Below are 41,486 nucleotides of genomic sequence, written 5' to 3'. Positions count from 1 at the left end.
GATGGCGGCATCACCTGGATCGCGACCTTCACGCCGACGGTCGGCGTCCAGGACACCACCAACCTGATCACCTTGAACAACAGCGGCATCAGCGACATTGCGGGTAACGCCGGCACCGGCACGACCAACTCAGGCAACTACACCATCGATACGGTGTTGCCGACCGCCAGCATCGTGGTTGCCGATAACGCCCTTAACGCCGGCGAGACATCCCTGGTGACCATCACCTTCAGCGAAGCGGTCACCGGCTTCAACAACGCCGACCTGACCATCGCCAACGGCACCTTGAGTGCGGTCAGCAGCAGCGACGGTGGCATTACCTGGACGGCGACTTTCACGCCGACCAGCAATATCACTGACACCACCAACCTGATCACGCTGGATAACAGCGGCGTACAAAACGCCTCGGGTAATGCGGGCGCCGGCACCACCAACTCCAACAATTACGCCATCGATACGGCGCGCCCGACCGCCACCCTCGTGGTCGCGGATGCGGCCCTCGGCGTCGGCCAGACCTCGCTGGTGACCATTACTTTCTCTGAGGCGGTCACCGGTTTCACCAACGCCGACCTGACGGTCGCCAATGGCACCTTGAGCGCAGTCAGCAGCAGCGATGGCGGTATCACCTGGACCGCAATGTTCGCACCGGCTGCCGGTATCACGGCCACCCGCAACCTGATCACGTTGAACAACACGGGCGTCAACGACCTGGCGGGCAACGCGGGCACGGGTACCACAGACTCCAACACTTACAGCATCGACACCCAGGCGCCGACTGCCACCGTCGTGATTGCCAACCCGCTCCTCACTGCCGGCAGCACCAGCCTCGTTACGGTAACGTTCTCGGAGCCTGTGACGGATTTCGACAACAGCGACCTGATCGTTGGCGCCGGCAGCCTCAGCAGAATGACGTCCAGCGATGGTGGGCGCACCTGGACTGGGCTATTCACACCCGTCGATGGCATTCAGGCCAGCAGCAATATCATTACGCTGAACAACGCCGGTGTGAGGGATCTTGCAGGCAACGACGGTTCGGGTTGGATCAGTTCCAATGCGTTCAACATCCAGACCTCACACCCTACTGCGACCCTTGAGATCTACGACACGATTATCAATAAGGACGAAATACAGATCGTAACGGTGCGTTTCTCCGAGGCGGTGCAGGGCTTCAACCTCAGCAGCCTGCAGGCCCCGAATGGCACGTTCAGCCAATTCACCCGCTACAGCGACACGCTTTACACGGCGGTGTTCACGCCAAATGCAAACGTGACGGCCCCCAACAATGTGATCACCTTGGACACCAGCAGCGTTCAAAACGCCTTCGGTAATAGAGGCGTTGTGAATGCGCTGTCGCCGGTTTTTGCAATCGATACGGTTATACCCACGGCGACCTGGACGCTGTCCGATAAGCTGCTGGAACCGGGCGAGACCGCCACCGTCACCGTCACCTTCTCCGAGCGGGTCACCGGGTTCGACAACCGCGCAATCGTCAACCTGCAAGCGGCCACATTGAGTCCGTTCTACAGCCTCGACGGTGGCGTGACCTGGCAGGCGACACTGACGCCGACGCCGGGCGCGGGTTCCTCGGGCAGCTACCTGATTGGTTTGTCCCTGGCTTACGTCAAAGACTTGGCCGGCAATACCAACTACGCGTTCGATGCCGGCTCAATGATCACCTACACAGTCGACCACACACCGCTGAGTTCCAATGTTTACCTGAGCTCCGAGCGTTTGGCAGTCGGCGCAACGAGCACGGTGTCTATCTACTTCAACAAGGCGGTCAGCAACTTTGACCTGAGCGACCTCAGTGCCGACAACGGCGTGCTGTCCAACCTGCGCACCAGTGATGGTGGTATCAGCTGGCAGGCAACACTCACGCCATTTGCCAATACCACCAGTGCCCAGAATGTGGTGCGGCTCAACAACGCCGGCGTGACCTACTACGGCGGCAGCACCGGCGCCGGTATCACCACTTCGCGCAACTACACGGTCGATACCCAACGCCCGACCTCCACCATTGTGGTCGACAAGACCAGCCTGGGCGGCAGCGAGCAGGCGACAGTGACCATTACCTTCAGTGAAGCCGTTGAGTTCTACAACAGCCCACAGGCGCAGAACGCCTGGTTGAGCGGCCTGAAAAGTGTGGACGGCGGCATCACCTGGACCGCCACGCTCACGCCGCAGCGCTACATCGAAGACACCAGCAATGTGGTGAGCCTGGACAATACCCAAGTGCATGACCTCAGCGGCAACGCAGGGCTGGGCACCAGTACGTCGAACAACTACGCGGTCGATACCCGCCCGGCCACTGCCACGATTGTGGTTGATAAGGCCGTGCTCGCCACGGGCGAAACGGCCAACGTCACGATTACGTTCAATGAGGCCGTTTCAGGTCTGAAACTGGAAAACCTGAGTGTCGGCAGCGGCGTGCTGAGCAACTTGAAAAGCCTGGATGGCGGCATGACCTGGACGGCCACGCTGACGCCTAAAGACCACCTCGATAATGCGTATGGCACGCTGGTGCTCAATGGCCAAGGCGTGACGGACGCGGCAGGCAACTCATCAGCCGATACGTATGCCTATTCAAACTATTTTGCCGTCGATACCCAAGGCCCACAGGTGTACATCGAAGTGTCGGACACCCAGCTCAAGGCCGGGCAGGGCACCCAGGTGTTTATCTGGTTCAGCGAACCGGTGCGCGGCTTTGACCTGTCCAGCCTGAAAGTGCCGAACGGCACGCTGTCCAACCTGCAAAGTGGCGAGGGCGGCTATTACTGGACCGCGACCCTGACGCCGAACAACAACGTCAATGTCAGCGCCAACATCATCACGGTCGACAACAGCACGATTCGTGATCTGGCCGGTAACGTCGGCGAAGGCATCAGCCAGTCCAACGCCTACGCGATTAATAGCGTCACGGTCACGGCCGACCCTCTGACCCTCACCGGCGCTGTCGCAAGACCGGTGACCGACATACCGAACCTGCCGCTGCAACCGGGGGTCTTCGCTCCGCCCAGCGGCAACCTGGGTTCACCACTGACGTTCGCGCCGCTGTTTGAGCAGCGCGTACTGGGCGACGGTATTCGCCCGCTGGGGGACATTTTTATCAACAACGGCGCCACCAGCCCAAGCTTTATCGCCCAGGTGTTCACCAGCAGCGATAACGTTGGAGACGGTTCCGGCAAGGGCTTCCTCGGGTTTGGCGGCGGCGATGGCGGGATGTTTGGTACAAGCACCTTCTCCAGCCTGTTTAACCGTGAAACCGGCGGCGACGGTAGCTCACTCAAGTCTTTCGACAGCCACTCGATCAAAGGCCAGGGCGACCCGGCCCAAGGGCTGCGCGGGGTATTTGGAGCGCCGACGCTCGGCCAGCAATTACAGCAACTCAAAGACATCGAACACCGCCAGGTGATGGACCTGGCACAGACACTGCAACAAGTCGGCATCAGCGAAATGCAGGCTTGAACATACTTATTTCAAGGCGCGGTAACAGGGGCAGTCCAAGGATGAAAACACGTCATAAGTTGTTCGGCGCCAGCTTGCTGGCGCTGGCGATCAGCGGTTGTGCGGTCACCAGTGAGCCGATTGAACGCAGTGTCAGTGAGCAGCGAGCCCGCAGCGATCTGCAAGGCATGTACAAGGACCAGGAGCCGTTGAGCGGCCCGCTGACGCTGCACCAGGCCATGGCCCGTGCCGTCAAATACAACCTCGAAGGCCGTTTGAAAGTGATGGAAGAGGCCCTGGCCAAACGCCAGTCGGACCTCTCGAGTTTTGACATGCTGCCGCGCATGGCACTCTCGGCGGGTTACGCCGGGCGCAACAACACCAATGCCTCCAGCAGCCAGAGCGTGCGCACCGGCACCCAATCCCTGGAACCGTCGACTTCCCAGGATCGCGACCGCCGCGTGGCCGACCTGACCATGGTGTGGAACGTGCTCGACTTCGGCGTCAGCTACATCAGCGCCAAGCAGCAAGGCGACCAGCGTCTGATCATCCAGGAACGTCGGCGCAAGGTGATCAACACCATTGTTCAGGACGTGCGCTCGGCCTATTGGCGAGCGGTGGCGGCCGAACGTTTACTGACCCAGATCGATAGCCTGATGGCGCGTGTCGACCAGGCCCAGACCAACAGCCAGAGCATGAGCGAGCAGCGCATCGGCGACCCGGTGCAAGCCCTCGGTTACCAGCGCGCGCTGATCGAAGCCACACGCCAATTGCAGGAACAGCGCCGCGCGTTGTCCCTGGCCAAGACTGAGCTCGCAACCCTGATCAACCTGCCCATGGGCACCGACCTCAAGCTGGCCACGCCGGACAACTACAGCGTGCCCGAGCTCAAGGTCAACCTGGCCAGCCTGGAACAGGAAGCCCTGGCCAACCGCCCGGAATTACGCGAGCAGGACTACCAGACCCGCATCAGCGCCGCCGAGACCCGCAAAGCCATGCTGCGCCTGTTGCCGGGCCTGGAGTTCTCGGCCGGCGGGCACTACGACAGCAACTCGTTCCTGACCGACAACCGTTGGGCCGACTACGGCGCCAAGATCACCTGGAACCTGTTCAACGTGATTTCCGCACCCGCTGCCATCGACGTTGCCAAGGCCGGTGAGGAAGTCGCCACCGCACGCCGCCAGGCGATGTCCATCGCCGTGCTGGCACAAATCTACGTGGCCAACGCCAACTACCAGGACGCCGTGCGGCAGTTCAGGACCAACGACCAATTGGCCAACATCGACGGGCAGATCCTCACCCAGTTGCGCAACCGTCACGAAGCCGCTGGCCTCGGCGAACTTGACCTGATCCAGGGCGAACTCAATACGCTGCAAGCCGACCTGCGCCGCGACCTGGCCTACGCCGACCTGCGCAACGCCTACGGCCAGATCTTCGCCAGCGCGGGTCTCGACCCGCTGCCCGAGCAGTTGGATTCCGACCGCGTGCAAGCCATCGCCACGGCGTTGGCGAGCCGCGAATCGGCATGGGCGGCCGGCAACATCAGCACGCCTGCACCGCGCGCGGTCGCCAAATAACCTGGCAGCACTGACGACGGGCCTCACTCGTCGTCAGTCTGGCGGGCGCGTGGACTAGACTGTTGGGAAACGTCTTCCCAGGAGTTCGCCATGCAATCGCCTGTGCACAACCTGCCGTCACTGTTCAAACAGCTTGGGCTGCCGGACGACCCGGTCAGCATTGAGCAGTTTGTGGCCGTGCATTCGCCGCTCAAGCCGGAGTTGCATCTGGCGGATGCGTTCTTTTGGACGGACAGCCAGAAGGCGTTTTTACGCGAGGAAATTCTGGACGACGCGGATTGGGCAGAGGTGGTGGATGAGTTGAATGTGTTGCTGCGTAAGGGGCGCGGGCTATAAAAACCGTGCCCGCGATAGCGCAGTGACAGTCGACATCTGCATCGACTGAACCGCCGTCATCACGGGCCAGCCCGCTCCCACGGGGACTCGTCGGTGTGGCAGACCTCGCAATCCTGGTGCTGAAAAACCCACGCTCGCGCTCAAACCCGCTTTACTTATCTTCACTTCCGGCCACCCATCCGCAAATTTGTTTCAAAACTTGACTGCTCTGGTTCCATCCACCATATTGATAGTTAGCAAACTAACTGTATGCGAACAATCCAGTGCCTCAAACCCTCGAACAACTCCAGATGAACCTCAGCAGCAGCATGGTGGTGGGCGCCCGTAACTGGCGCAAAATCTGCCAGACCACGCTGGTGAGCTACGGTATTTCCGAAGCCTGCGCGGTGCCGCTCTTGATGATCGGCCGCTTGGGCGACGGTGTGCACCAGGTCAAAGTCGCCCAGGCGTCCGGGATGGAAAGCCCGTCGCTGGTGCGCCTGCTCGACCAACTCTGCAGTGGCGGTTACGTGTGCCGTACCGAAGACGTGCACGACCGCCGCGCCAAGGCCTTGAGCCTTACCGAGCGCGGCCGTGAGCTGGTGCAGGCGGTGGAAGTGCAACTGGTGCGTTTGCGTAAGGACGTGTTGGCAGATATCGCCCACAGCGACCTTGAAGCTGCGCTGCGCGTACTGCGCGCGTTTGAAGCGGCTGAGGTTGCAACGCCTTGAACGGATTTTTTACCGGCTTCCCGCCGGCCCGCGACTGGTTCTATGGTGTGCGTACGTTTGCGGCGTCGATGATCGCCCTGTACATCGCCATGCTCATGCAGATGCCGCGTCCGTATTGGGCGATGGCCACCGTGTATATCGTCTCCAGCCCGTTTGTCGGCCCTACCAGCTCCAAGGCGTTGTATCGCGCGATCGGCACCTTTATGGGCGCCGCAGCGGCGGTGATTTTTGTGCCGATGTTTGTGCAGTCGCCGTATGTGCTGGTGGTGGTGATTGCGTTGTGGACGGGCATTTTGCTGTTCCTGTCCATGCACCTGCGCACCGCGAACAACTACGCGTTGATGTTGGCCGGCTACACCTTGCCGCTGATCGCCTTGCCGGTGGTGGATAACCCGCTGGCGGTGTGGGATGTGGCCGAGGCGCGTACCGAAGAGATTTTCCTCGGCATCGCGGTGGCCGCCGTAGTCGGCGCAATGTTCTGGCCGCGGCGCCTGATGCCGGTGTTCGACGGCTCGGTGGCCAAGTGGTTTGCCGATGCCCAGGTCTACAGCCAGCGTTTTCTGACCCGTAACGTTGCGCCCGAAGAAATCAGCACCTTGCGCGGCGGCATGGTCGCCACCTTCAACACCCTGGAATTGATGATCGGCCAGTTGCCCCACGAGGGCGCACGGCCGCAGACGGTGCGCAACACCAAGGAACTGCGCGGGCGCATGATTCACCTGCTGCCGGTGATCGATGCCCTGGACGATGCGATCTACGCCATTGAACACCGCGCCCCGGAGTTTCTCGACCGGTTCACGCCGTTGCTGCAAGAAGCCAACGCCTGGCTGGAGAGCACCACCGAGCAAGCGCCCCTGGAGCGCTGGCGCGTGCTGCGCGACAAGATCGACGCCGCCCAACCCCGCGGCGAAGCACTGGACGACCGCCACACGCTGCTGTACTCCAACGCCCTTTATCGCCTCGGCGAATGGGTCGATCTGTGGCAAGACTGTCGCAGCCTGCAAGCCGCCATCCAGTGCGAAAGCCAGGACACCTGGCGCGCCGTCTACCGCCATTGGCGCCTGGGCCGGCTGACGCCGTTCCTCGACCGTGGGCTGATGTTCTATTCCGCGTTTTCCACGGTCACCGCGATCATCGTCGCCTCGGTGCTGTGGATCTTGCTGGGCTGGACCGATGGCGGCAGCGCAGTGATTCTGGCCGCCGTGGCGTGCAGCTTTTTCGCCTCGATGGACGACCCGGCACCGCAGATCTACCGGTTCTTTTTCTGGACCGCGATGTCGGTGCTGTTCGCCAGCTTGTACCTGTTTCTGGTGCTGCCCAACCTGCACGATTTCCCGATGCTGGTGCTGGCGTTTGCGGTGCCGTTCATCTGCATCGGCACGCTCACGGTGCAGCCGCGTTTCTACCTCGGCATGCTGCTGACGCTGGTCAACACCTCGTCGTTCATCAGCATCCAGGGCGCCTACGACGCGGACTTCCTGAACTTCGCCAACGTCAACCTGGCCGGGCCGGTGGGCCTGTTGTTTGCCTTTGTGTGGACGCTGGTCGCACGGCCGTTCGGCGCCGAACTGGCAGCCAAGCGCCTGACCCGTTTCAGCTGGCGCGACATTGTCAGCCTGACCGAGCCCGCAACCCTGGCCGAACACCGCCACATGGCTGTGCAAATGCTTGACCGCCTGATGCAGCACCTGCCGCGCCTGGCCCTCATCGGCCAGGACACCGGCAGTGCCCTGCGCGATTTGCGTGTGGCGCTGAACCTGCTCGACCTGCTGGCCTATTCGCCACGCATCTATGGCGTGCCACGGGTATTGCTCAACCAGGTGGTCGAAGGCGTGGGCGGTTACTTCAAGGCCTGCCTCAAGGCGGGTGAACGCTTGCCCGCGCCCGGTGGTCTGCTGATGACCCTCGACCGCACACGCCGCGCCCTCAATGGCCAGGGCCTGCAAAACGAAGAAGACACCCGCCTGCATCTGTTGCACGCATTGGCGGGTCTGCGCCTGTCGTTGCTGCCTGGCGTGGAATTTATTGACGGCACCGAGCGGGAAGCGCCGTTACCTGATGGAGCGCCTTTATGATCGGTGATCTGGATATCAGCGGGGTATTCCTGCCCACGCTGCTGGTGCTGATGGGCATTACCTATGTGTTGTTTCTGGTGGTGCACGGGCTGTTGACGCGCATTCACTTCTATCGCCTGGTCTGGCACCGGGCATTGTTCAATGTGGGGCTCTACGCGTTGTTGCTGGGCGCGGTGGACTCACTCAGTCGATACCTGATGACATGAAAAAACCTTTTTTGACCATCGGCCGTGTCGTTCTCACGCTGTTGATCGTGACGTTTGCGGTCGTCGTTGTGTGGCGCATGGTCATGTACTACATGTTTGCGCCCTGGACCCGTGACGGGCATATCCGTGCCGACATCGTGCAGATCGCCCCGGACGTGTCCGGGTTGATCCAGCAAGTGGACGTGCGCGACAACCAATTGGTAGCCAAGGGTCAGGTGCTGTTTGCCGTTGACCAGGACCGCTTCAAGCTGGCCCTGCGCCAAGCCCAGGCCGCCGTGGCTGACCGCCAGGAAACCTTGGCCCAGGCCCAGCGCGAATACAAACGTAACCGTGGCCTCGGCAATTTGGTGCCGAGTGAGCAACTGGAGGAAAGCCAGTCCCGCGTGGCTCGCGCCCAATCGGCCCTGGCCGAGGCGCAAGTGACTGTGGACGCGGCCCAACTCAACCTCGACCGCTCGGTGATCCGCAGCCCCGTCGATGGCTACGTCAACGACCGTGCGCCGCGTGCGCAGGAGTTCGTCACGGCCGGGCGCCCGGTGCTCTCGGTGGTGGACAGCAACTCCTTCCACATCGACGGCTATTTCGAAGAGACCAAGCTGGACGGCATTCACGTCGGCATGCCGGTGGATATCCGCGTGATCGGCGACAACACCCGCCTGCACGGCCATGTGCAGAGCATCGTCGCCGGTATTGAAGACCGTGACCGCACCAGCGGCTCCAACCTGCTGCCCAACGTCAACCCGGCGTTCAGTTGGGTGCGCCTGGCCCAGCGGATTCCGGTGCGAATCGCCTTTGATGATGTGCCGGCTGACTTTCGCATGATCGCCGGGCGCACGGCCACGGTGTCGATCATCGATGACCGGGGCGCTACCAAAGACCGCGCGCAGCAGGGAGAACAGCCATGAAACCGGCGGCGTTGCTGGCCACGGCCGGCTTGGGTGTGCTGCTGTCGGCGTGCCAGGTGGTAGGCCCGGACTACAAATTGCCGCACACGGCGGCGATCAACCGGGGCGACCTGCAAGGGCAGATCGCGGGTGAAGGCAGCAACGTCGTGTCGGCGCCGGTGCCGGCGCACTGGTGGAAACTCTACAAAGACCCGCGTCTGGATGAGCTGGTGCGCCAGGCCATGGCCTCCAACACCGACCTGCGTGTGGCTGCGGCCAACCTGCAACGCGCCCGCTACCAGACGCAACAGGCTGAATCCGCCGGGGGTTGGAACGCCGGGGTCAAGGCCGAAGCCCAGCGCCTGCAGGAATCCGGTGAGGCCTTTTTGCTGACGGAAAAAGTCCCGGTAGGGAATATCGGCAGCGTCGGGATCAGCACCTCGTATCAGTTCGATCTGTTCGGCACCTTGCAACGCGGCATTGAAAGCGCCCAGGCCAGCGCCGACGCGGCGCAGGCGGCTGCCGATGTCGCGCGAATCACCCTGGTGGCGGACGTGGTGCGTTCCTATACCCAAGTGTGCGCCGCCAACGAAGAGCTGGCGATTGCCAACCAATCCCTCGACCTGCAAGGCCAGAGTACTAAGCTGACCCAGCGCCTGCGCGACGCCGGGCGCGGTGATGAAACCCAGGTGACCCGCTCGCAGACCCAATACAAATCCTTGCGCGCCGACATGCCGCGCTATGAAGCGTCGCGCCAGGCGGGCCTGTTCCGTTTGTCGATGCTGCTCGCCAAGCCGGTGGACCAGTTGCCAGCGGGCACCAACACCTGCGCCGAGCTGCCGCACATCGCCCAACTGCTGCCGGTGGGCGACGGCGCCGCGTTGCTCAAACGCCGCCCGGACGTGCGCCAGGCCGAACGCCAACTGGCCGCTGCCACTGCGCGTATCGGCGTGGCCACCGGCGCGTTGTACCCGGACATCAGCATTGGGGCCACGGTAGGCACCGTCGGTCTTCTCGATGACCTCGGCACGCCGGCCACTAACCGATGGGGCTTTGGCCCGCTGATCAGTTGGTCTGTGCCGACCAACGGTGCGCGTGCGCGAATCCACGAAGCTGAAGCCGCGACCCAGGGCGCCCTGGCACACTTCGACGGCGTGGTGCTTAACGCCATTCGCGAAACCCAGACCGGCCTTGCGCAATACACCGCACAGTTGCAACGCCGTGATGCGCTGGCCGATGCCGGCGAGTCCGCCAGAGAAGCATCGGAGCAGACGCACCGCTTCTTCCAGGCCGGCCGTGCGTCGTTCCTGGCCGACCTGCAAGCCACCCGCACCTACACGGATGTGCGCGCGCAACTGGCCGCGGCGAACACCCAGGTTGCCATGAGCCAGATCGATCTGTTCCTGGCGTTGGGCGGTGGTTGGGAAAGCGGACGAACGCAAGCGTCACAATCCGGCAAACCCTGAGCTAAAAGCTATGCTTTGACTGGTGAGTCGCCATGCTCTTCGCCTGAGGGCCGACTTACCTGTCACTGCTCGCGTTTGCTCATGGGGATTCCAATAATGAAAAACCCTTATGCTCCCGCTTTCTGGTGCGTGTTCTTCGCACTGGTGTTGCTATCGGCCGCTTATTTTTACGGCGTCATGCTCGCCCACCAAATCGACAAGGCCATGGTCTTTCTCGACAGCGCCTGCCTGGTGATCGGCACGTTGTCCATTGGTGTGGTGGCGTGGGCGTCATATCAAAACCAACGGGTGAAGAAGAAGTTGCTTGAGCAAGGCAAGACACGCGTAGCGATCTGGGACACCAAGGTCGCGTTACGCCGCGTTGAAACCGTGTTCGATCGCTATTTCTGGGGCAGCTACTGGCAGCCCGGCCGCACCTTCCAGGAGGTGATGGGCGAACTCACCGGCACCCCTCTGGAAAAAAGCCTCGAAGCCCTGAAAAAACAATGCGTGCTGCTCGACCAGCAGGTCGCTGATGGCAGGTATTGGCTGAATAACGCACGGGAATTGTCCGATGTGGCCAACGCCATGGCCCGCGAACGTTACCAATTGGATTTCTGTGACCCCAAGGCCGACACCCCCGGCAATGCCGTCATACACCGCGAGTTTGAGGTGTTGGTGTACACCTGGACGGCCCGTTTGAAGCGTTTCGATCACCAACTTGATGAGGTCGAATTGGAGTACTCGTGAACCATCTGCTGACCTGACCCCTCTGAAAAGCTGAGCCGTTCGCGGCTGCCAGTGCTAATCTTCCCCCCGTTTCGGCGGGCTTGAGCCAACCCCCTCGGGGTTCAAGGAAGACAGCCCACTTCTCACAGGATTTGATCAGGTCACTTCATGAATAAGCCAGCAGTTGTTCTTTTGGGTTTTGTTGTCGCCGTCGGCGTCGTCAGTGCAGGCGGCGCCTGGTACACCGGTAAGCAGCTGGAGCCGGTGCTGCAAACCGCGATCCAGAACGCCAACAAGGAACTGCAGACCTCCATGGCCGGCGTCGACGGCACCGTGAACCTGGAGCTGGTCTCCCTGGACCGTGGCCTGTTCAGCAGCACCGCCCATTACCGCCTCAAGGGCCAAGGCAGCGTCTTCGGCGAAGAAAACCCCAACCCTGAGCTGCTGTTTGTCGACCATATCGAACACGGCCCGCTGCCGTTTTCCCGCCTGGTGTCGCTGAAATGGCTGCCGGTCATGGCCACCAGTCACTACGCGCTGGAAAAAAACGCCACCACCGAAAAGTGGTTCGCCGCCAGCAAGGACGTGTCGCCGCTTAAAGGCGTGGCCAATATCGGCTACAACCGTTCGGTCAACGGTAACGTCGAGTTGCTGCCTCTGGAGTTCAATGACGACAAGTCCTCGGTGAGTTTCTCCGGCGCCAACCTGGACTTCGACAGCACCGCCGAAGGCCAGAAGGTCAAGGCCGACGGCTACATGAACAGCCTCAAAGTCGCAGCGATCGATGCCAACGGTGCGCCGTTTGAAGCCGAGCTGTCTGGCCTGACCGTGGCCAGCAACCTGGCAAAATCCACCTTCGGTTTCTACACCGGGCAAAACACCGTTGAGCTGACCGACACCAAGGTCACCTTCGGCCCGCAGAAAGCGGTGCTGACCCTCAAGGGCTTCGAGCAGAAAGACACCAGCGAGACCAAGGACAACAACCTGGCCGGCCGTGTCGACTACAAAATCGACGAGATCGGTTACCAGGGTAAGCCTGTCGGCTCGGCGGCCATGGCCTTGAGCATGAAGAACGTCGACATCCCGGCGATGCTGGTGCTGACCAAGCTTTACCAGGACAAGATGCAACCGGTGCAAGCCGCTGCGGCGGCCGGCCAGCCCGTGCCTGAGCTGCAGCTGAGCGAAGCCGAGCAGACCCTGGCAGAGGCGAACGTCAACCAGGTGCTGGCCGCCAAGCCGCAACTGGCGGTGGAAAACCTGTCGCTGAAAACCACCCACGGCGAAAGCAAATTCAACCTGGTGCTGGACCTGACCAAGCCTGCGTCGATGGAACTGCCGCCGGTTGAGCTGGGCAAACAAGTCATCGCCCTGCTGGATGCCAACCTGACCCTGTCCAAGCCAATGATTGGCGATGTAGCCGCCCTGCAAGCCGAAGTGGGCGGTGTGACCGACCCTAAAGCCATCGAGCAGCAATCGCAGATGGCTGCCGAGATGGTCAGCGGCATGGCGGTCGGTACGCAACTGGCGACCCTGGTGGGCACCGACGTGGTCTCCAAACTGCACTACGCCAACAATGAAGTGATGTTCAACGGCCAGAAGATGACTGTTGAGCAGTTCATTGGTTTTGTCATGGCCAAAATGGGTGCGGTCAGCGGCGCGCAGTAAGATTTCTTACATCAGTAAGAAATAAATAATGTGGGAGCGGAAGGGCTCGCGACAGGGGTCAAACGACCGGCGTTAAGGCCGGTTGATACCTCATCATCGCGGGCAAGTCCGCTCCCACATTCATATTTCCGGCAGGCCCTGCAATTCTGAACAATTGTTATCAATTGGCCTTCTGCCTACTTTACTGAGGGATAGTTCCTACAGGAAAGCTAGGCCGGGTCACTAGACGCCGGCACCCTGATGCGTTTCGCTCAGGACCACCTATCGTTACAGCTTTCCTTGTGTAAGGAAGCTCTCGATATGCTGCGAAACCTACCCATCAGTGCTTCAGGCCGGTTGCGACTGCTCATCGGGGCCGCCTTGTGCAGCCAACTGCTGATGCCCAGCCTCGCGTTGGCCGACCCTGCCTACGATGCCCTGATCATCCAGGCGCGTAACGGCAATTTCACGCCCGCCCTTGCCCAATTGCGCCAACTGCCCGCCGAGCGCCAGACCCCCGGCCAGATCAGCGACCACCTGGTGATTGCCGGCTGGGCCGGTCAAGACGCCGAAGTGCTCAAGGTGTACGAGGCTCAGGGCAAAAACCGTAACCTCACCACCCAAGCCCTGGCCACGGTCGCGCGCACGTATCGCAATCAAAAGCAGTGGCCGCAAGCTTTGGCGGTCTATCAGCAGGCACTGTTGCGCGAACCGAAAAATATCGACCTGCAACTGGGCCAGGCCCTGACCCAGGCCGACGGCGGTCAAACGGCCGAGGCGGTGCAACGCTTGCGCGCGTTGGTGGCGGCGCAACCCGATGACCCCAACCGCCGCATGGCCCTGGGCTATGCACTGACCCGCGCGGGCTTGAACTACGACGCGCTGTTCGAGTTCGACCACGCCTTCACCCGCGCCGGTGACAAGCCCGAAGTGGTCCGCGAATACATCATCGCCCTGCAAAAGGCTCGCTTGCCGGAGCCCGCGCTGCGCCTGTCGGCCAAACATCCGGGCGTGCTCGACGCGGTCACCCAGCGCCGTCTGGAAGGCGACCTCGCCGCCGAGCGTGTGCGCATGGCCGAGTTCGCCACGCGTACCGAAAAAGAACGCTACGTGGTCGCCGACCGCGCCCTCAACGATTACGACAAACTGCTCGCGCGCTGGACCCCGGACGCCAGCGCCCATGACGACGTGGTGCGCTGGCGCATCGACCGCTTGGGCGCGCTCAAGGCGCGGGCACGCACCGCTGATGTGATTCGCGAGTACCAAACCCTCAACGGCGAAGGCGTGCAATTGCCGACGTATGCCGTGCGCTGGGTCGCCGCGTCTTACCTCGACCAGCGCCAGCCGGAAAAAGCCGAGCCGTTGTATCGCCAGGCGCTGACTGCGCCGGATGCCGACCCTGGCGATCACGTCGAAGACAGCACCGCGTTGTTCTACGCCCTGCTCGAAAGCGACAAAGTGATGGAAGCGCGCGACGTCGCCAATAGCCTGGCCGCCACCCAGAAACCGCGCGTCGAACTCAAGGGCTTGCCCATTGGCAACCCCAACGACAGTTGGATGGACGCGCAACAACTGGCGGCCCAGGCCGGCACCTACGGCGGTGACCTGCCGGGCAGTGAAACCGGCCTTGAGGCACTGGTGCAAAAAGCCCCGGGCAATGTCGGCTTGCGCCTGGCCCAGGCGGATATGTACCGCGCCCGTGATTGGCCGCGCCGCGCCGAAGGCGCCCTCAAGGAAACCGAAACCCAAGTCCCGCGTGATATCGGCCTGGAAGTGTCCCAGGCCTACACCGCCATGGACCTTCAGGAATGGCGCCAGATGGACGCGCTGACCGATGACGTGCTGGCCCGCAACCCGGACAGCCGCCAGGTGCAGCGCCTCAGCCGTCTGCGCGATGTGCACGACATGGCTGAACTGCGCGTTGAGGCCTACACCGGTAAAAGCTACGGCGGGGGCAATAACGGCGACGTCGGCGCGGTCGCCGGTAGCCGTGATTGGGGCATCGAAAGCGTGCTCTACAGCCCGCCCATCGACGAAGACTGGCGGGTCTTCGCCGGAGCCGGCTATGCCACCGCCGACTTTACCGAAGGCACCGGCCAGCATCGTTGGCAGCGCGTCGGCGTGGAGCGGCGCACCCGCGACATGACCCTTGAAGCCGAAGTCTCCAACCACTCCTACGGCTATGGCGCCAAACAAGGCGCCAGCGTGTCGATTGCCCGCGATATCAACGACAACTGGCAGTACGGCGGCAGCCTCGGCTACCTGCTGACCAGCACGCCTCTGCGGGCCTTGAATGCCGATGTCACGGCCAACGGCGGCAGCGGGTTTATCCGCTGGCGTGCGAATGAAAGCCGCGAATGGAAGCTGTCCCTCAGCCCGTCCCGTTTCAGCGACGGCAACAACCGGCTCGAAGCGTTGCTCACCGGGCGCGAGGGCATCTACAGCTCGCCGCACGTGCAAGTCGACTTGGGCCTGGAGGTCGGCGCCAGCCGCAACTCGAAGGAAGACGTGGTGTATTTCAACCCCAAATCGGACTTCAGCGTGTTGCCCACCGTCACGGTCAACCATGTGCTCTATCACCGCTACGAGACCCAGTGGAGTCAGCAGTTCCAGGTCGGTGCAGGTACGTATAGCCAGCGGGATTACTCCACCGGTGGCGTTGGTTTGATCGGCTACGGCCAACGCGTTCGCTGGAACGACGTACTCGAAGCCGGCGCCAACCTGAGCCTGATCAGCCGACCTTACGACGGTGTTCGCGAACGCGATCTGCGCCTGCTCGTCGACCTCATTTACCGTTTCTAAAAGAGCCTGACCATGACTGTCCTCAGCCGTTGCTTGTTGGTCCTGGGTGTATTGCTGGCCGGTGCCTGCGCCCAGCAACCCGCGCCCTATACTCCCCCCGCCGAGCGGCCGACACCGGCACGCGAAGCGCCGTGGCCGAAAAACCATTTCCTGGGCATCGCCTACCACGACGTCGAAGACCGCGACCCCGATCAGGCCGTGGTGGCGGTGCGCACCGAGCGTTTGATCGACCAGTTGGCCTGGCTGCGCGAAAACGGTTACCAGGCGGTCAGCGTCGACCAGATCCTGGCGGCGCGCAGTGGTGGGCGTGAGCTGCCGCCCAAAGCCATCATGCTCAGCTTCGACGATGGTTACTCAAGCTTCTATACCCGTGTGATGCCGATTCTGCGTGCCTATAACTGGCCGGTCATCCTGGCGCCGGTCGGGTATTGGATCGACACGCCCTTGAACAAACCGGTGGATTTTGCCGGCACGCCGCGCGCCCGTTCCGACTTCCTGACCTGGGAGCAAGTGCGCGAAGTTTCCAAATCGAACCTGGTGGAAATCGCCGCGCACACCGACGCCAGCCACATGGGCATTCTGGCCAACCCGCAGGGCAACCTGGAGCCGGCCGCCGCGACTCGTCGATACGATGCTGCCACCGGCAAATACGAAACCGAAGCCCAGTTCCAGGCGCGGATGCGCGCCGACGTGACCGCCATTTCCAACAAACTGCGGGCCGTCACCGGCAAGGCTCCGCGCGTGTGGGTGTGGCCTTACGGCGCGGCCGATGGCACGTCGTTGGCCGTGGTGGGTGAGCAGGGCTACCAGATGGCCCTGACCCTGGACGATGGCCTCGACGACCTCGCCAACCTCAAGAGCAGCCCGCGTTTCCTGGTGGCGTCCGACCCGGATGGCGAGCACTACGCCAATGCGATTGTCGGCACCCAGGCCAAGACCTCGATGCGTGTGCTGCACGTCGACCTGGATAATGTCTACGACCCCGACCCGGCCCAGGAAGCGCGCAACCTCGACCAGTTGATCCAGCGCGTGGTCGACATGGGCGCCAGCACCGTGTTCCTGCAAGCCTTCGCCGACCCCAAGGGCGATGGCCTGGTGCACTCGTTGTACTTCCCCAACCGCCACCTGCCGGTGCGCCGCGACCTGTTCAACCGCGTGACCTGGCAGTTGCGCACCCGTGGCCACGTGAACATCTTCGCCTGGATGCCGGTGCTCAGCTTTGCCCTCGACCCGGCGTTGCCACGCGTTACCCGCTGGGACCCGCAGACCGGCCAGGTGGGCATCGACCCCGACCAGTACAAGCGCCTGTCACCGTTTGATCCCAAGGTGCGCCAGCAGATCGGCGAGATCTACGAAGACCTGGCGCGCAACACCGCCATCGATGGCGTGCTGTTCCACGACGACGCGCTCTTCTCGGACTTCGAAGACGCCAGCCCGGCCGCGCTCAAAGCTTATGCCGCCAACGGCCTGCCGAGCAGCATTGGCGCATTGCGCGCCGACCCGGCCGTGATGCAGCGCTGGACGCGTTTCAAGAGCCGCTACCTGATCGACTTCACCCAGGAACTGGCCGGTAAAGTCCGCGCCATTCGCGGGCCGCAGGTGCAGACCGCGCGCAATATCTTCGCCGAGCCGATGCTCAACCCGGGCAGCGAAAGCTGGTTCGCGCAGAACCTCGATGACTTCCTCCAGACCTACGACTGGACCGCGCCGATGGCCATGCCGCTGATGGAAGGCGAGACGCTGAAGAACTCCAATGCCTGGCTGGAAAAGCTGGTGGCCACGGTCAAGGCGCGTCCCGACGCGTTGCAGCGCACCGTGTTCGAACTGCAAGCCAAAGACTGGCGGACCAAAGAAGCGCCCGATATCAGCGGCACGCAGATGGCTGAATGGATGGGGGTGCTCAAACGCCAGGGGGTCAGGAGCTTCGGCTACTACCCGGATAACTTCCTGGAAAACTCACCGGACCTGAAGACAGTACGTCCGGCCCTTTCCAACCAATGGAACCCTTGACCATGTTCGACAGAATCCTGGCTTTATTCGTGTTGGCGTTGGTGTTGGGCGTGCCCCTAGGCCTGATTTTCCTGGTCACCGGGCAGTTCCTGATGGACTTCGTGTTTTTCTACCCGCTGTTCATGTCGGCACTGTGGATCGCCGGCGGCCTGTATTTCTGGCTGCACTGGGAGCGTCACTGGCCGTGGAAAGAAGACACGCCAGCCCCCACGCTGGCCGGCAACCCGCTGATCTCGATCATCATCCCTTGCTACAACGAGGGCGATAACGCCGCCGACACCATTCATGCGGCCCTGAACCAGCTGTACCCGAATATCGAAGTCATCGCCGTCAACGACGGTTCCAAGGACAACACCGCAGCGGTGCTCGACGCCCTGGCCTTGCAACACCCACGCCTGCGGGTGCTGCACCTGGCGCAGAACCAGGGCAAGGCGGTGGCCCTGCGCATGGGCGCCGTGGCCGCGCGCAGTGAGTACCTGGTGTGCATCGACGGCGATGCCTTGCTCGATAAAAACGCGGCGGCGTATATGGTCGCGCCGATGCTCGACAACCCGCGCCTGGGCGCCGTGACCGGCAACCCACGCATCCGCACGCGCTCGACCTTGATCGGCCGCGTGCAGGTGGGCGAGTTCTCCTCGATCATCGGCTTGATCAAGCGCACCCAGCGCGTGTTCGGCCGGATCTTCACGGTGTCGGGTGTGGTGGTGGCGTTTCGCAAGAAAGCCCTGGACCGCATCGACTACTGGAGCACCGACATGATCACCGAGGACATCGATGTCAGTTGGAAGCTGCAACTCGACCACTGGGCGATCTTTTACGAGCCCCGCGCCCTGTGCTGGATCCTGATGCCCGAAACCGTCGGCGGCCTGTGGAAACAACGCCTGCGCTGGGCCCAGGGCGGCGCCGAGGTGCTGTTCAAGAACATCCGTGGCATCTGGCAATGGCGCCATCGCTACCTGTGGCCGCTGTTGTTCGAATACTGCCTGTCCACCGGTTGGGCCTTTACCTTCCTGCTCTCGGTGATTTTCTGGGGCGTGGGCAAGTTCGTGGTACTGCCACAGGCGATCGCCGTCGACTCCCTGGTGCCACCGGCCTTTACCGGCCTGGTGCTGGCAATGGTCTGCCTGCTGCAGTTTGCGGTGAGCATCCTGATCGACCGGCGTTACGAAAAAGACCTGTGGAAAACGCTGTTCTGGACCGTGTGGTACCCGATGGTGTTCTGGCTGGTCAGCTTGCTCACCACCCTGGTCAGCTTTCCCAAGGTGCTGTTTAACCAGCATCAGAAGCGTGCACGTTGGGTCAGCCCGGACCGCGGTATCAAACCCAGTGAAGAGGAGGCGTGATCATGAAACTGGTCAGAACTCGCCAGAACACCCTGATGTGGATCATCGATGTGCTGCTCACGCTGTTGGCGTGGGGCGGGCTGGTTTGGCTGTTGGCGCGCGGGATGACCGCGATGTTGGAAACCCATGGCGGCCCACGCATTGAGGCGCCGATTTTTGCCGCGCTCAACACCTTGCAAATCTACCTGTGGATCGCCTTGTTCAATGCGCTGATCCTGATCAGCTGGGCGCGCTATCAACAAAGTCGCGGGCGCAAGTTCGCCCAGCGCCGCGCCGAGGCCAATGCCCTCAGCGACCAGCACCTGAGCGAGAGTTTCAAGCTCGGCGACGGCCACCTGGAGCAGTTTCGCAAGCCGGGTGTGCTGGTGATCCACAACGACGATGACGGCGGTGTGGAAGACGTGAAGGCACATGTTTCGCGCGACGTGGAGCGCCCGGGCCTGACCCTGGTGCCCGGCGCAGAAAAAGACAAAGACGCCGGCTAGATATTCCACAGCACCCAAGACCCCTGTGGGAGTTGGCTTGCCTGCGATAGCGGTGGGCCAACACCCAGTCAATACCTGACACACCGCCATCGCAGGCAAGCCAGTTCCCGCATTCCACCTGCGTCGCTTGGAATTCCGATAAATGGGATCCAATTCACAAAACTGCCGCGAACTTTTTTGTATTCCCCCGCACTAACCTAACTCAGTTAGTAGTTGATGGCTAAATAATGGCCTCTATTCGGTTATTTACTGGATGACTATCAAATAGAGTTGCCGCTTGTCGGAATAAACTTGTCTACGACCAGCGTCAGCGCGGTTTGATTATTCTTTTTTGTTATTAATCAATAAGTTGCGGCTTTAATAAGTGCGGATGTGCAATGGCCCCGGTTTCTTGGGCTAGCGCGAGTTCGATGTTAGTTTGCCGCCCCTTGATTTTCGATGGATCGAACATGTCTCTGTTATTGCCACGGACTCGGTATTTGCTGTGCACTTTCCTGCTCACCTGCTTGAGCCTGAACACTGCCACGGCCGCTCCCACGCCAGGGGATCAAGACTTGATCCGCGACCGGCAAAACCGTCTGCTCGAAGAGCAAAGCCGGCGCCTGCAAGAACTGCAGGACTTGCCCGGCAAAGCGGCCAAGCCCCAAGCGCCGGCCACGCCTGCCGACACCCGTTGCTTCCCGATCAAAGACATCGAACTCAAAGGCGCCGACAGCCTGCCCGCCGGCGACCGCACGCTGTTGCTCAAGCCTTATGTCGGCCAGTGCCTGGGCGTCTCGCAGCTTAATGAACTGCTCAAGGTCATCACCGACTATTACATCGCCAAAGGTCGCGTCACCAGCCGCGCCTACTTGCCGCAACAAGACCTCGGCAGCGGCCACCTGCAAGTGCTGGTGGTCGAGGGCAAACTCGAAGCGTTGCGAAGCGCCGAAGGCAGCACCGTGACCGACCGCGAGCTGGCCATGGCGTTTCCCGGCAAGGTCGGCGAGGCGCTGAACCTGCGTGAAGTCGAGCAACTGGTGGACCAGCTCAACCGCCTGCCATCCAAACAGGCACAAATGGAGCTGACCCCCGGCAAACAGGTCGGCGGCAGCGACGTGGTGGTCAAGAACACCCCACAGAAGCCCTGGCGCGCCAGCCTGTCGCGCAATAACGACGGGCAACGCAGCACCGGCGAACAGCAATGGGGCGCGGGCCTGGAGTGGGACAGCCCGCTGGGCCTGGCCGATCAACTGGTGCTGCGCGGTGGCCACGACGCCATCAGCGACCACCAGAAAACCTCGAAAAACACCATGCTCTACTACAACGTGCCGTGGGGCTGGTGGAACTTCACTTACACCTACAGCGAGAGTGATTACCGCGCGCTGGGTTACACCGACACCTTCAAGTTCAAGCAGTCGGGCGACAACCAGAACCACCAGTTGCGCGCAGAGCGCGTGATTCACCGCGATGACGTGAGCAAAACCTCGGTCAACGTGGGGGTGGCTCACCTGCGCACCAACAACTACGTCAACGACGCCCACCTCGACATCAGCAGTAATCGCATCAGCGAACTACAGTTTGGCATCAACCACGGCCGGCGCATCGGCAGTGCGTTCGTCAACGTCGACCTGGGTGTGCAGAACGGCATCGGCGCCTTTGACGCCCAGCGTGACGACCAGCATCGCGATCAGTTCGGCAACCTTACGCCCACCCCGGATTACCGCAAATACACCGCCACCGTCAGCTATTTGCAGCCGTTTCGTCTGTGGGGCGAGTCGTTCAGCTTCACCAGCCTGGCCACCGGGCAACGCAGTGAAGACGTGCTGTTCTCGCCGCAACGCATCAGCCTGGGCGGCTCGTCGTCGGTACGCGGTTTCAAGGATCAGCAGCTGTCCGGCGACAGCGGTGGCTACTGGCGCAACGAAGTGCGCTGGGCCCGCCCGGTCACCCTGGAATGGCTGCGCCCGGCCTTTGCGGAATACGGCACCAGCCTCGGTTACGACCAGGGCGTGATCCGCAACGACCGTTACAACGGCGACAACCACGGCCGCGTTTCGAGCAACTCCGTGGAACTGTTCGCCCGTGGCAAATACGTCAGCACCAGCGTGACGTTTGCCCATTCGTTAGAAAGACCGGGAGTGGTGACGGAGCGCGAAGCGCCGATCTACTTCCGCATGGATTTCTTCCTGTAATTCAACGCCCCGCTGCAACGAGAATTTGACCATGGATGTTCGCCACTTTGCCTTTCTGGCCCGTCAACCTTCTGCTGCCCTGAAGCGCCGCGACGCGTTCTTCGGCCTGCCCAAGCGTGGCCTGGTGCTGATCCTGGTCAACGCGCTGTTCTGGCAGCCGTTGCTGGCCCAGGCCGACGGCATTGTGGTGAGCAACCCGGCCACCAGCGTCGGCCAGGCCGGCAACGGCGTGCCGGTGGTGAACATCGCCGCGCCCAATGGCAGTGGCTTGTCCCACAACCAGTTCAAGGACTACAACGTCGGCCCCAACGGCGTGATCCTCAACAACGCCACCGGCGCGGTGCAGAACACCCAGCTCGGCGGCTACATCGTCGGCAACCCGAACCTCAAGGGCGGCGCCGCCAGCGTCATCCTCAACGAGGTCAACGGCGGCAGCCCGAGCCAGTTGCGCGGTTACACCGAAGTGGCGGGGCAGTCGGCCAAAGTCATCGTCGCCAACCCGTACGGCATTACGTGCAGCGGCTGCGGCTTTATCAACACACCCAACGTGACCCTGACCACCGGCAAACCGGTGCTCGACGCGAGCGGCCAGTTGCAGCGCTACCAGGTTGACGGCGGCGCCGTGACCATCGATGGCGAAGGCTTGAATGCCAGCAACGTCGATCGCTTCGAAATCATCACCCGTACCGCCAAGATCAACGCACAGATCAACGCCCGCGAACTGGCGGTGATCGCCGGGCGCAACGACGTTGATGCAAAGACTCTCAACGCCACCCCGCGCGCCGACGACGGCAGCACCAAGCCGGAACTGGCCATCGACTCCACCGCGCTGGGCGGCATGTACGCCGGCGCGATCAAACTGGTGGGCACCGAAGCCGGTGTGGGCGTGAAGCTCGACGGCACGCTGGCGGCCAGTGGCGGCGATATCCAGCTCGATGCCAATGGGCATTTGAGCATGGCGCAAGCTGCCGCCAGCGGTGCGGTCAACGTCAACGCCGCAAGCCTGGACGCCAAAGGGCCGGTATATGCCGGTACAGCCCTGAACGTGAACACCCAGGGCGATCTCACCAACCGCCAAAGCCTGGCCGCCCGTGACCGCATTGCGCTGTCCGCCGGTGGCACCTTGACCAACGGCGACATCATCGAAGCCGGCGTCAACACCGATAACACCCGCAACGCAGCAGGCGATGTGAGCCTGCGCGGCAAGGCCGTCAACAACACCGGCGCGAGTGTCATCGCCAGCCGCACGTTGAGCGTGGATGCCCAAGCCCTGAATAACCAGGGCGGCACACTGGGCGCCAAACAGCGCACCCAGATAACCGCCGCCTCGGTCGACAACCAGAACAAAGGTCGCATCCTCAGCAATAATGGCTTGGCTATTACCGCAGATCGCCTGCAGAACACCCAAGGTGGGCTGGTCACCAGCGACGGGCCGCTGACGGCGGTGGTCGGTGAATTGCACAACCAGGGCGGTGAAGTCTCAAGCCTCGACACCGCAGCGCTGACGGTCGCCACCCTCGACAACGTTGCGGGCCTGATCACGGCGGGCAAGGCCTTGAGCCTCAACGTCGGCAGCCTCAATAACCAGGGCGGCCTGGTCACCAGCCAGGGCGTCGTCAGCGTGGCCGGTAACAGCCTCGACAACCGCCAGAAAGGCTTGGTCGCCGGTATCGGCGGTGTGCAGGCCAATGTCGTCAATATCGACAACCGCAACGGCGAGCTGTCCAGCCGTTCGGGCGTGCTGGTCACGGCTACACAACTGGATAACAGCGATGGCGGGCTGGTGGTTGCCGGCGGCGGCGCAGCCCTGAATATCGATCAGTTGCTCAACCGCAACCAGGGCCTGATCAGCAGCGAAGGGCTGCTGAGCATCTCGGCGCGCACCCTGGCCAACAACGCCGGTACGCTGTCCAGCGCCGGCCCGCTGACCCTCAGCACCCTTGGCGCGCTGGACAACCGAGGCGGGCGCCTGGTCACCGACGGCAGCCTGATCCTCAACGCCGCCAGCGTCGACAACAGCCAGAACGGCACCCTGAGCGCGCGCCAGGCCCTGTCCCTCGGCACCGCCGACCTGAACAACCAGCAAGGCGGCCAGATCACCAGCGCCGAGGCCCTGACCCTGGACCTCAACCGGGGCGAGTTCAACAACCAGAACGGCCTGATCAATGCACCGCTGTTGATGCTCAACAACCTCAAGAACGTGCATAACCAGGGCGGCGAGATTTCCAGCAACCAGGCGTTCACACTCACCGCCGACAACCTCGACAACAGCCGCGGCAAATTGCTGAGCAACGCCGCGCTGACCCTGCGCATCGGCCAGGCCCTGGCCAACGTCAAAGGCCTGATTGCCGCCGCCTCGGTCGATGCGCAGGCCACCGACCTCGACAACAGCGGTGGCACGCTCACCAGCCGTGGCGACACCGTACTCAACGTGGCTGGCCGCCTCGCCAACCGCGACCAGGGCCTGCTCAACGCGAGCAACGCCTTGACGCTCAACAGCGCCGAGCTGGACAACCAGAACGGCTCACTGCTGGGCAGCGCGATTGCCCTGGACTTCGGCACTGCCACTGGCGACCTGAACAACACCGGTGGCCTGATCACCACCGCCGGCAACCTGACCATCAACCACCTGCGCGACCTCAGTAACCAGGGCGGCGAACTCTCCAGCGCGCAAACCCTGAACCTCAGCGGTCGCACGTTGAACAACAGCAACGGCAAGCTGATCAGCAATAACCTGCTGGTGCTCAATGCCGAAAACCTGATCAACCAGAACGGCCTGATGTCCGGCTGGCAGGGCCTCACCGTCAGCGGCGCGAACCTCGACAACCGCAACAGCGGCACCTTGTCGAGCCGTTACGGCGACCTCAATGCCACGCTGACCGCCAGCCTGCTCAACAGCGCGGGCGGTGCACTGGTCAGTCAAAAGGCGCTGTACGTCAGCGCCGGCGAATTGGACAACAGCAACAAAGGCGTTCTCTCCAGCGCATCGGGCCAGCGCCTCACCGTGGGCGGTTTGCTGAACAACGCCCAAGGCGGCGTGATCGACAGCGGCGCAGCCCTGACCCTGAATGCACAAAACCTGGACAACAGCGCCGGCAGCATCAGTGGCGGCACCGCCACCACCCTCGACCTGCTCGCGACCCTGACCAACACCAATGGCAAACTGGCCAGCGGCGGCCCGCTGCTGATCAGCCGCGCAGCGCAGATCAACAACCAGGGCGGCCAGATTGCCAGCCAAGGCGTGTTGACCCTGCTGACCGGCGGCCTGGATAACCGCAACCGTGGCACCCTGGCTGCCAACGACCGCTTGAGCCTCACCGCCAGCGGCCTGGTACAGAACGGCAACGACGGCTTGATCTACAGCCAGAACGCCGACCTGAGCCTCACGGCCAACCGCTTGGACAATGGCAAAGGCACCGTGCAAAGCCAGGGCGGCATGACCGCCAACGTGGCCGACACGCTGGATAACCAGAGCGGCAAACTGATCGCCCAGGCCGGTGACCTGAATATCAACGCAGCCAGCCTCGACAACCGTGGCGGCACCCTCGCCAGCCTCAAGGCCGCACTGCAAACCCAAGTGGTCGGCGTGCTGCGCAACGGTTACGACCTCAACAACAACCGCCAGGGCGGCGTGATGCAGGCGCAAAGCCTCAACCTGCAAGCCGGCAGCGTGGACAACTACGGCGGGCGCATCGCCGCACAGGGCGGCAACGCACTGGTCACCACCGGCAATTTCGACAACCGCAACGGCGGGCTGTATGCCAAAGGCCTGATGCGCGTGGTCGGGCATGACTTTGATAACAGCGGCGACAACGACGGCCAGATTGCCGGCCAACAGATCGACCTCGACCTCAGCGGCGCGCTCAACAACCGCCTGGGCATTATCGAAAGCGAAAGCACCCTCAAGGTGCGCGCGGCCAGCCTCGATAACCAGACCGGGCGCCTACGTGCGCTGGGCACGGCGGGCACCACCGAATTCGCCATCGGCGGCCGGTTCGACAACCGCAACGGCGTGCTGGAAACCGCCAACAACGACCTGACCCTCAACGCCGGCAGCTTCCAGAACCTGGGCGGCAATGTCCTGCACGTGGGCACCGGTAATTTCGGCATTGCACCCGCCAACCTCAACGACGTGGGCGGCAGCCTGGTCACCCGTGGCGACCTGACCATCACCCAAGGCAACTGGACCAACAGCAGCGTGATCCAGGCCGGGCAACTCACAGTCAATGTCGACAACCTCGACCAGACCGCCACCGGCCAACTGCTCGGCGCCCGGCGCTTTATCGGCAATGGCGCCAATTGGACCACCCACGGCCTGATCGCCAGTGACGGCGCGCTCGACCTGACCTTGAGCGGCGCGCTCAACGGCAGTGGACGCATCAGCAGCCTGGGCACCCTCAACCTCAGCGCGGCCCAAGCCACCCTCAGCGACACGGCCAGCATTGCCGGCGGTGGCGTTACTACCGCCAACATCGCCGGCACACTCAACAACCGTGGGCGCCTCACCGCCGCCACCGACCTAGTGGTCAACGCCGGCACACTCAACAACTACGCGACCCTGGGCAGTGGCCAACGGCTGGTCGCCACCACCGGCGCCTTGCTCAACGACCACGGCCTGATCTTCAGCGGCGGCGACATGAGCCTGCGTGTCGATGCGCTGCACAACAGCTACGCCGACCTCTACAGCCTAGGCAACCTGAGCGTTGACCGCGACGGCAAGGGCGGCCTGGCCAGCAGCATCCTCAACAGTTCGTCGACGATCCAGAGTGACGGCAACCTCAGCCTGTCCGCCAATTCGATCAAGAATGAACGGGCGGTACTCACCGTCAACGACGCAGGTGTCTACACCGCCTCCGCCACCCTAGGCACGTGCATTGAGTACGTCAACGCCGGTGACTGCCACGCCGGTGGCACACCGCGCAACTACGTGTGGGAACTGGTGACCCGCGACAAACTGGAAGTGACCGCCGCCAGTGCCGGTTCGAGCATCACCTCGGGCGGTAACATGACCCTGGCGGGCGGCGACCTGCTCAACAGCAGCAGTTCGATTGCGGCCGGTGGCAACTTCACCGCGCGCCTGAACAACCTGGTCAACACCGGCATCGAAACCGGCGAAACCGAGACCTATCGTCTTTTCACGTCAAAGCGCACCAAGCACCCTGAAGGCTGGTTCAGTGCCGCCGCCGCACTCACCAACAAATACTGGTACAAAAGCGCCGGTTACAACCCCAATGACCTCGGCGGCCTTGAGGCCACCGTGGCCAACTTCATCGGCATGATGGAGATCGAGCGCACCCAGTTCGGCAAAGTCACCAAAATCGCCAGCGACGACCAACGCTACGCCGCCGTGATTCAGGCAGGCGGCGCGGTAGACGTCAAAGCGCAAGCCGGCATCGACAACAGCGTGGTACGCCTGGGCTATAGCTACATCGGCGCAGGTGCCAAAACCACCACCGACGCCACCGGTGCCAGTGGCGCAGCCGGTTACTCCACCCGCGTGACCCTCAACCAGCAACTGCCGCCGGACCTGGCCCAACAGCAGATCAACCCGCTGAGCCTGCCCGGCTTCACCTTGCCCACCGGCCAAGGCGGGCTGTTCCGCCTCAGTGGCCAAAGCGCCAGCGCGCCAGCCAGCACCGGCCCGCAAGGCTGGACCTTGGGCGGCGGCAGCGTAGACCGCACGCCGGTGACCGGCCCGGTCGTGCCCGGCAGCGGCACCTCGGCCGACGGCGTGGTGATCAACCGCGTGCAAGGCCTGCCAGACAGCCAGTTCGTCTCCAACCCACAGAAATACCTGATCGAAACCAACCCGCTGCTGACCAACCTCAGCCAGTTCTTAAGCTCCGATTACATGCTGTCCAAACTGGGTTACGACCCGGACCAGGCACAAAAGCGCCTGGGTGACGGCCTGTATGAACAGCGCCTGATCCAGCAAGCCGTGATCGCCCGTACTGGCCAGCGCTTCATTGATGGCCAGACCAGCGACGCCTCGATGTTCAAGTACCTGATGGACAACGCCATCGGCACCAAGCAGGCACTTAACCTGGCCATAGGCGTGAGCCTCACCGCCGAGCAAGTCGCGGCCCTGACCCACGACATCGTGTGGATGGAAAACGCCACCGTCGCCGGCCAGCAAGTGCTGGTGCCCGTGCTCTACCTGGCCCAGGCCAACAACCGCCTGGCGCCCAACGGCGCACTCATCACCGGCAGCGACTTGAACCTGGTCAGCGGCACCGACCTCAACAACGTCGGCACCCTGCGCGCCACCAACAACCTGGCGGCCAGCGCCGGGCGCAACATGGTCAACAGCGGCCTCGTGCAAGCGGGCAACCGCCTCGACCTGCTCGCCGGCAACAACCTCACCAACCGCGCCGGCGGCATCATCGCCGGGCGCGACGTCAGCGTGCGCGCGGTAAATGGCGATGTGCTCAACGAACGCACCGTTACCAGCCACCAGAGCAGCAGCGGCTACCGCACCGAGCGCACCGACTTCGTCGACAACGCCGCCCGCATCGAAGCCGCCAACACCCTCACCCTGCAAGCCGGGCGCGACGTCAACAGCACCGGCGGCGCCTTCAAAAGCGGCGCCGACCTGGGCGTTCAAGCCGGGCGCGATGTAAGCCTGGCCACCGCCGAACAACGCAACGCCAATGCCGTCAGCACCTACATGCGCAGCAGCAGCGCAACCCAGTACGGCACCGTGATCGAAGCCGGGCGCGACTTCCAGGTGGTGGCTGCGCGGGATATCAGCGCCATCGGCAGCCAGCTCAATGCCACGCGTGATCTGGCGTTGGTGGCCAAGGGGAATGTGAACCTGGCGTCGGCGGCGAATGAACAGCATTCGGCGTTTAATTCCAAGAAGGTCACCAGCCAGGAAGACCACGTTCAGCAAGTGGGCACATCGTTGGTGGCCGGTGAGAACCTCTCCCTGAGTGCCGGCAACGACCTCGTCGTCAGCGCCAGCCGTGCGAGTGCCGGCAAGGAAGCCTACCTGTACGCAGGCAATGACCTGGCGCTGAACGCCGCGCAAGACAGCGACTACAGCTATTACCGCAAAACCAAAACCAGCAAAGGGTTGCTGTCCAGCAGCCAGAAAACGCGCATCGACAGCAGTAACCAGATCAGCCAGCAGGGCTCTTCCATCAGCGCTGATACCGTGGTCGTGCGTGCTGGCCGTGACATCGGCACTACCGCCAGCGACGTGGTTTCCACCAACGCCACCAGCCTGATTGCCGGTCGCAATGTGGTGATTGATGGGGCGACGGAAACCTTTGAACAAAGCCATTCGTCCTCGACCAAAAAATCGGGCTTGATGAGCAGCGGCGGCATCGGCGTTACGTTGGGTTCAAGCAGCAACCAGAACACCTTCACCAGCAGCACCGAAACCACCCGGGCCAGCAACATCGGCAGTGTGTTGGGCAGCGTGGATATTCAGGCTGGCAAAGACCTGACCATTCGCGGCTCTGACGTGGTTGCCGGTAAGGACATCAGCCTGGTTGGGCAAAATGTCAGCATCCTGGCTTCCGAGAACAACAACCGCAGCGAGCAGACCTCCAAAAGCAAAACCAGTGGTTTGACCCTGGCGTTGTCCGGCACTGTGGGTAGCGCGGTGGACTCTGCTTATAAGACCGCCAAGCAAGCCAAGAACGAGGACGACGGCCGCCTCTCGGCGCTGCAGGGTGTGAAGGCAGGGTTGACGGGCGTGCAGGCGTGGCAAGCGGCGCAGAAAGATGGCGGTATGAACAGCGGGAATGCTTCGCAGTTTGTGGGGATCAGCCTCTCCCTGGGTTCGCAAAAATCCGATTCCAAACAGACCCAGGAGCAGACACTCAGCCAGGGCAGCAGCCTGACGGCCGGCAACAACCTCACCATCGTGGCGGACGGCAACGGCACGCCTGGGGCCGCAGGTGATATCCATGTACAAGGCAGCAAGCTGCAGGCCGGCAACGAAATGCAACTGGCGGCGGAGCGCGATATTCGCCTGGAAGCTGCGGCGAATAATCAAAAACTGGATGGCAAAAACAACAGCAGTGGCGGTGCGATTGGCATCAGCTTGGGGGTGGGCTCAGATGAAAGTGGCCTGAGCATTTTCGCCAATGCAAACAAGGGCACTGGTAAAGAGAAGGGCACCGGCACCACCTGGACGGAAACGACCCTGGACGCAGGCAAACAGGTCAGCCTGATCAGCGGCCGAGACACCGCCCTGAAGGGCGCGCAGGTCAGCGCAGACAAAATTACCGCTACTGTGGGGCGTGACCTTACGCTGCAAAGTCTGCAAGACACCGATAACTACAAGTCCAAGCAGACGGACGTAAGTGGGGGCGTCAGCTTCGCCATCATCGGCACCGGTGGCAGTGCAAACCTGAGCATCAGTAAAAGCAAGATCGACTCCAAATACCAGAGTGTGCAGGAGCAAACCGGCCTGTTCGGCGGTAAGGGCGGCTACCAGATTGACGTAGGCAACCACACGCAACTCGATGGTAGCGTGATCGGCAGCACAGCCACGCCGGACAAAAACCGCCTGAGCACCGGCACGCTGGGATGGAGCGTTTTAAAGAACAAGGCTGAGTACACAAGCCAGTTGCAGAGCGCCAGTGTGAGCAGCGGTAGCGGCAGCGATGGCGCCAATGCGTTCATCAGCAATATGCCCTCCGGCAGCTTGATCGCATTCAATCACGGCGACAGTGACAGCGGCACCACCTCATCGGCCATTTCCAACGGTACCCTCGACATCCGCGACCCTGCCAAACAGCAGCAGGACGTTGCAACGCTGAGCCACGATGTTGAACACGCCAACGGCAGCATCAGCCCGATCTTTGATAAGGAAAAAGAGCAGAAGCGCCTGCGGCAGGTGCAGTTGATTGCGGATATTGGTACTCAGGCAGTAGACATTGTGCACACACAAGGCGAGCTCAACGCCAAAGAAGCGGGTCGCAAAGAGCTGGCCGCCAAAGGCAATGATCAGCCGACGAAGGAGCAGATCGCTGCCAGCGATGCCTATAAAAAAGTCATGGCTGACTACGGCGTGGGCGGTGACTATCCGCGTGTAGCCCAGGCCGTAACGGCGGCATTGCAAGGGCTGGTTGGGGGCGATATCGGTTCAGCCATTGCGGGCGCATCAGCACCGTACCTGGCGCAAGTCATCAAGAAAACTACCGGAGATAACACGGCACTCAACACCATGGCGCACGCTGTATTGGGTGCGGTGATAGCGCAGGCCCAGGGCAACTCAGCGTTGGCGGGCGGTGCCGGGGCTGCGACGGGCGAACTGATTGCCCACCAACTCTACCCAGGCACGGCAACGGCGGATCTTACGCAGGAGCAGAGAGAGACGGTTTCAGCGTTGTCTGGTTTGGCCGCAGGGCTGGCGGGTGGGATTGCTGGCGGTGACCTGAGCGGAGCAGTGACGGGCGCGCAGGCGGGGACTAATGCTGTTCAAAACAACTATCTGAGTAAGGAGCAGAAGGCTCAACGTGATGCAGAAATGGCAGGCTGCGCGGGTCTGGGATGCCGGACTGGAACTGCTACCAAGTGGATGGCAATCGACATCGCGCAGGACGCAAGTTTCACAGCAGGTACAGCCGCGGGAGCTGTGTTGGGGCTCAATGACGCCGTGGACAGTATCGTGCACACCGCCGGCAACCTTAAGGAAACTTATGCGGCGCTCAAAGCCGTGGTTGAAAGCGGTGGCGTTTGGGATTCAGTCAAGCAAACGTACATCGACCGCATAGATAACTTGCAAGCGCAGTTTGAACAAGCTGGGGCGAGTGGTTCCTTCCAGGCTGGGGTTGAAACTGGAAAGCTGTTGAGTGACATGGCGGGTGTTCTTGCTGGTGGCGGAGCGCTCGTGAAAGGCGGCGCCATGTTGGCGGAGAAGGTTGCGGCCAAGGTCGCCAAGGCCGAGTTGCAGGCGGTGGCAAAAGAGGCAGGCGAAGCCGTTGCAACAAAAGGTCCAAACACTGCGTTACCTGGGACCACTTCGAAGGGGGAATACAGCAACAATCTCCCGGCAGGCTACGATCGGGGTCCCATTACCGTTGGTGGTAAGGCGGTTGATGGCGCTACGGATTTTAGTCTTGGTGCAAAAGAGCCCTCGGCGCCTGTAATGGGGGGATTGGATCTTTCGAAGGTCGATGTATTGACCATAAAAGACGCACGCAAGCTTGAGGGCGAAAATAAAGGTTTGATCTTCGTACAAGAGCCTCAGGGCGATTTTAGTAAGCCGTTCGTGAAATTCGAAGCGGGTACAACAGGAGCTTTTTCAGACGTTCTGTCGCAGCGTAAGGCCGTGCCCGCAATACGGTTTGACAACCCAAATCCTAACGGTAACAATTTCGTGAAGTTTGATGGTGTTGAGGATGTCGATGGTATTACCTTAATTGACCGAAAAACAGCATTGACATCGTTTGATAAGCAACTTCAAAGTGTTCAGCGAGTATCGAATGCGTTGAAACAAAATCCCGGTATCAAAGCCGTTTTTGAATTTCCAAGTCAAAAAGCGGCCGATAGAGCAACTGATATTTTGATTGAGCAAAATATCAGAAACATTACTGTGAGGGTTGCACCCTAATGGCTACGCATAAGCTTGAATTTCGTCATAGGCCAAAATTTTCAGAGTCGATTGAAAAGCGACACGAAAATTTTCTCGAAAGGTTGTCCGGCTTAGGTGCGCCATGGGATTTGGCCGGTGCTGTAGATGTTCCCGATATTGAAGGCGAGCTTGTTGTTTCTGTTTCTTTAGATAAATTCCTTCCAAAGGGAATAAAAGGTCGAATTGCATATTCTCTTAGAAGCGAGAGATATCTAGAAGATGATGCTCAATTTGATGACTCTATATTCATTGAGTTTTCGAATGCTAAAATTGATTATTTGGACTTGTTGAAAAGAATTTTCCCTGCGTACGTAGAGGCTTTTGGTGCCTATAGAGCTGCACTGCATGATTGGTCTGTCACTAGAAGCGACTGGCCGGCAGTAGTAGCTGCATGCGATGCTACAAAAAAAGATGTTAACGGGAGAGATGGTGTTTTTCGTATAAATGCGGCGAATTATTTTGATGAGAAATTGTGCCTTCGCGCATTTGGGAAAAGCCCTCAACAGATTATTAACTGTCTCAAGGGGCACGTTGAGGAGGCCTCGGAATTGGCCGGAGGTGTGTTGATTGTTGTTAGCTATACGCCGCTGACCACCAGCGAGATAGCTACTGCTGGAGAGCGATTAAAAGAACTTTTGGTTGGGTGATGCGAGGGGAGGCTAGGTCCAGAAGAGCCGGGGCCAACTGGCGCACTCCCAACAATGACGACTTGTTGCCCTGCCTGCTGTCCGCACGTGACCTCCACGCTTGGCAAACTGGTAAGACAACTCGAGACCAGTCGACCAAGATTAAAGGATGTTTCAAGGGCCTAATAACCCCAGCAGCATACAAAAAAGGGACTGTAGAAAAAGGGGACGGATTTATTTAATTGTCCAAGTTCTTTTTTACTTAAATAAATCTGACCCTTTTCGCCTTCAGATGGGGAAATAGGGGTTAGACCACGTTTGAGTTTTTTAGAGTTCAGTGAAGTTGTTCTTTAAAAATATGTTTTATATTTTGGAAAAATAGGGTGGACCACGGTTTTACTTTTTTAGAGTTTTGTAGAGTTGCTCTTTTAAAAGCATGATTTATTTTTTGTGATTATTTTATTTCGTTGGCCTAGTAATTTCAACTAAGCTGTAAGCTCTTATCCAATTAGGGGTTTATATGGCTCGCCGTTCTAGGGTTTTAATGCCGAATATCCCGTTGCATATTATTCAGCGGGGAAACAATCGGGCTGCGTGTTTTTATTCAGATAAAGACTATATTTTTACATGGATACATTAGCCGTGCTTGCTGAACTGTATGGCTGTAAAGTTCACGCATTGTGCTGGATGACAAATCATGTTCACTTGTTGTTGACTCCGACCTGCTGCGCGGGGGCTGGCCTGCTTATGAAGGGGCTGGGGCAACGCTACGTTCAATATGTCAATCGAACATATCAACGTACGGTCACGTTGTGGGAAGGCCGTTTCCGCTCCTATTTGGTTCAACAAGACAACTATGTTTTAGCTTGCTATCGATATATCGAAATGAACCCGGTCAGAGCGGGTATGGTTGCTCATCCGGGCGACTACCGTTGGACCAGCTATAGGACAAACGCGCAGGGCGAGCTATCAGGCTTTATAAGCTCGCATGCAGTTTATAGCGACTTAGGTAGCGGCAGCGCGCAACGAGCCGAAGCTTACCGGTCTTTATTCAATGATCGACTTTCACCTGGGCTGATAGAACAAATCCGATCTTCTACAAACGGTAATTATGTTTTGGGCGATCAGAAGTTTGCGTCCGAGATCGCGCACGCATTAGGTAAAAGAGTTTCGCAGGGTGTGTCAGGACGCCCAAAAAAGTATGAGTTAAAAGAATAGAAGAATAGTGGTCTGACCCCTATTTTCCGTTGCAAAAGTTAATAACGGACGCAGCCCATATTCTGAGTTAAACGGAGCAATTGGGGAGGCTCGTGGCTGGAGTCAGGCTATTGAATCGGGGCAAACACCAATTTCCGGACCTGGGAAAGCGTCACTTCCAGGTGCAGATTACATTACGTATGATCCATCATCGCGATCTGTGATCGTCTGGGACGCCAAGTATCGTGCTCCTGGCGGAAGCTATCCGACTTCCTTACCAGATTCAAAGTTAAAGGCCTGGCAGTCAGAGATCATAAACTCCGTTAAAAATATGCCGGAGGGATCGGCCAAAGCAGCCGCGGAGAGCGCGCTTAAGGCTGGCAGGGTCGAAGGTCGAATATTCAAATGGCCACAGTAGGCTTGAGGTATTTAACATGAAAGAATGGTCATCGCTGTGCAAGTCAAAGGTAGGGGACGTCGTTGTTGAACGGGAGCAATGCGTTATCGCTATGGGCGACGGTGCATACAAAATTTCAGACGATCAGTATTTTTTAGCTGACGCTTTTTCTGATGAGGGAGAGGAAAAACTTCGTTTGCTATCCCTCTACTGGGCCTGCAGTGAGCCTGCATTTAGAAGAGCCTACTACAGGGATGTTGAAAATGATGACATGGCCGTATGCCGGCCGCCGCCTGAATTGCTTCCAGTTGGGGCGGGGGAGACCTATAGTCAGATAAAAAATGCTCTTGGCTCTCTTGGTTCTGACAAATTTATTGAGTACGCCTCCTATCGTGTTATGTCTGATGGTGCATTTGTTCATAAGGGCTTAGAAAGCTCATTGGCTGTTTATTATTTTCGCTTGCATGATATTGTTGATGAAGAGCTGCCTTACGCGATACTGTGGAAGCTTTCTAATGTGTGATTTGATGGAGGGGAAAGGGGACGGATTTATTTAATTTTACGAGTGCTTTGTTAATTAAATAAATCTGTCCCCTTTCCGCCCTATCGAAATGAACCCGGTCAGAGCGGGTATGGTTGCTCATCCGGGCGACTACCGTTGGACCAGCTATAGGGCAAACGCACAGGGCGAGCTATCAGGCTTTATAAGTCCGCATGCAGTTTATAGCGACTTAGGTAGCGGCGCCGCGCAACGAGCCGAAGCTTACCGGTCAACATTCCTGGATCGGCTTTCACCTGAGTTGATAGAACAAATTCGATCTTCTACAAACGGCAATTATGTTTTGGGCGATCAGAAGTTTGCGTCAGAGATTGCGCAGATATTAGGTAAAGGAGTTTCGCCGAGTGTGTCAGGACGCCCGGAAAAGTGTGTGTTAAAAGTTTAAGAATAGTGGTCTGACCCCTATTTCCTATAGTGGGTAGTGAAGTTAATAAGTAGCTGACTAGGGATTGATATGAAATATTATTTGCTGCGTCAGGATCTTTCTATTTCCGGAAAGTGGGTGCTCGGCGATGTGAGGCACGTGGATAATTGGAACTTTAGTAATCCACCCCTTAATTTCATGGAGCCTGGCAGATATACGCTCGATGTCAGGTTCGACGGCGTTGAAATTGATTATTCTCTAGCGGGCTACGCGAGTGTTCCTGTTCTGAGTGAGAGAGCTCGAAATTCACTCATAGGTTTGTCTGAAGTCGATCAAACTTATCATAATGTGGTCTTTGAGCCCGTTGATATCGAAGGGAAACACGTTTCGCAAAATTATTTTCTAATGATCATAGAAACACAAATAGATTGTGTAGATGAAGAGTCTTCAAGGTTTACAAAGTTTTCAGTGAATGATCCTGTGCGCCCAGACATGGCTGGTCAATACCGCGCGTTTTATAATTTGGCCATAGATGAGTCAAAAGTAGGTGATTTTCATATTTTTAGGATTAAAAAATATTTGGGTGCGATTGTAGTAAGCGAAGATGTGAAACTTCGATTTGAGGCAGCAGGAGTGGTGGGGGCGGTATTTGAGTCGGTTAATGGCGATAAGGTTACTGTTGCATAAAGAAAATCAGAAGAGCAAAAAATAGGCATCAGCCAAAAGAAAAAAGTGGACGGATTTATTTGATTTTTCGAGTGCTTTGTTAATTAAATAAATCTGCCCCTTTTCGCCTCTCATCAAGGATGACCAATGAAATCCAGCAAGTTCTCGCTCCTCGCCTTTCTGATGTCCTGCTTGTTTGCAGGCTGGGGGTTGGTGTACGTCGGCCGTATCAAATGGGCCATCCGGGTGGCGGCGCTGATGTATATCGGCGTTGTGCTGATGGGGGTGAGCGGGTTGGCCGCCACGCCTGTCGGGCTGTATGTATTCATCGCTTTTATCATCACGCTCAAGCTGGCCACCGCGATTGCCTCCGCTGTGCTTGCCCGCCGTTACGACGGCCCGCCAGGCCTGCCACGCAAGCGTTTCCATGTGCTCTACGTGGGTGTGCTGATCGTGATCACCTTGCTACTATTCGAGGTGTTTCGCGCGCCGCTGCTAGGCTTCAAAAACTACTTCATACCGTCGGGCTCGATGGCACCTACGCTGTCGGTTGGCGACTACATCATCTCTGACCTGCGGCCAGGTGCGCCCAAGGTGGGCGATATCGTGGTGTACCGCTGGGACGGCACTGAGGCGGTCAAGCGCGTGGCGGGCATTGGCGGCGACACGCTGGCGATCGTCAATGGCGAGTTGATCCGCAACGGCGAGAACCTGGGGTTGTTCCATGCACCGGCCGAGCGCGTCAAAAAGGACTATTCCCTTACGCTGGCGCCTCTGCGCGTCGAGCCAGGCCATGTGTACTTATTGGGCGACAACCGCGATGTGAGCAATGACAGCCGCTTCATGGGCCAGGTGGCCGATGAGGATGTGGTCGGCAAAGTGACCGGCATCTGGTTCTCGGGTGACCTGGGGCGCATCGGTACCACGTTCCCTTGAAGAGAGATATTGGTGAGATATTGGGGTCAGACCACGTTTTTTGAATGAGCCGGCGCATATAGGTACGAGGTTCCCATGACACGTGAGGTTCAGATGGCAGGTTTAGCGGTAGTCGGATGGCGGTTGGTGCAGGGGTTGTGCCTGCTGCTGATGTTCGTCAGTGCAAGCGTTTGTATGTTGGCGTGGGGCTCCTTCGACAGCTCTACCGCCGGCGCTTTCGGAGCGGCGCTGGGCGGTTTCCTGATGTGTGGCATTGGGCTGCTGTTCGCATTTGTGTTCGAGCGCTTGCGCACGCCTCGGGCCACGGCGCGCTACATGGTGACGCGGGTGGCCGTGGTTCTGCTGCTGGCAGCGGGCGCGGTGTACTTGGCCGACGCGGTATGGCTTGCGCCTGAGCGCGACGCGCTCGACGCGAATTTGGAAGGGGCGACCTGTGGCAAGTACACCGGCACCATCGTGAAAGGCTGGGAGCAGATTTGCGCCGGGAGGAAATAGAGCAGAAAAAGGGCACGGATTTGAATGGCACTTACTTAATCTTCGTAGAGTGGCCATTTTTCTGATTTCGGCCCTTGCCACCGAACGTTTCGGCATCAGGGTACAAAGCGGATAGAGTTATTTAAGGGCTATAAAATAAATCCGTTCCCTTTTCCCCCAGTGCATGCTTTTCACAGCGCCAAGGCTGCATAGGCGACAGGCCACTTTTACTGCCCAAGCGTGGCCCGCACCTATTCACTGCCTCACCATTAACAGGGCAACTCGTCAGCCGCCCTGTCGCGGTCAGTTGACGCTGTTAAGCCTGCGAATAATGACATCCAGCAAATCACACCCATCCCGCAGCGGTATAGCCAGTAGTTGGGCGAAGTCTTGAAGCACCACAGCATCGCTGCTGAGCTGTTCGCGGAAGGCCAGGTTTTCCAACAGTTGCGTGACGGCGCGAATCCGGTACGCGGCGGCGTCGTGGAGTACGTCGAGGGGCGCGCTGGTGTCGATAAGCAGAGCGGGGACGGTGCAGTCGTGGCCCGTTAGGGGCATGTATTGGTTCATGGTGAAACCTCGGTCAGTAGAGTGAAGCTGTCACCTATCGTCGCCAAACGAATGGGTGACAGCTGTACGCAGGTTGGCGAACCGGGACCGAGTTCCGGCAGACCCGAAGGTCTCCCGCGCACAGCTGCCATAAAGCAGCGATGCGGGTACGGAAGCCCCTGCAAGCAAGCAGAAAGCTTTCGCATACGGTCAACGGATCGCCAAATCCGATCGCCCTTGTTGGGCGACGGGCCGGACTATAAGCCCCCCACCCAAACCCACGCAAGGCACCAACGCCCTGACTCAACCCCCTTTCGCCGATCCCCAACCCCACCATCCCCAACGCATTCTGCCGTCCGCTCACGGATATCAGGCAAATCCTCGGTAGTTTGGGGAAGCGTCCTACCGCAAAAGGAACCATTTCCCTCAAGTCCGGGTCTTTACCCCGCCCACCCGCAACCGGTCGGGCTGCATGGACTGCAGCGTTTTAAAACGACATTAAGGATTAATGTGAACTTCGCCTCCCCAATCCCTTTTCTGCCACCACCGGCTGCGGTGCGATTGCTCGCGCCTGGGGTTCAGCAGGGCGCCTTGGGGGAATACATTCGGATCATCTGGTCCCTCGCTCAGCACACCTACAGCCGCCGGGCGTATTGGCGGCTTTGACTGTAGTTCATGGAGTTTGAAATGAAGCGCAAGCCGTTCCAGAAAACCCTGCTGGCCCTGATGGTCAGCGCAGGCGCCGCGCATGTTGCTGCGGTGGAATTCGACGTGAGCAGCGGCGAGAACAAGTGGAAAGGCCAGGTGTTCAACGAGCCTGTCACCTTGGTCGGGTCGCGCAATGTGGTGGCTACCCAGCGTAATGTCGATGGGGCCAGTGTTGCCGAGACCAATGTTCAGGGTTCGCTGATCAACCGCGCCGACTACAACATCGATGGCAGTGGCCTCAACATCCGTGGTTTTGTGGTGGATGGCGCGCTGGACTCTGATCTGCTTGCCCGTGGCGGCACGATCACCGGTGATGTCATCCAGGCCGGTACGATCAGGCTCACCAACCAGACCTGGGCCGAAGGTTTTGAGGTGGGCGCCGCGAACATCGGCGGCAGCGTGATCAACTCCGGAACTATCGTCACCGTTGACGTGCCGGGGTCGGACAGTGACGGCGAGGGCATGTACCTCAATGGCACGACCGTCGGTGGTGACGTGATCAACTCCGGCCTGATTGATGTCACTTCCATCTACGGCTACGGCCTGATCCTGGACACCCATAACAACATGCCGGTGACCGTCGGCGGCAAAATCCTCAACTCCGGCACCATCCGCGTCACGGGCGAAGAGGCGTTGGGCATTGAAGTTGAAACCGACACCAGTGACCTGCGTATAGAAAACAGCGGTGTGGTGACGGTCAACGGTGGTATGGCCAGGGCCGTACAGTTCAACTCCGGCACCTTCGATTACTTGCTCAACACCGGCACGATTGAAGCCAACGGCGCCAATGCGGTGGCTGTGCATCTGACTGGGGCGACCTTTACCCAGAACCCGCAGTCGGGCGCGCGCGGCGTTATCAACCGGGGTCTGATCAGTGCCGACAGCACCGCGATCCTGGTCAATGCCCGCGACCAGACTTCGCCCTTCGAGATCAACCAGCAAGCAGGCGAGATCCGCAGCAAATCCGGCACGGCCATCGACGCCGCCAACCTTGCCACGCTGAACTGGACGGGCGGCAAAATCACCGGCGACCTGCTCAACTTGAGCGCGGTGAATGTAGCGGGCCAAGCTGATTTCGCCGGCCAGCGCATCATCGCGCCGGTCTCGATTAATTCCGGCTCGTTGAACCTGGCCGCGCCCGGTACCACGATCAGCGGCAACCTTAACGTCGCCAGCGGTGCGGGCATTGATATGCACCTGGCCGACAGCGTGGTGCCGACCACGCCGTATCTGTCGGTCAACGGTACGGCTAATTTCGCCCAGGCGTCGAAGCTCACGGTGAGTGCGCAGCCAGGCGACTTTGCGCGCACCAATAACGGCACTCAATACACCCTGTTGCAGGCCACCAGTGTGCAGAACAACGGCCTGTCGGTTGCCAGTTCGTCATCGCTGCTCAACGTGCTGAGCTACTCGGCGGATGCGCAAACGGTCAAGGCTGTCGTCGCAGTTAAAGACAACCAGCAAGTGCAGCAGGAACTTGCCGGTGCAGGTGCCAGCGCCGCAGCGGCCACGGCGGTGAATACGTTCAAGAAGGAGGTGCTCGGCGGGCTCAACCAGAACGACCCAGTGTTCCAGTCCCTCGCCAACGCCGGGACTGCGCAACAGCTTGCTCAGGTGAGTGAACAGCTCAAGCCGGACGCCAACCGGGGCGCGCTGGACGTGGCGTTGTCGGGGCAGACTGTTATCAATGGCGCAATCTTCAACCGCCTTACCGACCAGCGCGAAGGCCATCAAACCGGCGGCGTGTGGGTGCAGGGTTTGAGCAGCAACATGGACCAGGATGGGCGCGGCGGTAACAACGGTTACTCGGCCAACAGCAGCGGCATGGCCGTGGGTGTGGACGGGCGTTTGAACGACACCACCACCCTGGGCGTGGCTTACAGCTACCTTAATTCCAACATCCATTCGGACCTGGGCAACAAGACCGACGTCGAGGGCCACGCGCTGTCGCTGTATGGCAACTGGGCGCTGCAAAACTGGTTTGTCGACGGCAGCCTCAGCTACGGCCACAACGACAACGACAGCAAACGCCATGTGGCCGGCACCACGGCCAAGGGCAGTTACGACAGCAATGTGTTGGCCGCCAGCGTGATCGGCGGCTACAGCTTCAAGCCGTCGCAGGCCGTGGTGATCGAGCCGCGCGTGGCGGCGCGTTATGCCAACGTGCGCATGGATGGCTTCGACGAGAAAGGTTCGGCGGCCGCACTGAGCACCCGTTCGCAGCGTTATGAAGTGGGTGAGTTGGGCGCCGGTCTTCGCCTGGCCGGCAACCTGCCGATGGGCGCGGGTAGCCTGCAACCGGAAGCGACCTTGATGGCGTACCACGACCTGATGGGTGATCGCGTCGCGCAAACCTCCAACTTTGTGGCGGGTGGTGCGGCGTTCACCACCACCGGCGCGTCGGTGGCGCGTGACAGCTACGAGGCGAGTGTGGGCGTGAACTATCAGGTGGCGGACTTCACCGTGGGCGCCAGCTACACCCGCCAAGCGCGCAGTGGCTTTGACGCCGATGGCGTGATGCTCAAAGCGCGTTACGCGTTCTAAGCCCCAACGCC

At 60.1% G+C, this 41,486-nt stretch carries 24 protein-coding genes; 23 read left to right on the top strand and 1 reads right to left on the bottom strand.

Annotation, left to right across the window (positions count from 1 at the left end; all coding sequences use genetic code 11):
- From A7D21_RS35945 to A7D21_RS28000, 22 genes are all read left to right on the top strand, one after another.
- Window positions 1–3,465: Ig-like domain-containing protein (locus A7D21_RS35945; RefSeq protein ID WP_256556599.1), on the top strand; the 3,465-nt coding region annotated here is incomplete at its 5' end.
- A gap of 41 nt (window positions 3,466–3,506) precedes the next feature.
- Window positions 3,507–5,021, top strand: coding sequence for a TolC family protein (locus A7D21_RS28095; protein WP_069553224.1), 1,515 nt, complete (start codon window positions 3,507–3,509; stop codon window positions 5,019–5,021).
- Window positions 5,022–5,111: 90 nt separating this feature from the next.
- Complete coding sequence (locus A7D21_RS28090; protein ID WP_069553223.1) at window positions 5,112–5,357, top strand: DUF2789 domain-containing protein; 246 nt, start codon at window positions 5,112–5,114, stop codon at window positions 5,355–5,357.
- A 290-nt stretch (window positions 5,358–5,647) separates the two neighbouring features.
- Window positions 5,648–6,067 carry a MarR family winged helix-turn-helix transcriptional regulator gene (locus A7D21_RS28085; RefSeq protein ID WP_053253740.1) on the top strand — a complete coding sequence of 140 codons (420 nt, stop codon included), beginning with the start codon at window positions 5,648–5,650 and terminating at the stop codon, window positions 6,065–6,067.
- Window positions 6,064–8,142 (top strand): FUSC family protein, encoded by a 2,079-nt coding sequence (locus A7D21_RS28080; RefSeq protein ID WP_053253741.1) that lies wholly within the window; start codon window positions 6,064–6,066, stop codon window positions 8,140–8,142. The genes A7D21_RS28085 and A7D21_RS28080 overlap by 4 nt, the downstream gene beginning before the upstream one ends.
- Complete coding sequence (locus A7D21_RS28075) at window positions 8,139–8,348, top strand: DUF1656 domain-containing protein (RefSeq protein ID WP_016969155.1); 210 nt, start codon at window positions 8,139–8,141, stop codon at window positions 8,346–8,348. The genes A7D21_RS28080 and A7D21_RS28075 overlap by 4 nt, the downstream gene beginning before the upstream one ends.
- The gene (locus tag A7D21_RS28070; protein ID WP_069553222.1) at window positions 8,345–9,253 is read left to right on the top strand and encodes an efflux RND transporter periplasmic adaptor subunit; all 909 of its coding nucleotides are present in this window, start codon (window positions 8,345–8,347) and stop codon (window positions 9,251–9,253) included. Before A7D21_RS28075 ends, A7D21_RS28070 begins: the two co-directional genes overlap by 4 nt.
- Window positions 9,250–10,698 carry an efflux transporter outer membrane subunit gene (locus A7D21_RS28065; protein WP_069553221.1) on the top strand — a complete coding sequence of 483 codons (1,449 nt, stop codon included), beginning with the start codon at window positions 9,250–9,252 and terminating at the stop codon, window positions 10,696–10,698. The genes A7D21_RS28070 and A7D21_RS28065 overlap by 4 nt, the downstream gene beginning before the upstream one ends.
- 96 nt (window positions 10,699–10,794) lie before the next feature.
- The gene (locus A7D21_RS28060; protein ID WP_069553220.1) at window positions 10,795–11,427 is read left to right on the top strand and encodes an NADH:ubiquinone oxidoreductase subunit N; all 633 of its coding nucleotides are present in this window, start codon (window positions 10,795–10,797) and stop codon (window positions 11,425–11,427) included.
- Window positions 11,428–11,574: 147 nt separating this feature from the next.
- Window positions 11,575–13,071: a YdgA family protein gene (locus A7D21_RS28055; protein ID WP_069553219.1), complete on the top strand. Its 1,497-nt coding sequence runs from the start codon at window positions 11,575–11,577 to the stop codon at window positions 13,069–13,071.
- Between the two features lie 300 nt (window positions 13,072–13,371).
- Window positions 13,372–15,852 carry a poly-beta-1,6 N-acetyl-D-glucosamine export porin PgaA gene (gene pgaA, locus A7D21_RS28050; RefSeq protein WP_069553218.1) on the top strand — a complete coding sequence of 827 codons (2,481 nt, stop codon included), beginning with the start codon at window positions 13,372–13,374 and terminating at the stop codon, window positions 15,850–15,852.
- Between the two features lie 12 nt (window positions 15,853–15,864).
- On the top strand, window positions 15,865–17,862 hold the full coding sequence (gene pgaB, locus A7D21_RS28045) for a poly-beta-1,6-N-acetyl-D-glucosamine N-deacetylase PgaB (protein WP_069553217.1): 1,998 nt from the start codon (window positions 15,865–15,867) through the stop codon (window positions 17,860–17,862).
- A 2-nt stretch (window positions 17,863–17,864) separates the two neighbouring features.
- Window positions 17,865–19,205, top strand: a complete 1,341-nt coding sequence (pgaC, locus tag A7D21_RS28040) for a poly-beta-1,6-N-acetyl-D-glucosamine synthase (protein WP_017136591.1) — start codon at window positions 17,865–17,867, stop codon at window positions 19,203–19,205.
- Between the two features lie 2 nt (window positions 19,206–19,207).
- Window positions 19,208–19,690 carry a poly-beta-1,6-N-acetyl-D-glucosamine biosynthesis protein PgaD gene (pgaD, locus tag A7D21_RS28035; RefSeq protein ID WP_069553216.1) on the top strand — a complete coding sequence of 161 codons (483 nt, stop codon included), beginning with the start codon at window positions 19,208–19,210 and terminating at the stop codon, window positions 19,688–19,690.
- A 449-nt stretch (window positions 19,691–20,139) separates the two neighbouring features.
- Complete coding sequence (locus A7D21_RS28030; RefSeq protein WP_069553215.1) at window positions 20,140–21,864, top strand: ShlB/FhaC/HecB family hemolysin secretion/activation protein; 1,725 nt, start codon at window positions 20,140–20,142, stop codon at window positions 21,862–21,864.
- A 31-nt stretch (window positions 21,865–21,895) separates the two neighbouring features.
- Entirely contained in the window at window positions 21,896–32,434 is a 10,539-nt protein-coding gene (locus A7D21_RS36345) for a hemagglutinin repeat-containing protein (RefSeq protein WP_069553214.1), read from the top strand.
- Entirely contained in the window at window positions 32,434–33,102 is a 669-nt protein-coding gene (locus A7D21_RS28020) for a hypothetical protein (RefSeq protein ID WP_053253751.1), read from the top strand. The genes A7D21_RS36345 and A7D21_RS28020 overlap by 1 nt, the downstream gene beginning before the upstream one ends.
- A gap of 606 nt (window positions 33,103–33,708) precedes the next feature.
- Window positions 33,709–34,299 carry a transposase gene (locus A7D21_RS34775; protein ID WP_232005437.1) on the top strand — a complete coding sequence of 197 codons (591 nt, stop codon included), beginning with the start codon at window positions 33,709–33,711 and terminating at the stop codon, window positions 34,297–34,299.
- A gap of 413 nt (window positions 34,300–34,712) precedes the next feature.
- Window positions 34,713–35,198: a hypothetical protein gene (locus A7D21_RS28015; protein ID WP_053253752.1), complete on the top strand. Its 486-nt coding sequence runs from the start codon at window positions 34,713–34,715 to the stop codon at window positions 35,196–35,198.
- Between the two features lie 490 nt (window positions 35,199–35,688).
- On the top strand, window positions 35,689–36,285 hold the full coding sequence (locus tag A7D21_RS28010; RefSeq protein WP_053253753.1) for an imm11 family protein: 597 nt from the start codon (window positions 35,689–35,691) through the stop codon (window positions 36,283–36,285).
- A gap of 126 nt (window positions 36,286–36,411) precedes the next feature.
- A complete protein-coding gene (gene lepB, locus A7D21_RS28005; RefSeq protein WP_053253754.1) occupies window positions 36,412–37,200 on the top strand; it encodes a signal peptidase I in 789 nt (262 codons plus the stop codon).
- 75 nt (window positions 37,201–37,275) lie between these two features.
- Window positions 37,276–37,695: a hypothetical protein gene (locus tag A7D21_RS28000; RefSeq protein ID WP_017136666.1), complete on the top strand. Its 420-nt coding sequence runs from the start codon at window positions 37,276–37,278 to the stop codon at window positions 37,693–37,695.
- A gap of 282 nt (window positions 37,696–37,977) precedes the next feature.
- On the opposite strand, the gene A7D21_RS27995 is transcribed toward A7D21_RS28000, so the two are convergent.
- Window positions 37,978–38,232 carry a hypothetical protein gene (locus tag A7D21_RS27995; protein ID WP_017136667.1) on the bottom strand — a complete coding sequence of 85 codons (255 nt, stop codon included), beginning with the start codon at window positions 38,230–38,232 and terminating at the stop codon, window positions 37,978–37,980.
- 678 nt (window positions 38,233–38,910) lie between these two features.
- On the opposite strand from A7D21_RS27995, the gene A7D21_RS27990 reads away from it, so the two are divergent.
- On the top strand, window positions 38,911–41,475 hold the full coding sequence (locus tag A7D21_RS27990; protein WP_069553213.1) for an autotransporter outer membrane beta-barrel domain-containing protein: 2,565 nt from the start codon (window positions 38,911–38,913) through the stop codon (window positions 41,473–41,475).
- Window positions 41,476–41,486: the final 11 nt, after the last annotated feature.

The organism is Pseudomonas sp. AP19, assembly GCF_001728855.1.
Lineage (GTDB): Bacteria > Pseudomonadota > Gammaproteobacteria > Pseudomonadales > Pseudomonadaceae > Aquipseudomonas > Aquipseudomonas fluorescens.
Note: the sequence above shows the minus strand (reverse complement) of the source record. Positions and strands in the feature narration are given on the sequence as shown.

Coding starts and splice junctions, on each gene's coding strand:
- A7D21_RS28020 (WP_053253751.1), top strand. CDS start 32,434: ATGGCTACGCATAAGCTTGAATTTCGTCATAGGCCAAAATTTTCAGAG.
- A7D21_RS28010 (WP_053253753.1), top strand. CDS start 35,689: ATGAAATATTATTTGCTGCGTCAGGATCTTTCTATTTCCGGAAAGTGG.
- A7D21_RS27995 (WP_017136667.1), bottom strand. CDS start 38,232: ATGCCCCTAACGGGCCACGACTGCACCGTCCCCGCTCTGCTTATCGAC.
- A7D21_RS28070 (WP_069553222.1), top strand. CDS start 8,345: ATGAAAAAACCTTTTTTGACCATCGGCCGTGTCGTTCTCACGCTGTTG.
- pgaA (WP_069553218.1), top strand. CDS start 13,372: ATGCTGCGAAACCTACCCATCAGTGCTTCAGGCCGGTTGCGACTGCTC.
- A7D21_RS28090 (WP_069553223.1), top strand. CDS start 5,112: ATGCAATCGCCTGTGCACAACCTGCCGTCACTGTTCAAACAGCTTGGG.
- A7D21_RS28055 (WP_069553219.1), top strand. CDS start 11,575: ATGAATAAGCCAGCAGTTGTTCTTTTGGGTTTTGTTGTCGCCGTCGGC.
- A7D21_RS34775 (WP_232005437.1), top strand. CDS start 33,709: ATGGATACATTAGCCGTGCTTGCTGAACTGTATGGCTGTAAAGTTCAC.
- A7D21_RS28015 (WP_053253752.1), top strand. CDS start 34,713: ATGAAAGAATGGTCATCGCTGTGCAAGTCAAAGGTAGGGGACGTCGTT.
- A7D21_RS28030 (WP_069553215.1), top strand. CDS start 20,140: ATGTCTCTGTTATTGCCACGGACTCGGTATTTGCTGTGCACTTTCCTG.
- pgaD (WP_069553216.1), top strand. CDS start 19,208: ATGAAACTGGTCAGAACTCGCCAGAACACCCTGATGTGGATCATCGAT.
- pgaC (WP_017136591.1), top strand. CDS start 17,865: ATGTTCGACAGAATCCTGGCTTTATTCGTGTTGGCGTTGGTGTTGGGC.
- A7D21_RS28000 (WP_017136666.1), top strand. CDS start 37,276: ATGACACGTGAGGTTCAGATGGCAGGTTTAGCGGTAGTCGGATGGCGG.
- A7D21_RS28075 (WP_016969155.1), top strand. CDS start 8,139: ATGATCGGTGATCTGGATATCAGCGGGGTATTCCTGCCCACGCTGCTG.
- A7D21_RS28095 (WP_069553224.1), top strand. CDS start 3,507: ATGAAAACACGTCATAAGTTGTTCGGCGCCAGCTTGCTGGCGCTGGCG.
- A7D21_RS36345 (WP_069553214.1), top strand. CDS start 21,896: ATGGATGTTCGCCACTTTGCCTTTCTGGCCCGTCAACCTTCTGCTGCC.
- lepB (WP_053253754.1), top strand. CDS start 36,412: ATGAAATCCAGCAAGTTCTCGCTCCTCGCCTTTCTGATGTCCTGCTTG.
- A7D21_RS28065 (WP_069553221.1), top strand. CDS start 9,250: ATGAAACCGGCGGCGTTGCTGGCCACGGCCGGCTTGGGTGTGCTGCTG.
- A7D21_RS28060 (WP_069553220.1), top strand. CDS start 10,795: ATGAAAAACCCTTATGCTCCCGCTTTCTGGTGCGTGTTCTTCGCACTG.
- A7D21_RS27990 (WP_069553213.1), top strand. CDS start 38,911: ATGAAGCGCAAGCCGTTCCAGAAAACCCTGCTGGCCCTGATGGTCAGC.
- A7D21_RS28085 (WP_053253740.1), top strand. CDS start 5,648: ATGAACCTCAGCAGCAGCATGGTGGTGGGCGCCCGTAACTGGCGCAAA.
- pgaB (WP_069553217.1), top strand. CDS start 15,865: ATGACTGTCCTCAGCCGTTGCTTGTTGGTCCTGGGTGTATTGCTGGCC.